The organism is Providencia zhijiangensis, from assembly GCF_030315915.2.
Classification (GTDB): domain Bacteria; phylum Pseudomonadota; class Gammaproteobacteria; order Enterobacterales; family Enterobacteriaceae; genus Providencia; species Providencia zhijiangensis.
Window position 1 is genome coordinate 3,344,597 of the sequence record NZ_CP135990.1, and the last position, 57,671, is coordinate 3,402,267.

A 57,671-nucleotide genomic window follows, 5' to 3' on the forward strand; every position below is an offset into this window, starting at 1 on the left:
ATAGATAATGGTTGAGGTTGGGTTAGTCGAAGGCACCAGTGCCGTGATAACCCCTAACGGAACACCCACATCCATAACTTTATTGATTTTGTCATCATTAATGATGCCAACTGTTTTCAGATCTTTAATATGTTCATACACACGAACTGAAGCGAACGTATTTTTCAGGACCTTGTCTTGCCACTTCCCAAAACCCGTCTCTTCATTCGCCATTTTTGCTAACTCTTCTGCATGACGAGCAGATTCTGTCGCAATGTGTTTAACAATACTGTCGATTTTCTCCTGCGAAAAAGTCGCAAAGATTTTTTGTGCTTGTTTCGCATTTCTAACCAGCTCTCTAGCCAGTTGTCTGGATTGCAGATCTTTATCTAATGCAACCATGTCTTCCCCCGTACCGGAGTCAAAAGATTAAACTTACTAATTTGTTGTTTTATCTAATACTTCTAATGATTAAGCTTTATGCTGCTGCGCGATTTTGCCGATATCATTGTGTGGTCTTGCTATCACACGAGAAGTCACCACGGTACCAACACGCTTGGCAGCTTCGACACCGGATTCAACCGCCGCATTAACAGCACCCACATCGCCTTTTACCATGGCGGTGACGAGTCCAGAGCCCACATTTTCATAGCCGATTAGCTCGACGTTAGCGGCTTTACACATTGCATCAGCAGCTTCGATACACGCCACTAAACCTTTGGTTTCAATTAAGCCAAGAGCTTCTTTCATAAGTAAATTTCCTATTTATTCTGCGACTTTATACTGAGAGACAATTTTCTGGATGTCGCTGTGTGGACGAGCGATAACCAGAGAGGTCACGACGGTGCCAATGCGAGATGCAGATTCAACACCAGAATCTACTGCCGCTTTTACTGCGCCAACATCCCCTTTCACCATGGCGGTGACTAACCCAGAACCCACATTTTCATAGCCAATCAGCACCACGTTAGCAGCTTTACACATCGCATCAGCTGCTTCGATACAAGCAACGAGCCCTTGTGTTTCAATAAGACCTAATGCATCACCCATATTTCCCCCGAAAACGCTATGCTTTATGTTTAATCACGATTTTGTTGATATCGTTATGTGGACGGGCGATGACTAACGATGTCACCACTTCACCAACACGCTGTGCAGATTCAACACCAGAATCTACTGCCGCTTTTACTGCGCCAACATCACCTTTCACCATGGCAGTCACGAGACCAGAACCCACGTTTTCATAGCCAATTAGCTCGACGTTAGCGGCTTTGCACATTGCATCAGCTGCTTCAATACAAGCCACCAAACCTTTTGTTTCAATAAGTCCTAATGCATCACCCATTGTTGTTTCCTCCAAGGAAGCCGTTACGTTTTTCTCTACCCGCAGCACCTAAGAGCCATGTTCCAGAACGTTAATGCCTCTTAACTGTGAGTAAACATTTATGCCAATTGAGTCTGCGTGGTGATTAATTGAACGCAGCTTTTGGCTTCAAAATCACTATAATCCCCAAAAAATAAAACAAAATATAAATCCATAAAGAGTGGATAATTAGAATAAAAACCCAGAATTTATAATTAACAGGCAGTCAATTCACATATCTATACTGATAAATTGAAAAATTCACGTATCTATCTGGTGGAAAAAAAAACCATAAATGCGGATAACCGGTTTATTGGAGGAATGGTTAACAAGATGTGATTGGGCTGATGCAAGAAGGTAATTTGGTCAATAATAAGTGTGGCTTGCCTCACGCCCGAACCATAAGCTAATGAGAGATGGGAAGGTAACAATATAAGCAGAAAGGGAATTGCTGTGTTTTACGAGGCACGCCGCGCCATAGCACTGATTGCCAGGCAGTAAAAATCTTATCAACTTGCTAGTTAACGTTGCCCAGTAAACCAATAGGAATGAATGTGTGGATAGGCCCCAAGCTGTATGGACTATCAATCAAGTCCACGCGCTTATTTAGGCGTACAGATAAACAAAGGGGAATTAATTGAACTCAAGAGTAGCGCTTTATCATTGAGTTTTTGGGCATTGATAAATAAGCCGTCATGGCTATCTGACATTTCCCGCATAAAATAATCAAAAATCACATTAGGGGATTCATCAATTGAGGAAGCACTGGCTTCCCAGTGGCTAATATTATAGTGTTGTTCCGTTGGCGAAATACGTTTGCTGGTGTATTTGAATTTGACATATCGCTGTAAATAAAGCCATCCGGCGCTAGAGGTGGTATATCCTTCGACAACAATAGAGCCTTCGCCGTTCGTCCCAAAATTAAAGTGAATATTACCGTTAACGTTTTCATCCTTCATATTCTCAAAACGCATAATCCCCTTGGTTGAACACGCCATTTGACCGGAATTTTTATTGGCCAATACAACTGACTGTGTATAAATCACAACACACGCAAAGATCAGCGCACTCACGAGACATAATAGCTTTCCCGATATTTTCATTGTGGCTTCCAAGAATAATAAAAATAATTATCACAATAACTGAATGGATTGGATTCATTGGCTGCGCAATGGGCGAGAAAGACGCGCCCTAAGCCATTCTTCTGCAATTTATCCCCATAAAAGAAGACAAAACGCTCTTTATCATTACACGCCAAATTTAAGTTTTTCCTAACTTTATCAAAGTTTTGGACATAGTTATCAGCCACAAAAGCGTTAATCATTTTTTCATTAGATAACACATCGCAGCTGGTATGTTCTAGCGTTGGCAAAACCATTGGCGCGGAGGGCTGAGATGAAAAATAGCTCATCGCTGCCAATAAAATGGAGCTACATAAAAAAGCCGCACTTGCGAGATACCAGCAAATTTCACGTTTCTGTTTTGGTAATGAATACGGTAATTTTTCAGAGGGGGATTCGGCAGGTTTAGTCTCTAAGGAAGAAGCCAGAACCACTTCGGCTTTTTGTATTTCATTCAGGCTGTTTAATAAGTGTGTGGTATTGAGCGTCTCTTCATCGAGTAATTCCAATAAAATCTCAGAATTAAACTCTAAGCGCCCACGAGCAACGGTGACAATAATGTTTTCAATACCGTATTGTCGAAATGTTTTCCTTAGCAGGCTGAGATACTGGTTTAAATTACTGTTTGATGAAACCAGACCATTATCATCCCAAACCGCCTTAAGCACTTCATCACGAGAAACTACGCCTTTTTTTTGAATTAAATAGAATAATAATGCATTAGCCGTAATAGACAGCTGAGTATCCACCTCATCTTTTTTTAAAGATAAAGTGCCATCAACGGCATCATAAATAATGAAGGCATTGATTTTATATTTCATTATCGCCTCATTGTATGTTTAGACGTATTTTCCCTTGGGAAAACTAACCCATCTCTTCAAACGAAATTTGTGTTAACCGCTGAATGATGGCATTACGTTCTTGGCTCGATAATGTAGGGCCTTCCGTTAACGCAGATAACCACAGTCCATCGGCGGCATAGCGCACTAAAGCCCCCAAATAGCCATTATCAAATGCATCACCTTGAGCGAGATGCCCTAACATCCAATCACGCCAGCATTTACGTAACACAGGCTCTGTGGGCATAGCCAATGATAAAAGTGCGAGCTGAAAACTTTCATCGGAGTCTTTAAGCTCGCCAACGTAGTGCAAATAGGCACGAGAAAATCGCCCATAAGGATCGGAATCATTCGCCATAATGGCGGCAATACGCACATCCATGATGTCTAATAGCTGGATAAACAATGCGTGAATAAGTTCTTGTTTACTGGGGAAATGGTGCATTAATCCCCCTTTGCTCACACCCGCTTCTCTGGCGACAGCATTCAGCGAAAGCGCCGCAATGCCTTCTCGACCAGCGATTATCCTAGCTGCCTTTAGCAACTCTTCTTGTCGTTTGATTGGATCTTTTTTTCTTGGATGCACGAGTGTGTTCATGGGAATGAATAATACCGACCAGTCGGTATGTTCTATTTTGACTCGTATCAATGAAGAGAATATTGAGAGGAATTAAATACGAATAGTGTAATTGACGTCACAGTATTCTTTTTTAGCCACCCTAAATCACAAAGTTAATTTGAAAATATAAACAAATAACGTAATGAATTTCCTGCAATTTACAATTGGAAAAAATTAAATTTAACTTAATTTATTTTTAATGAATTTTATTATGCTAAATTATTAAAGAAATTCCTATTCCAAAGAAAATATACGAACTCGTTGTATTTTCACAACATAAGAAGAGGTTTTGATTATGTCCAATCAGTATAATATCGGTGTGGTTGTGGGTAGTTTACGTGCTGACTCTTATAATCTAAAAGTCGCCAAAGCCATCACTAAATTATTCCCATCGAATTTTACCTTCAAATTTATCAGCATTGCTGATTTACCTCTCTATAACCAAGAAGCCGACCAGAATGTTCCCGCGGTAGTGGCTAATTTTAAGAGCCAAATCAAAGCATCAGACGGCATTATCTTCGCAACACCGGAATATAACCGCTCAATGCCAGGTGTATTAAAGAATGCAATTGACCAAGGCTCTCGCCCTTGGGGAGATAACTCATGGGATGGTATTCCTGCGGGCGTATTAGGAGTTTCGATTGGTAATATTAGCACCGCAATTGCCCAGCAACATTTACGCAATAGCCTCGCGTTCCTCAATATGCCGACGATGAATCAACCTGAGTGTTATTTAAAATGGTATGACGGCATGGTGGATGAGCAAGACACCATTTCCCCAAAAAGTAAGGATTTCTTACAGCCTTGGGCAGATAACTTTGCCAAATTTGTTATCCATAATCGCGCGCGTTAATCACTGATTTTGTATGTAAAAAAGGCATCACCAGCGTGATGCCTTATATAACAATAGCCAAACAGAATCGATATTAACGCCCTGCTTTCAGCTTTTGGAAATACTCTTCATACAGAATATTGGTATTCCCCACATCGCTTTGCCATTCCCCTTTTTTCAATACCTCTTCTGATGGGTATAGAGATGGGTCATTCGCAATCTCGGCTGGTAATAATTTTTTCGCTTCTAAGTTTGGCGTCGGATAACCAATAGACTCCGCCACTTGTGCCGCAATTTCTGGGCGTAATAAGAAGTCGATAAGCTTGTGTGCCCCTTCTGCGTTCTTCGCGTTGGCAGGGATAGCTAAGCTGTCCATCCAGAAAATACCGCCCTCTTTTGGCCATACAACTTCAATCGGTAAACCCGCTTGTCTAGCCACAAATGCCGAGCCGTTCCACAGCATACCGACATCCACTTCGCCTTCAATATACGGGGTTGCAGGGTTGTCTGAGTTAAAGGCCAGAATATTTGGACGCAATTTTTGCAGTTCGTTATAGGCTTCTTCAATCTGCTTTGGATCCGTGGTATTGCCAGAATAACCAAGCTTTGTTAGCGCCACTTGGAACACTTCGCGGGCATCATCCATCATCAGTAAGCTATTTTTGTATTCTGGCTTCCAAAAGTCTGCCCATGAAGTGACGGACTTAGGATCAACCGCATCACCATTGATTCCGATCCCTGTTGCGCCCCAAATATAAGGCACTGAATAGTCGTTATTTGGGTCGAATTCTTTATGGATAAGGTTTGGATCGAGGTTTTTAAAGTTAGGCAGTTTTGTCTTATCAATCTTTTGCAGCATGCCTTCTTTGCTCATTTTGTCGATAAAATAAGTCGATGGCACCACTAAATCGTAAGCCCCTTCTTTATAGGTTTTCAATTTAGTGTACATGCTTTCATTGGATTCATAGGTGGAGTAAATCACCTTGATCCCAGTCTCTTTAGTAAATTGCTCTAATAAACCGGGGGGAACATATTCTGTCCAGTTATAGAAATACAGTACGTTTTTGTTATCGTCAGCGGCAGTTGCCGTGCCAATACTTGCAGCCATTAAACCTGCGGCTAGCAGATAGGACCATTTTTTCATCACTGATTTTCCCTCAACAAAGTGCTTTTTATCTATCTTCATAGGCTCAGTTAAAGCCTACCCTCTCGCCTGATGGCATGGAAAGATTGGGTGCCAAAATGACACCCACCAAGTACAACTTAACGTTTTGATGACTTCGCGACGGCATTTTTACCGTGTTTATCGCGCATAACCCACTGGCTTAAACAGACTAAAACCAGCGACATCAGCAACAACACCGTTGCCAGTGCATTCACTTCTGGGGAGACCCCGACTTTTACCATTGAGTAGATTTTCAATGGTAAGATTTCATAGCTTGGCCCCGTCACAAAGGAAGAAACCACCACATCATCCATTGATAAGGTAAAGCTCAGCAGCCACCCTGCGACAACCGCAGGCAGCGCTAATGGCAGAATGATTTTCCGTAAAATGGTAAATTCCCCCGCCCCGAGATCCCGCGCCGCTTCCAACATTTTCACATCAAAATCTTTCAATCTCGCGTATACCGTCACCACCACAAAAGGCAGGCAAAAGGTGATATGTGAAAATAACAGCGACCAGAAACCTAATGAGACGCCAAGGATCATAAACAGGACTAGCAATGAAATTGCCATGACAATATCGGGGGACATCATCACCACAAACAGCATTCCGCCGACAAATGGCTTGCCTCTAAAACGATAACGAAAGAGAGCAACAGCGGTTAATGTGCCGATAATTGTCGCAAACGTCGCTGAAAGTACCGCCATGGTCAATGAATGCCCTGCGGCTTCAAGCAGGCTGTCATTATTGCTCAGTAACTCATACCATTTGGTCGAAAAACCTTGCCACTGAATACCAAAACGCGATTCATTGAATGAGTTCACAATCAAGATAATGATTGGAATATAAAGATACGCGTAGATGGTGGTCATAAAACCACCACGCAAAATACGTCCTATCATTCTTCATACGCCTTTTTATTCAAAAGCTTAGCAGCTCGGTAGTACACATACAGCAGCAGCCCCATCATCACCGTGAGGAAAATACTGGTTGCCGCCCCAAACGGCCAATCGCGAATATTCAAGAACTGGCTCTTAATGACGTTACCAATCAGCAGGTTTTTCGCCCCACCCATTAAATCCGCCACGTAGAACAGCCCCATTGCTGGCAGCAACACTAATAAGCAGCCCGCAATAATTCCCGGCATGGTCAATGGAATAATAATCTTCACAAAAGTTTGGCATTTATTGGCGCCCAAATCCCGCGCCGCTTCCAAGTAGGATTTATCCAGCTTTTCAATACTGGAATAGAGCGGCATCACCATAAATGGCAACAAAATATAGATTAAGCCCAATACCACCGCTTCTGGGGTATACATCAATTTCAACGGCTTATCGATAATGCCAATCCACAGCAAAAAGTCATTCAAATACCCTTTGGTACTTAAGAACACTTTTAAGCCATAAATACGGATCAATGAGTTGGTCCAAAATGGCACAATCAGCAGAAATAGCATCAGCGGTTGGATGCGCTTAGGCAGCTTCGCCAAAATAAATGCAAAGGGGTAGCCGATCACAAGGCAGAAGAACGTGGCGATTAACGCCATATTCAACGAATGCAGCATCACTTGGGCATACATCGGGTCTGACAGACGGATGTAGTTGTCCCAAGTAAACACCAGATCCACCAGATTTGTATCACTGCGCGTGAAAAAACTGGTGCCGATGATCATTAAGTTAGGCAGAAAGACGAAGAGCAACAGCCAAGCAACGACGCCCGTGATAATCACATTCTGCAAGATTTTATGCTTACGAATGATCATCCAGAACTACCTCCCAGCTTTCAACCCAAGTCACGGCAACTTTTTGGTTAAGGGAGTGGTCGACATCAGGGTCATCTTCGTTAAAGAACTCACTGACCATAATAATTTTGCCATCTTCCATCTCAACCACTGAGTCTAACGTCATGCCTTTGTAGTTACGTTCTCGCACATAACCGATCAGCCCAGGGTGATTATCGGCGTCATTGACTTCTTCAACGCGTAAATCTTCAGGGCGCAATAAGACGTTTAAATGCTGACCTTCTGTGACCGGTAAATCGGTGAAAATATCACATTCATGCCCTTCAACATTGGCACGAATACGTTGTTCATCAATACGATGTAACACTTTTGCATCAAAAATATTGATTTCACCGATAAATTGAGCAACAAACAGGTTTTTCGGCTCTTCGTAAATTTCACGCGGCGTACCATCCTGCTCAATTTTCCCTTCACGCATCACAATGATACGGTCAGACATAGCCAGAGCTTCTTCTTGGTCATGAGTCACAAAAATAAACGTAATCCCCAGCTTACGCTGTAAGGCTTTCAGCTCATTTTGCATCTGTTTACGCAGCTTATAATCCAGCGCAGATAACGACTCATCCAATAGCAAAACCTTGGGACGATTAACAACCGCACGCGCAATTGCCACGCGTTGCTGTTGACCACCCGAAAGTTGGTTCGGCATACGCTCTGCAAAATCCGCCAATTGCACCATATGCAAGGCTTGCTCCACCCGTTTTTGAATGTCCGCTTTTGGTGTTTTTTGCATGCGCAAACCAAATGCCACATTTTCAAATACGGTCATGTGTGGGAATAATGCATAGCTTTGGAAAACAGTATTCACGAAACGTTGTTCCGCAGGAATATCTGTAATGTCCTGACCATCAAGAATAATTTGACCGTCATCCACATCTTCTAATCCAGCAATCAGACGTAAAACCGTCGTTTTACCACAACCAGAAGGCCCTAAAATGGTGAGAAACTCCCCATTTCGGATCGTGAGGTCAAGCTCAGAAATAATTTGTTTGCCATCAAAACCTTTATTTAAAGATTTTAATTCGACGAGTGGTGTGAGAGAAGTTGTCTCAGTCATTTATAATACACTCTATCCCTAGGAATAATGCAGATAGAACCGCCACCGTTAAAGACTGTTAAGCCCCCAGGAGAACCCCAGCAAAGCCCAAAACCAGTAGCGCCATTTTTAATAAAACAATAAGGCCAGCATAATAAACACTGTTAATGAAAATTGAAAGCCATTTTCAACACTTTGTTTGCCTTTCACTATGAATTTAAAACAAATAAAAGCGATTTATGATAAAAATAAGTGACATAGACATATTTTTCATAGCTTTGTGCTTATCTATCATTTTTCATTATAGAACCCAAAATAAAAGAAACATTAAAAGAATATTAAATTCAATATGTTAAACAAACAATCAAACTAAACTATCGATTAAGATAACTTGCTCTAGTAATAATAAAAACCCATTTTCCTTTTATTTTCACTCTGTATTTTATTTATTATCTCCAGAATGCTAACCAACTATAAATGATTAATTAATCCACTAACCTATTAGGATATTTATGGAAAAATTGAATGCATAAATTCTAAATTAACTGCTCCGCGATAACATGGATAACAAATAATTAAACCCAATACCCATAATTAATTTATGTGATTAGCTTCATACTTTGAATTCGAATATTAGTTTCTTGGCAAAGTTTAACCAAAGTCATATTTTCTTTTACATCCCTTTGAATATAATGAGTAATTATTCTAATTTCATTCAGACTATTATCCCTATAAACGATTATCCCGCCTGACAAAACAAGCGAGATTTAGAATAAAAAGCCTATAAACAATTTATTTCTTATATTTTCCGCTAAAATTAATATGTGAGTGAGCAAAATGGCTAATAAAGAGTTTTTTTACCAAGAACCTTATCCGCTATCTGAGGATAAAACCGAATATTACCAAGTCTCTGATAAATATGTTTCTGTAGAGCAATTTGCTGGGAAGCAAATGCTAAAAATTGAGCCAGAGGCTTTAACCTTTCTTGCTGAACATGCAATTTATGAATCCCAGTTCTTTTTAAGACCTGCCCACCAAAAACAAGTCGCCGCGATTTTGCACGATCCAGAAGCCAGTGAAAACGACAAGTATGTCGCCCTGCAATTACTGCGTAACGCCGAGATTTCTGCGAAAGGTGTTCTGCCAAACTGTCAGGATACGGGAACCGTTGCTGTCGTCGGGAAAAAAGGGCAACAAGTTTGGACGGGCTGTGATGACGAAGAATACCTCTCTCGAGGCATTTACAACGTTTTCCAACACGAAAACCTGCGTTTTTCGCAAAATGCCCCGCTGGATATGTTTAACGAAGTCAATACAGGTACCAACTTGCCTGCACAATTTGATATTTTTGCCACTACGGGTGATGAATACCATTTCTTATTTGTTAACAAAGGCGGAGGCTCTGCAAATAAATCCGCTCTTTATCAAGAAACTAAAGCAACGCTGACCCCGGCTAAGTTGAAAAACTTCTTAATTGAGAAAATGAGAAACTTAGGGACAACCGCTTGCCCACCTTATCATATCGCATTCGTTATCGGCGGTACTTCAGCGGAAACCACGCTGAAAACAGCCAAACTGGCTTCAGCAAAATACTATGATAACCTGCCAACGACAGGTAATGAGTATGGCCGAGCGTTCCGTGATGTTGAGCTAGAAAATGAGTTATTAGAAGCGTCACGCCATCTCGGCTTTGGTGCGCAATTTGGCGGTAAATACTTTGCCCACGATGTGCGTGTTATTCGCTTGCCTCGCCATGGTGCTTCTTGCCCGATCGGTTTAGCCATTTCTTGTTCTGCTGACCGCAATATCAAAGCAAAAATCACCAAAGACGGCTTGTGGCTGGAGAAAATGGAGCATAATCCAGCACAATATATCCCTGAATCGATGCGTCATCAGTCAGAAGGGAACGTGGTTCATATCGACCTCAACCGCCCAATGAAAGATATTTTGTCCGAGTTGAGTAAACACCCTGTATCAACCCGTGTATCTCTCAGTGGTCCACTGATCATCGCTCGCGATATCGCCCATACCAAGCTTAAAGAGCGCTTAGATAATGGTGAAGACTTACCACAATACTTTAAAGATCATATGGTCTATTACGCAGGCCCTGCGAAAAAACCTGAGGATATGGTGTCGGGTTCTTTAGGCCCAACAACGGGTAACCGTATGGACCCATACGTCGACCTATTCCAATCTCATGGCGGTAGTATGCTAATGCTGGCAAAAGGTAACCGTACCCAAGCCGTGACTGACGCCTGTAAAAAACATGGCGGTTTTTACCTTGGTAGCATTGGCGGCTCCGCGGCGATTTTGGCGCAAGAGTTTGTCAAAAGCTTAAATTGCCTCGAATACCCAGAGTTAGGTATGGAAGCCGTCTGGAAAATGGAAGTGGAAGGGCTGCCAGCCTTTATTTTGGTGGATGATAAAGGCAATAACTTCTTTGATATTGTGCAGAATGACACTTGCAAGAAATGCGTTAAATAATGGCCTAGTGCGATAAATCTTCCACATCATTGCCTACTTTACTTACATTAAAGTAGGCAATTTTTTGTTTAGCGCTCTTTATCTTCAGTCATTATGCACGGGTAATTGATGAGTGACACAATGTATTCCACCCCCTCCCGCTGCAATGACATCAATATTAAGCATGATAATGTCTCGGTCTGGGTATAGCATTTCAAGGAGCTGCTTCGCATCATGATCAGCCTGCTTGTCCCCAAATTCAGGCGCAATAACGGCACCATTGATGACAAAGTAATTAATGTAACCCGCGGCGAAATCAGGGTTATGTCGGCTAAAACGAGTTTGGCGCAGAGTGCTAGGTGGCGACACCGTATAAATTTTCAGTTTTCGCCCGTCAGCATCCGTTGCATTTTCTAAAATATCCATATGCTTGCGCGTGACTTCATAATCAAAAGAGTCCGAATCATTATCGAGATTTATCAAAATAACCCCTGGCTTCACAAAACGCGCGTAGAAATCGACATGTGCATCCGTAATGTCTTTTCCTTTAATACCTGGCAACCAGATGATTTTACGTAATCCTAATGCTTTTTTTAGCTCTTCCTCTATTTCATCTCGGGTTAAATTAGGATTTCGATTATCATTTACCCAACTACTTTCCGTTATCATCCCTGTACCATGACCATCAACCTCAATCCCTCCCCCCTCTCCAGTTAAGCGACTGATAAATGGGGTAATCACACCAAAATGCTGCGCTTGGAATTTTGCCAATTGGGCATCGTTATAATGTTGTTGCTTATTGCCCCAACCATTGAAATTAAAATCAACGGCACTGAGCTCCCCTTTTGGATTAACCACAAAATTGGCTCCGATATCACGCATCCATATATCATCGAGCTCTGTCGTGATAAAACGCGTATTTTGGCTACCACACATTTCCTCAGCTAACTGGCGCTCATTTTCTCGACAAAAAACCACCACCGGCTGGTACTTAGCAATCGCTTTAGTGATGCTCCCTAATGTTATTTGCACATCTGTAGTGAATTCTCTCCAAATTGCTTTTTGGGCGCCGAAGGCAATGAAAGCACACTCCTGTAATTCCCCTTCATCTGGCATCATTCCCCGTTTTTCACTCCGCATATTTCCTATTGCAACCGGTGATATACCAAAAGAGACTGCAACGCCTATGGCACTAATGACTGAGGTTTGTCGGATAAACTGACGACGAGTCGGCATACTGGTTTCCTTAATACTCATTATGATAAGTAATACTATTCAGTAATTTTCAATGCACCTATCTTAATGCCCTTGATAGCCATAAAACCAACGATATAATTAGCGCACAACTGATTAGATAAGCTTATCAAGCATGTTAAAATATTGGCCACCATTAAATGCATTACGCGGGTTTGAAGCGGCTGCCCGATTGGGAAGTTTCCATCAAGCTGCAGCAGAATTACATGTCACACAATCTGCAATTAGTCAGCAAATCCGTAGTTTAGAAAGCCAACTCGAGCAGCCACTATTTATTCGACAAGGGCGCAGTGTCACGCTCACGGATGCCGGGCAGGATTTTTACACTAGTGTTCAAGATACATTGAAACAATTAGCGATTGGAGTACGCCGGCTCGATCAGTATCGAAAGTCTAACCAACTTATTGTGAACACAACGCCTGCATTTGCTCGTCACTGGCTATTGCCTCGACTTGGACAGTTTCAACAACGACACCCTGACATTGATATTTGGTTATTCACCACCTATGACGTACCCAATATGGAAATGGAAACGATTGATATCACGATCCGTGATGACCTAGCCATACAAAATGAATGTACTTTTGAAGTGTTATATCAAGATAGTCTCTACCCAGCTTGCCACCCTAGTCTGCTTGGTGCTAAATCGCCTTTAACGCTACACGGCGAGCGAGAGATGGATTGGAGTAACTGGATTATTGGTGGTGGTGCATCGGTTGGACAATCACAAAAAGGGGTGAATTTTTCGGATCCTAGTCTGTTATTAGATGCCGTCAGCCAAGGATTGGGGATCGGATTAGTCAGTCAATTACTCGCTGCACACGCTCTAAATTCAGGGCAATTAATTTCACTCACAGAGCAGCGCGTAACAGGTGCTAAATGGGCATGGCTAATTCATAAAGACGCTGAACATAACCCATTAACACAATATTTTTGCCAATGGATAACAACCGAATTGGCAACATGTTCAGCATAAAGCGAATAAAACCTTGAGGGCCTTATACAAGCTACACCCAAGGTCTTTTCAACTTATTTATCAACAACAACGTTCTTATTCACCACATCCTGCTCGCTATTACCTACCATCAATGCAAATTTGCTAATTGGGTCAGTGCTGTAGGCGTACAGGCGTTTTAGTGCATAAGGGTTATCACCGAGCTTGACCTTACCTTGGATGGTGGACACCGCAATATGTAAGCCCGCTTCTTTTGCCGCATCAATCGCCGTCTGGTTATAGGCGCCGAACGGGTAAGCTAAATAACGCTGGTCTCTTTCGAATTTTGCCAACGCTTTCATTGAACGTTTAAAATCCAGCATAATCGTGTGCTCTTTACGGCTAAAGATTATCGGGTTATTACGGTTATCTAAGCGATGTAAAAAATGCGTATGAGATTGAATGTTGAAAACATCTTGGCTCTCTTTAATTTCCTGCTTACTCATAAATTGCAGAGAATCCGGATCCCATTTTTGTGGCTGAGTTTTGATACGCGAAGAGATGACAAACAGCGTCGCCTGTTGCTGATTATCTCTTAAAATAGGTAATGCATAGCGATAAACGGATTTAAGCCCGTCATCAAAGGTTAAGACTACGGCACGCCCTGGTAAATTCGCACTCTTATTTAAATAACCTTCCACATCTTCGAGTGATAATGTTTGATACCCCATCTCTTTGAGGTAATTCATTTGCTCACGAAAAGCATCAACCGAGGTTGTTGTTGAAGTATGGCGAAAATTTTTATTTTCACTGTCTTCGAGAATATGGTGATAAGTAAAAATAGGAATGCCTTTATCAATCGCCACATCATCTAAGCGAACATAACCCAAGCGATCACCGAGACGAATGGTTAACCATGAGGTTTTATCCCCATCTTCATCCGTTTTGATCATTCGAGCCAACACTGGATAGCGAAGATTTTCCCATAAAGAGGCGATTTGCCGCGAATCTTCATCAGTTGCACTGAATACTGGCGTTTTTTGGCTTGTAATCAAATAATCATAAACCGGGTTTTTAAGATCGTTTAAACGGTCATCTTCAGGGATATTCCGAGGCTTCTTTTTGGATATCTGAGTGCTTTTAACATAAGCAAAATCATTACCAAACTGTAGGGCATTATAGTCACCATTTGGACTATAGGCGTAAAAGCCATTGTCTGGATTAATCTCCCCAACAATACGCATTTGACCGCCTACAATAGCAAAGATGTTTTCTGGCGCTTTTGTCTGAATCAATTTGGGAGGCACATCCACAAGCTCCCAATTATCAAGATTGATCGCTTTTGAACCACTGATAATTAAATTATTATTTTTTATATCCGCAGCATGTGAAACAGAAAAAAGATTAACGAAAAAGGTCAAAAATAGAAAAAGTACTCGATTAGACATGTCCTTTCCACTCAGTATCACCAATACACCGCGCCAGTTTAAACCGACTTACAATTTAACCCTATACCCTGATAAAAATATTTTTTCATGGCAAAGCCACGATAATATTTCCGTGGCTGTTGTTATAGGTAATTTGCTATAGATAATTTGTTATGGATAATAGTGTATGGCATTCAATGAATATTGAGCGAGTTAAAACCTTTCAATTAAATGAAAAATAAATTTATCAACTTATTAACAATAAAATGAATAGTCTTAAAATAGCGTATTTAAAAATAAATAAACTCTACTTTTGTCCGTAATACGCATTTTTACCATGTTTACGTAAATAATGTTTATCCAGCAATTCTTGCTGCATATCGTCAATTTGTGGCGTCAACTGGCGCGTAAATAAATTCATATACGCAATCTCTTCCAGCACTACTGCATTGTGTACCGCATTATGAGCGTCTTTACCCCAAGCGAAAGGGCCGTGGCTATGAACTAATACCGCAGGAATATCCTTTGCAGAAATTCCGAGCTGCTTAAATGTCTCAATAATCACATGCCCAGTTTCTCTCTCATATTCACCGGCAATCTCACCTTCTGTCATTTTACGGGTACAAGGTATTTCACCATAAAAATAGTCGGCATGTGTGGTGCCTAATGCGCTTAGCGGTAAGCCAGCTTGTGCCCAAATGGTTGCATGGCGCGAATGGGTATGTACGATACCACCAATCTCGGGAAAGGCTTGATATAACGCTAAGTGAGTGTCGGTGTCTGAAGAAGGCTTATATTTTCCTTCGACGACTTCACCAGTAGTTAATGAAACGACCACCATGTCATCCGCTTTCATGGTTTCATAATCCACCCCGGAAGGTTTAATCACCATCAAACCGGCGTCTCGGTCTACTCCACTTACGTTACCCCACGTAAACGTTACTAGCTTATGTTTTGGTAATTCAAGATTCGCCTCAAATACTTGCTGTTTTAATGTTTCCAGCATGATGACCTCCCTAGGTGTAAAAAAATGGCGTGAATACGATATGAAAATAGCGAGTCATATCAACGACAAGGCTCTCTTTTATTCTCTATTTACTGTCGATGAATAGACGTTGTTCTGATTATTAAGGTAAACAGATTTAGCTGAATAAAAAAGCCTGGCACTTTACAAATCATTAACAAATCAACATAACTCGGTCGTATTCGGTCACAATCAGGCGGACTAAAACAAAAATATGCCTAATAAAAACGCCCGAATATGTGAAAGTTGATTAATGCTTCGTCTAGTTTCTGGCTATATACCGCCATATTTAGTGATCTAATTAACGATAAAAATGAAAACAGAAATATTTATTTCATATAAACGTGATCGATAACTCTATAAATAGCTTTGTTTGTTTCTATCCGTTATTACATGAGTCGAGTCACGACAAAAAAAATCTATCACTGGCAGACTGTTTACCGTGGAAAGAATGTTTATCGCGGAAAGAATGTTTGTTACAGAAATAATAAATGCCATGGGCTGAATAGGAGTTTTGAGATGCTACAAGCTGAACGCCACCGATTAATTTGCTCCCATGTTTCTCAACATGGCTCAGCGTTAGTGCGCGATTTAGCCCAGCTTTGTCACGTTTCTCAAGAAACTATTCGCCGAGATTTAACGGTATTAGAACGTGAAAAACGTTTAATTCGTAGTTTTGGTGGTGCGGTTGCCACTGAGCAAGATGAAAGCCCAGTACTGAATGTGATGCCCTCTTCGGTCAAACTCAGTCAAATGGTGGATGGTGCAGAATCCTTTCGTAAAAGAACGGAAGAGAACCCAGATGCGAAAATGAAAATCGCCAAAGCGGCGTTGAAATTTATTCAACCGGGTGACTGCATCATGATGGATAACAGCAGTACATGCTGGTTTCTGGCAAGGCAAATACCCGATATCGATATTACGGTGGTCACCAACTCCGTCAAAATCATTCAAGCATTAGCATGCCGAGATCGCGTTCGCGTCATTGGCATTGGTGGAGAGTATTCAGAACGCCATGATGATTTTCATGGTCCCATTTCTGAAAGTATTATCCGTAGCTTTCAAATTAAAACGTTATTTTTATCATGCCAAGGATTCAATATTGAAACTGGCGTTCGAGATGGCAGTGAAGTTAATGCCAAATTAAAAAATATTATGATTCAGGTTTCTGAGAATTGTGTGTTATTAGCGGATAATAATAAATTAGACCAATATGCTTTTAGCCAAGTTTGTACCTTAAATGATATTAACGTGTTAATTACCAATAAACTTAATGATAAAAATTTCAAGCAAGCATTTCCAAAATTAAACATTATTGAATGTGATAAATAGTATTTAGTGTAATAAATAGCATTTATATCGATGATAGTCGCAGCGTAACTAAGTGAGTAAATTAAGCAATTTGTTTTTATTTTAAATAACCGAATTACACCAGGCAGCAAAGAAACCTATTAATTAAATTAACGATTAATAGAAATTAATTATATCTATCCGATTAAACAAAACATTAACCCTATGTTGATGAGCATGGCTATATCTGCACATCATCTCTGAGGAATATAACGATGAATATGAAAAAATTAGTTTTACCTTGCTTAATGGGCGCCGCACTGTTTTCCAACATGGCGATGGCTGAATCACAGAAAGCACAAAAGCCATTTACCATGGGTGTCGTGGTAAAAGTGGGGGGAATTCCTTGGTTTAACGTCATGGAGCAAGGGATCACCGAAGAAGGTAAAAAGCTCGGCGTTAATGCATTCCAAGTGGGTCCAACCACCGCTGACCCTGCAGAACAAGTTCGTGCAATTGAAGATTTAATCGCGAAGAAAGTCGATGTTATCGGCGTCGTTCCTAACGATGCAAAAGTCCTTGAGCCAGTTTTAAAACGCGCTCAAGAAGCGGGCATCAAAGTGATTACTCACGAATCCCCAGATCAAAAAAATGCGGATTGGGATTTCGAATTACTGGATACCCAAAGCATGGGCGCTAACCATATGAAAGATATGGCTGCATGTATGGGTGAAGAAGGTAAATACGCCATGTTCGTGGGCAGCCTGACGGTACCTTTAGTCAACGAATGGGCTGATGCAGCAATCGCTTACCAAAAAGCACACTATCCGAAAATGCAAATGGTCGATGACCGCTTTGGTGTCGCGGAATCCGTTGATGATTCTATGCGTACCGCAAACGACCTGCTATCTAAACATAAAGATCTGAAAGGCATCATGTCGTTTGGTTCTCAAGGGCCTATCGGTGCGGGTCGCGCTATCGATAAACGCCGTAAAAACGCAGAAACCTGCGTCTTCGGTACATTCACGCCGGGTCAAGGCATTAAATTGTTAGAAAAAGGCGCGATTGATGGCGGCTATATCTCTAACCCGAAAGTGGCTGGTCAAGTTTTCGTACAAGTCGCGACGGCAATGATGAATGGCGAAGAGATCAAAACTGGCGTCAGCATCGGTGATATGGGTGAGATCAAAGTGAGTGGTAACACCATCCTCAGCGATAACCCAGTTAATCTGAATATTGAAAACACCAAAAAGCTGGTTGAAGTCGGTCTGTAAGTTCGCTCTACATAATAAAAATACGACAACAGTATTATTTTGTTCCACCTAGTTTAAGTGACAGCAGTACCCTATTTAGGTCTGATAGCGGTGTCTGTTGTCACTCTGAATCTGACGACACAGTCAACACCAGGACTCCACTATGACAGCCGAAAAAAACTCCCCACTGATTACGTTACGGGATCTTTCCAAAAGCTTTGGTGGTCATCGTGCATTACGCAATATCGACTTGACGCTAAACAAAGGTGAAGTTCACTGTTTAGCGGGCACCAATGGCTGCGGAAAAAGTACGTTAATTAAAACCATTAGCGGCGTTTATGCTCCCGATGAAGGCAGCGAAATTGAAATAGACGGCAAACGATACTCTCGCCTAACCCCAGACAAAGCGCGAGAGCTAGGCGTTCAAGTTATCTACCAAGACTTATCCTTATTTCCTAACTTAACCGTGGCGGAAAACATCGCCTTTGAATTGAATTTAAACGGTTATTTCGGTTGGTTTCAGAAAGGAAAAGTGAGGGAAAAAGCGTTACAAATTCTCAAGGAACTTGAGTTCACCATTGACCCTGATACCCCCGTGCAATTTTTGCCAATCGCCCAGCGCCAACAAGTTGCCATTTGCCGCGCACTGGTAGCAGATGCGCGCTTAGTGATCATGGATGAGCCAACGGCCTCGTTAACACGCACCGAAGTTAATCAGCTACTTTCTACCGTGAATTACTTGAAAAACAAAGGGATCACTGTTGTTTTTGTTAGCCATCGATTAGAGGAAGTGAAAGAGATTTCTGACCGTATTACCGTTATTCGTGATGGTCAGAAAATGGGTACATGGCCAGCAGAAGACCTGACCACGCGCAAAATCACCGAGCTGATGACAGGGCTTGATATTGTTCATGAGCGCAAATTACCCAATAACGCAGAAGAAACTCACACAGTCTTAAAGCTGAAAAATCTCAGCCGTGCTGGGCAATACCAGAATATTTCCCTGTCATTAAAGCGCGGTGAAGTACTGGGACTTTGCGGATTATTAGGCTCTGGTCGTACCGAGCTTGCCCTTTCCCTGTTTGGGATCACCCGTCCTGACAGCGGCGAAATGATCGTCGAAGACAAGCCGATTATCTTCAAAAACAATGCCCAAGCTATCAAACATGGTATTGGTTACGTGTCTGAAGACCGCCTGACACTGGGGGCAATTTTGCAGCAGTCTATCGCTGACAATATGGTGATTTCGATTTTAGATCGCCTGAAAACCCCTCTGCATCTGATTGATGAGCAAAAATGCCAGCAAATCGTCCAAGAGTGGATCGCGGATTTGGATATTAAAGTGACCGACCCAAACAATGCTCTCTCCACCCTATCGGGGGGAAATCAGCAGAAAGTGGTGCTCGCCAAGTGGATCCTGACACGCCCTAAAGTGCTGATCCTCGATGCCCCTACTGTAGGGGTCGATATCGGTGCTAAAGACAGCATTTACAAGCTGATCCATCGCCTTTCTGGTGTTGGGATCGCCATTTTATTGATCACCGATGAAGCCTCTGAAGCTTTCTACAACTGCGATCGCATTTTACATATGAAACAAGGATCTATCGTCAAAGAAATTGTGACGGATTCCATGACTGAGCAACAATTGGAGGAAATCATCAATGGCTAATTGGCAAAAACTTCGTCCGCAGTCTGTTGAAGGCTGGCTTATTTGGGTGATCCTCATCATGGTGGTGTTTTTCACCCTCATGAGCCCACAATTTCTCACGATTCAAAACTTGCTCGACTTAAGCGAAAGCTATGCGGTCACCGGTATTTTTGCACTGGGGTTATTCGTGGTGCTAGTCACGGGTGGTATTGATATCTCTTTCGCCGCCGTAGCCTCGGTTGTCCAATACGTCATTGCCACTTTCTTACTGCAAGGATTACTCGAAAGCCCGACCCTCAGTATCGCCCTTGCGATTGTCATCGGGATCACCTTTGGGTTGATCAACGCGATTTTGATTTACTCCCTTAATGTGGTGTCGATCATTATCACCATTAGTATGCAATCTTTGCTGTTCGGCATGCTGATGTGGCTAACCAACGGACACAGTATCTACGACTTACCAGATTGGTGGGTAGATCCTGTCACCATCCTGCCTTTTGAAGTGGATGGTGAATATTATCAAATTGGTTTGCCATTGATCGTGATGTTAGGGATCGCGTTTTTAACGTGGATCTTAATGAACAAAACCCACATTGGTCGCCAACTGTATGCGGTGGGCGGCAGCCAAGAATCAGCTTCACGTATTGGTATTCGTGTTTGGGTTATCTACCTATTCGCTTACGGCTATCTCGGTGCCATGGCGGCAATCGGCGGTATGTTGCAGACCTACCGAATGAGTGAAGTGGTGCCTAGCGCCTTAGTGGGTGGCGAGCTTGATGTTCTCGCAGCCGCGGTATTAGGTGGCGCGAGTTTATCCGGCGGTCGCGGTAGCGTTATCGGCACACTGATGGGCGTTTTCCTTATCGGTATCTTGAAAAACGGTCTGAACTTAATCGGGGTTTCCAACTACTTCGTCAATATCGTCATCGGTATGGTCATTCTTATCGCCATTTGTATTACTCACTACAAAAAGCGTAAAGAAACGGACGTAGGCTTTGTTTGACAGGAATATCACCATGAAAAAACAAGATTTTTTTAAAATTGATGGCTCTGTTATCGGACTGCTTTCAATCTTTTTGGTCGCCATTGCGGCTTTCAGTATCGCCATGCCAGGGCACTTTTTTACCCAAAATACCTTTTTAAGTATTACGTTTCAGTTACCGGAGCTGGGTCTTCTGACCTTCGCCATGTTTGTTCCGATGTTAAGTGGCGGGTTAAACCTCGCCATTATCAGTACCGCTAACTTAACCGGCCTATTTATGGCTTGGGTATTTATCAATTACTTACCTGTTGATGCCGGAACGGGCACGCAGCTAATGTGGTTGGTCTTTGCGTTAATCGGTGCCACTGTTATCGCCGTTATTATTGGCTGCTTAACGGGGCTGATGATTTCCCATATTGGTGCTCACCCGATTCTAGTTACCCTCGGTTCCATGACCATTATCAGCGGTATTGGCGTTTACCTCACCAAAGGCGCCGCACTCAGTGGGATGCCGCCAGTGGTCCGCGCCATTGGCTCTGACACCGTTTTCGGTATGCCAATTGCCATGATTATCTTTATTGTGACCGCAATTATTTTGGCACTGTTTTTAGGTCGCACCCGCCTTGGCAAAAATATCTATATGAGCGGCAGCAACATCAATGCGACATGGTTTAGCGGCGTGCGTACCGACCGTGTGATGATCGCGATTTACACCATTTCCAGTCTGCTGTGTGTGTTGGCAGGGCTGATCATGATGGCGCGTTTTAACTCAGCCCGCATGGGATACGGGGATTCTTACTTACTACTGACCATTTTAGCCATCGTATTGGGAGGCACAAACCCATTCGGCGGTGTCGGTAAAGTCAGCCGCGTCTTCTGCGCCTTGCTAGTTCTGCAAGTCATCGCGACGGGTCTTAGCCTGTTGGGCGTCAGTCTCCACTTCAATCTCGCGGTTTGGGGAATTACGTTGATCCTTGCTCTGGCCTTCAAATTCTTTAAAGAAAAATGGAGCGCTAAGCGTGCAATGACACGCAATCAACGCCTCAATAAAGCATCCGTACAAAATTAACTTACAGGGAATAAAGATGACTATTTCACGAAAAAATCCGATTGGTATCTATGAAAAAGCCCTTCCAAAGCACAGTAGCTGGAGCGAAAAATTAGCTATTGCAAAGGCGGCGGGATTTGATTTTGTCGAGATGTCGGTTGATGAAACGGACGAGCGTTTAGCCCGTTTAGATTGGAGTTTGGAGCAACGCTTAGAGTTAGTGACTGCCATCCAAAAAACGCAGGTACGCATTCCAACGATGTGCCTATCAGGTCACCGCCGTTTTCCATTTGGTAGCCATGATGAAGATACCCGTCAAAAAGCCCGTGAATTAATGACAAAAGCCATTAAATTGGCTCAAGATCTGGGTATTCGTACCATTCAATTGGCTGGCTATGATGTGTATTACGAAGAGCAAGATGAAGGCACCATTGCCCGCTTTGAAGAAGGCATGAAATGGGTGGCAGAAATTGCCGCCGCGTCTCAGGTGATGTGCGCCGTCGAAATCATGGATACGCCATTTATGAATTCGATCACTAAATGGCAGGCGCTTGCCGATAAAATTCGCTCACCGTGGTTCCAAGTTTATCCTGATGTCGGTAACTTAACCGCTTGGGGTAGTGATGTGGCTGCCGAGTTAACCAAAGGCATCGAAAATATTGTTGCTCTGCATCTGAAAGATACCTACGCCGTAACAGACAGTTGCAAAGGTCAATTCCGTGATGTGCCATTTGGCGAAGGTTGTGTGGATTTCGTGGCACTGTTCAAGCAGCTTAAGCAGCTAAATTATCGCGGTACTTTCTTAATTGAAATGTGGACAGAAAAAGCCGATGAACCGCTGATTGAAATCATCAAGGCGCGCCATTGGATTGAAGATAAAATGCAGCAAGCGGGCTGGGAAAACTAAGGAGCCGACAATGAGCACATTTTTCATGGGTGTCGACCTTGGGGGCACCGTGATCAAAGCTGGGATCTACAGCCCTGATGGCCAAGAGCTAGTGGTTGCTGAGCACCCTTTTCCCACTGAAAGCCCGCAAGCTGGGTTTAGCGAACGTAATATGGAAACCCTGTGGCAAGTCACCTGCAGCGTGATCCGTGAAGCCATCGCTAAGAGCCAATTGTCTGCCTCACAAATCGCAGGGGTCAGCTTTTCCTCGCATGGCAAAGGGCTATATTTACTGGATAAACACGGAAAACCCGTCAGAAACGGCATTGTTTCTTCGGATTCCCGCGCACAAGCGATTGTCACCCAATGGCACCAAAATGGTACCTCAGAACAAGCCTATCCCCTTAGCTTGCAGCAACTTTGGGCATCGCACCCCGTTGCCCTGCTAAATTGGTTAAAACAATATGAGCCAGACAGCTATCGCGATGGTCGCTATGTTTTGATGGTTCACGACTATATTCGTTATCGATTAACTGACCAGCTCACTTGCGAAGAGACCAATATTTCTGGCAGCCAGTTATATAACCCGACCACTTCCAGTTATGACCCTAAACTCTGTGAATTGTTTGGTATTGAAGAGGCTAACGACAAACTCGCACCTGTGATTAATTCTGCACAGTCAACAGGCTGCGTCACGACTCATGCCGCAAATGAGTGCGGTCTTAAAGAAGGTACGCCAGTATTTGGCGGGTTCTTCGATGTGGTCGGAGCCGCGTTGTCATCGGGGGTCAGCCAAAAAGATAAACTCAGTGCTGTCGCTGGAACCTGGACTATCTCCACACGAGTTTTCGATAAAATCATGCCTGCGGATTACCCATATGTGTGGGGAAAATACTGTATTCCGGGAACCTATTTTGTTCATGAAGGCAGCCCAACCTCAGCCAGTAATCTCGCTTGGTTCACAAGACACTTTTTCGACCAACGCTTGCAAGATTACAAAGTACTCAATGCTTGTGTTGCCGAAGGGGCAACACGGCAAAACGATATTCTATTTTTCCCTTGGTTATATGGTTCTAACTACCACAGTAACCTGCATGGCGGGCTACTCGGGTTAAGCTCCCATCATACTGAAGGGGATATTGCCTACGCCATTTATCAGGGAATTGTATTTTCTCATTTGCTGCATCAAGACCGTATTGTGGGCATTGATGACTGCACTCAAGCTATCCGCTTTACCGGTGGCCCAACCAATTCAGCGTTGTGGATGCAGATGTTCTGTGATGCCAGTAATTTGCCTCTTGAAGTGGTTGATGTTCAGCAGTCAGGCTGCCAAGCCGCCGCGCTGTGCGCCGCTGTCGGTTCTGGGTATTATTCGGGGTTTGATACCGCGATTGCATCCAGCACGCCAAAAATCACTGCCTATCAACCGAACCCTATTGCTCATCAACAGCTACGGGATAAGTTTGCGCGCTTTAAAGCAGTGGCAGATGCATTGAGTTGCTAACTATAAATTGCCTCCCTTAACGTTCATCGGAAGGGAGGCATAACCCATTTTCCTAACCAATTATCCCTCTCATTGTATATATATTTATCTGATAGCCAGACTTTAATATTTAATTTAACATTTCATTAACCATTCTTCATTAGCTTAAAAATACATCAAATGTTAAATACTAAAATAAATGAAATTTTTCCAAATTAATTAATTTGAACAAATTATCAGCAAGATAAAAAAATAAATTTGCTCTTAATGTGAAAAATGAAAATGCAAAAAATCAGCATAAATAAAATCATTACATTTAGTGATGTTAATAACTGCATTTAAATATGAGCAATTAACAACCGAATACTCTCAAGAAGGGTGTGGGATTTATTTAGATTAAGGATTGGAAGCAAAAAAATCATCAAATAAATAATTAACCTATTATGTTAATAAAATCACAGTAAAAATAAAAAATCATACTTTTCATATTGATATAAATAAAAATTCGCATAGATCAGAAAATAATCATCTATAAAACCCTCAATAAATATACGGTACGACTAAACGGAAATTAATTGAGCGCCAATCCATCAAGTGATTATAAAATAGCTAAAAAATTTAACTTAATCTTTATTTTTTGAGGTAAAAAACAAAATCAAACTTAATCTAAATTCAGCATAATCAACTGATATTAATTATTTAGCCTTGCTTCAATTTAACCACTAAAACATTTACCTTATCTGAAATTTAGATATTTACACCTGTACACTTTTTCTGACATTAACAATTAAAATTATCAATTTCTGCTATTGATAAAATAATCCAAATTGCGACAAACCCCCAACAACACTGACCAGATCAAATAACCCACTCAAACTTTTCACTCAATTTTATTAACAAATCCTTTCGATACTTAACAATTTCAAAATATATGATAAGATCATCATCTCAATTTGAAATTATTTACTATATAAAAAACAAGATTGTTATTGAGGTTATAGATGAAAATCTCGAGAAGAAAACTATTATTAGGGGTTGGTGCTGCTGGTGTTATTGCTGGGGGCGCAGCTGTTGTCCCTATGATCCGCAGAGAAGGTCGTTTTGAAGCTACGCCATCACGCGTACCTGCAGTCGCGGGTACCGAGGGTAAATTACCAGCATCTGCTGATGCGGTCGTTATCGGTGCTGGTCTGCAAGGTATCATGACTGCGATTAACCTGAAAGAGCGCGGCTTAAACGTTGTTATCTGTGAAAAAGGCGTTGTCGGCGGCGAGCAATCTGGTCGCGCATACAGCCAGATCATCAGCTATAAAACCTCCCCAGCTATTTTCCCATTACACCACTACGGAAAAATTCAATGGCTCGGCATGAACGAAAAAATCGGTGCTGATACTAGCTACCGTGTTCAAGGCCGTGTTGAAGTTCCTTCAAGCGAAGAAGATCTGGAAGTTGCAAGAGCGTGGATCAAATCTGCGTCTGAAAACCCAGGTTTCGATACCCCGCTGAGAACCCGTATGATCGAAGGTCAAGAACTGGCTAATCGTCTGGTTGGTGCTCAATCTCCATGGAAAATTGGTGGTTTTGAAGAAGATTCTGGTAGCCTTGACCCAGAAACTGTTACCCCAGCAATGGCTAACTACGCAAAATCAATTGGTATTCCAATCTACCTGAATTGCGCAGTTCGTGGCTTAGAAACTGCAGGCGGTAAAATTTCTGACGTTGTCACTGAAAAAGGTGCAATCAAAACCTCTCAAGTCGTTCTGACTGGTGGTATTTGGTCACGTCTGTTCATGGGTAACTTAGGTGTTGATGTCCCTACTCTGAACGTTTACCTGTCTCAACAGCGTATTACTGGCGTTCCAGGCGCACCAAAAGGTAACGTCCACCTGCCAAACGGTATCCACTTCCGCGAACAAGCAGACGGTACTTACGCGGTTGCACCACGTATCTTCACCAGCTCTATCGTAAAAGATAGCTTCCTGTTAGGACCACGCTTCCTGCACGTATTAGGCGGCGGCGAATTACCATTAGAATTCTCTATCGGTAAAGACCTGTTCAACTCATTCACTATGGCAACTTCTTGGAACTTAGACGAGAAGACTCCATTCGAAGAGTTCCGTACAGCAACTAACACGCCAAACAACGACCACTTAGATGGCGTTCTTGAGCGTCTGAGAAAAGAATTCCCAGTATTTAAAGAATCTAAAGTTGTTGAACGTTGGGGCGGTACCGTTTCTCCAACTGATGACGAGATTCCAATCATTTCTAAAGTTGAACAGTACCCAGGTCTGGTTATCAATACCGCGACTGGTTGGGGTATGACTGAAAGCCCGGCGGCTGGTCGATTAACTGCTGAATTGTTAATGGACGAGAAGACATTTATCGATCCAACGCCTTATAAACTGTCTCGTTTTAACTAATTAAAACGAAACACAATTAGATGGAACCTATCGAGCCCCTTACGGTCTTAATAGGTTCCTACTTTCATATATAAAGGAGTTATTATGCGCTACAAAACTTTACTGCTTTCCTTACCTTTAGTTTTAGGTGTAGCAACTGCAAACGCAGCAGACGATGTGAAACGTGTTCCAGTTAAAGGTTTCCCAATCGCTGAATCAGTAGAAATCAGCGCGAACAACAGCCTCATCTTCCTGAGCGGGAAAGTTCCTTCTAAAATCTCTAAAGATGCTCCAGAAGGCGTTTTAGAGTCTTACGGTAACACTGAAGTACAAACAATCAACGTTCTGAAACAAATTCAAGCGACTCTGGGTGAAATGGGTCTGACTATGAATGACGTTGTTAAAATGCAAGTTTTCTTAGTTGGTGGTGATGAAACTAAAGGAACTATGGACTTCGCTGGCTTCATGGCTGGCTACAACAAGTTCTATGAAACTGAAAAAGTGACCAATCTGCCAGCTCGTTCTACCTTCCAAGTCGCTAAACTGGCTAACCCAGCTTGGAGAGTGGAAATTGAAGTAACCGCAGTTCGCCCAGCAGCTAAAAAATAATTTTTAACTGACAACGAACGCCTAAAACGGCCGACTATTTATTTCCGCTTTGGCTTGGAAGTAAACATTAGCGGCCGTTTTTGTTTTCCTGCTATTTGCCACCCTTCTCTTTTATTACCATCCACATTACTATTGTTCTTCCTTGATAAATACTTGCATCGTATTCACCTCATATTTGAATACGCTGAAACACTGGTAGGAAGGCTATGATTAAAGAATCTCTCAAGATCCACGGTAAAAAGCAGTTTGAAATCAAACAGCAAGTCTTTTTTCCTCGGAAATCAAAAGAGATCCGCTACCAAGTTGAAACCTTCTTCTTTCTTCCAGCATCGATGCAAGTTAACCCAGATCTCTACACCCCTTCAAATCTTCAGCGCAGCTTAAAAAACTATATTCGACTGCGAGCCCCTACAATACAGCTCTCTTCTATTCCCGCAGAAGGTGGGTTAGTTGATGAATTGAAAAGCTGGTTGGAACGGCTAGATCCTGAATTACCCCCAACATTAGATGAATATGAAAACCATCTAAAACGCTTTGCACTCACCTTTAAGCGCAGCGTACGGCTAACCCTGAAGATGGTCGCTCAGAACTCTCAACGACAAACTGAGGAGTATATAACGGGGATGCTGGCAGACATTGAGCATGGGCTCAAACGCTATCGAGAACTCAGCGCCTATGCTGCCCCCATTGAGAGCGTGATTCAATCCAACGCTTTCGCCTATTGCGATGAGTTTATGTCCCATTACACCCTGTTTTACTTACAGGATTTATTAAAAGACAAACAGCTTCCTCTGCGCGATGAAATTCGCCATCTGTGGTATCAAGAAATGCGTTACTTGAAAAAGCTAGCCCCTGATAGCTTTCCACATGATGAAAACGACGCGGAAATGGTCACTTACCGCCGCAATTTGCTGAAAAAATATATTAATCGCTACCTCTACTTAGAGATCCGCCACAAACGAGGTCTTCCCCTACTTTTGCACTCTATTTATGGTATTGCAGCCGCAATTTCGATGATTTTCGCCACATTTATCGCTTTTATGTGGCAAGGTAAATACGGTGCGCTCAGCGCCAATTTATTCTTAGCGATGGTGATTGGTTATATCTTTAAAGATCGTTTAAAAGAGATTGGACGAGAACAGCTATACCGTCTGTTTCAACGCTGGATCCCCGACCGCCAATTACGTATTTATCGGGAAGGAGTCAAAGAGCCGGTTGGGGTTTGTAAGGAATCATTCCGCTTTCTGAAAGAAAGCACCCTATCACCAGATATTCATGAAATGCGACAAAAATCCCACTGGGTAAATTTGGTCAATGTACAGCGCGTGGAAGATATTCTGTATTATCGCAAGGATGTCACCTTGCACAGCCATTCTGCGGCCTTTATGCAGACTCAATCGTCCATTGTGGATATTACGCGGGTTAATATTTCAGACTTTTTGAAATATCTCGATATTAGCTATGAAGAGTTGATGGTGAATGATGATGAACCCGTGATTATGGGCGAAAAGGTTTATCATATTTACCTGTGCCGCCGCGTCATCATGAATAAGAAAGCCTACAATGAATTAGCACGTTTAGTGGTGAATGCTGATGGTATTAAACGCCTTGAAATTCTTCAGCCGCTGGATGAGCTAGACAGCGACGAAGATATTACGATCCCGCCGCAATAATATTTCTATGCACTAAAACAAAGATGGCGGCATTATTTGCCGCCATCTTATCATTAACTCATCCAAATCAAATCAGCTTTAGTCCGTTTTTTCTGATTATCATAGAAGTTTTCATGAGAACCAATAGTGAGTAAATATAACTCTAATTTTGATGAAACCCATGAATATCCCAACAATGCAGTCAATTCATTAAGCCGAAATTTATGAACTCTAAGGTAGCTTAAATCCCCTTTTTTTTGCTCACCAATTAACGGATTTTTAATGATTTTATCAATTTCGTCTTCCACAATTTTGGCATCATGGTCAGACATTTTCTTCAATGATTTTTCAAACCTAGCTGATTGATAAACATCAATCTCGTTTTGTTCTTCTGACATATCGAGATACCTTGTTATTCTCGACTTCAGCTTTTGCTAAAAGCATTTCTTCGATAAAGCTATAAGGTAGATCAGGGTTTTCTTCAGCAATCCTGCCAATTTTCGCCCAATGTTCAATTTGCTTAGGAACACTTCTGCTTTTCGCTTCAGCGTGAATTTTAGCATCAGACACAAAGTCATCATCTAATCTGACTGAAATGGCCATAATGTTCACCTACTCACAAAAGATTAACCACAAGACAGAAAGTCTCATTTGTCACCAATGCTAGTTCAAAAAAACACCTTTTGCAACAATTTGTCGCGTAACGAAATCTTTAATCGCCTTATTTTATTCTAATAAAAATCAGTAATACAGCGCGATACGTTGTCCATCCAGTTCTTTGACTTCCAGCGGCGTATCGAAAATTTCCTCTAAAATCTCGGATTTCATGATCTCTTGAGGCTCGCCGTGGTAAGACAAACGCCCATTTCGCAGCGCCACGATATAGTCTGAATACACTGAAGCAAAGTTAATATCGTGGATCACCAGAATGATGGTTTTACCTAGCTCATCCGCCGCACGGCGCAGTAATTTCATCATGATCACCGCGTGCTTCATATCCAAGTTATTCAGTGGTTCATCCAGCAGCACATATTCGGTATCTTGGCATAGCACCATCGCCACATACGCGCGCTGTCGCTGGCCACCTGAAAGCTCATCAAGATAACGATGACGAAATTCTGTTAAGTTCAAAAATGCCAGAGACTCGTCGATTTTCTGTTTATCATCCAGTGTTAAGCGCCCTTTGGTATAAGGATAACGCCCGAAACCAACCAGCTCTTCCACCGTTAAGCGGCTAGCAAATTGGTTTTCTTGGCGAAGTACCGATAAGCAGGTAGCGAGTTGGTCGCTTGGTGTGGTCGAGACATCCAAGTTATTCACTTTGACATAACCGTGATCAGCCGATAGTAAGCGACCAATAATCGACAACAGCGTTGATTTCCCTGCACCATTTGGACCGATGATTGAAGTGACACCGCTATTTTTAATATTGGCTGTAACGTTATCTAAGACCTTAGTATCTTGATAACTTTTCGATATCTGATGAATTTCAATCATACTAAAACCTTCTTAACACCATATAAATAAAGAATATTCCACCGACAAACTCGAGTACTACAGACAAGGTACCCGCTTTATTCAATCCATATTCAAGAACTAACTGCCCGCCCACTAATGCAATCACACCGAGTAGGAAAGAAACAGGTAATAAATAGCGATGCTGACTGCTTCCTGCGATGTAATACGCCAAGTTAGCCACCATCAAGCCGAGGAACGTTAGCGGGCCCACCAGCGCCGTGGAAATTGCCACTAAGACAGAAATCAGTAATAAGATTACGGTGACTTGCTGACGGTAGTTAATCCCTAAGTTCACCGCATTAGCTTGTCCCAGTGCGAGCACGTCAAAGCAGTAACGCATACGCCAAAGCAGAATGCCCACAATCACGGTGATCACCAACGTGAACAGAATCAGCTCCGGCGTTCCTTTGGTAAAAGTCGCGAACATCCGGCTTTGCAAAATGGAAAACTCATTCGGATCCATCAATCTTTGCAATAAGGTCGCCACACTGCGAAACAAGGTTCCGAGGATAATCCCCACCATCAACACTAAGTTGATATTCATTTTTACGGAGATAAACAGCCAGCGGTACAGCAGCACAGAGAAAATCACCAGCAGGGAGGATTCCAGCAAAAATTTACCAATATTCAATAGCCATGATGCGGGAAAACTATCGGTATAAAACACAAAGATAGTTTGCAGCAGGATGAACAATGCCTCTAACCCCATAATGGATGGCGTCAGGATTTTGTTATTGGCGATAGTTTGAAACAGAACCGTCGACACCCCAGAACCAAACGCCACAATGATCATTGTCAGAACGATATAACCACGATGGGGCAGGATATACGCAAGATTACTGCCCAAATTAATGGTCATGTATAAAATGATCGACAGCACTGACAGCGCAGCCAACAAACCGATGCGCTGGATTGGCGTGAACATTCTTTTCACTGGCAAACTTAATGAATTAACTTTTTCCATAACGCTGATGCTTTAACAAGAGATAAAGGAAAATAACCGCGCCGACGACACCTAAAATCACACTCGCAGGAATTTCAAACGGATAGCGAATTAGGCGACCAATAATGTCACACAGCAGCACTAAGCCGCCGCCTGCCAAACAAATCCACGGGATAGTTTTACGAATATTGTCCCCCATCATCAAGCTAATCAGGTTCGGGACAATCAATCCTAAGAATGGCAACGCACCGACAACGACCACGACCACACCGCTGATTAAGGCGATAATAGATAACCCGATGGTCATCACTTTCTGGTAATTCAAACCGACGTTAACGGAAAACTCACGCCCCATCCCTGCCACTGTAAAGCTATCGGCAATTAAGCAGGCAGCCAGTGTTAAGCCACCCACCAGCCAAAGCAGCTCATAGCGACCTTGTAAAATACTGGAGAAATCGCCGCTCATCCAAGCACCTAGGGATTGAAGCAGGTCGAAATAGTAAGCAGTAAAAATGGTAAGCGCGCTGATCACGGCCCCTAGCATGATACCGACTAACGGCACTATCAGGGCGGACTTCAAAATGATCCGGCGCAAAATCAGCATAAACAGTGCGGTGCCTAGCAGTGCAAATCCGCTCGCTACCACCATTTTGGTCATGATAGAAGCTGTTGGATACAGGATCATCACGAACAGTAAACCAAGGCTCGCTGATTGCGTGGTACCCGCAAGGGAAGGTTCGATGAAACGGTTTTGGGTGAGTAGCTGCATAATCAGCCCCGCGACGCTCATGGCGCTTCCTGCGAGGATCAGGGCGGCGGTGCGAGGGATACGGCTCACGAAAAAGATATCTTGCATCTCGGGGTCGGTGAAAAGCGAAACGGGTGACACGTCACCCGCTCCAATAAACAAGCTTAATACCGCTAATACCAATAACGCGAGAATACCAAAAGAGAGATAAAGCGTTTTCATTGATTAATTCGTTTTTTTCTTCTCTAAAGCTTTGTTTACATCATCCATTAATTTGGAATAAGTTTGGATACCACCAGCGATATAAACCGCTGAAGAATCTAAATAAGCCACTTGGCCTTTTTCCCATGCAGAGGTTTTTCTAACTAATGCATTGTCTAACACATCTGCCGCAGGTTGTGCATCTTTCGCACCAATCGCACCATCACGGTCGATAACAAATAACCAGTCTGGGTTCAGTTTTAATAACAGTTCTGAGTTCACGATATTACCGTGACGGCCAGTATCTTCAGTGAAGACATAAGCCGGTTCGAAACCTAATACATCAAAGATAAAGCCAAAACGGGAACCTGGACCGTAAGCAGAAATTTTACCGCCGCTCACTAAAATTACCATCGCCTTGCCCGCTTCAGGGGTTTTGCCTTTGATATCATTAATTTTGTTTTTGAAGTCAGAAACGAGTTTATTCGCTTGTTCTTCTTTACCAAATAAAGAACCTAACAGCGCAGTACGCTCCATCAAGCTATCAATAAAACGTTTGTTATCAATATCCAGAGAAATCGTTGGTGCGATACCACTTAATTTGTCATAAGCGTCGCGAGCACGGCTACCACCTAAAATCACATCAGGTTTTGCACTGCTGATAGTTTCATAAGCCGGCTCAAATAAGCTCCCGCCATTAACATATTCTGAGGTGCTATATTTCTCTAAAAACTGTGGAAAATGGGCGTTAGTTTGTGGAACACCAATCACCGGAATACCCAGCGCATCGATGATGTCTAAGGTTTCCATGTTCATCACAAACGCACGTTGTGGATGGCTAGGAATTTCAGTTTTACCTTGAGCATGTTCAACGACAATCGTTTGTTTTTCAGCTGGTTTTTCTGCTGCTGGCTGCTCGGTCGTTGGCGCTGCTGTTTGCGTTTGCTTAGCGTCATCACAACCCGCTAACGCAACAACGGATAATAGGGCAAACCCTGAAACTAATGATTTTGCGAACATCTAAATTCCTCCACCTTTCAATGTGATTATCGTTAGTCACGTCATTCATGACCCGAAGATGGCGGTCATCTTACATGAAACATAGCGCTAATGATATTAGTTTGCATTTGCATTTCGCAAAATAATGATACATCGCACAAAAACACACATTACCTATATTTAAAGCAACTTACTCACATCTTATTTTGATTAGGGAGAAAACAAATGGCTCAAGCCTGGTGGAAATCCGCGGTGGTATATCAAATCTACCCCAAAAGCTTCTATGACCATAATGGCGACGGTATTGGCGATCTTGCTGGTATCACCGCCAAGCTAGACTATATCCAATCTTTAGGCGTAAACGTGATTTGGTTATGTCCAATTTTTGAATCACCGATGAAAGATAATGGCTATGACATTGCCAACTATGACAGCGTGGATCCGGTTTTTGGCAGCAATGATGACCTTGATATTTTAATCAGCCAAGCTTCGCAGCGTGGCATTAAAATTCTGCTGGACTTGGTGCTTAATCACAGCTCAAACCAGCACCCTTGGTTCGAAGCTGCCCTTGCCGACCCAAACAGCCCTTACGCCGACTATTACCAATTTATTGAATGGGATAAACCCACTCCACCGAACAATTTACGTACCTATTTTGACTGCCCAGTCTGGACTCGAGTTCCCGATAGCAATCGCTGGTACTTCAACTCTTTCGGCCCCGAGCAACCTGATCTTAATTGGGAAAATCCACAATTGCGCCAAGAAATTATCCAAATGATCAATCGTTGGATAGCTAAAGGGGTTGCAGGATTCCGCATTGATGCCATCGGCAATATAAAAAAATCCCCTGAAGCCCTCTCGCCTTACCAATTCCCTCCTGATCGGGAAGATGGCACTGCGTTTTTAGTCCCTTGGGTGGTTAACCAACCGGGCATCCATGAATTTTTAAAGGAGCTTGCGAGCCAAACCTTCCACCCTGCGAACTCAATGACGGTGGCTGAAATCGATGTTCCACCGCAAGATCTTGCGAATTATATTGGTGAGGACGGCTCATTCTCTATGGTGTTCGACTTCAGTATTGCGGATCTCGACATTGCCAAGCAGCCCCCGTTTTCCATTGCTCCAATCACTGGTGAACGTTTGAAACCTGTTTTTCTAAAAAGCCAGCTCACAACCCAGCAAGTTGGTTGGGGCGCGCCTTATTTAGAAAATCATGACCAACCGCGCTCACTGAACAAATTCTTACCGAAAGGCGCCATCTCCCCTGTCACCGAGAAAATGTTGGCGATGTTCTTACTGACTCAGCGCGGCACGCCATTTATTTATCAAGGACAAGAAATTGGCATGACGAACTGCCCAATGACGCTCAACGAGCACCACGATCTGCATCTCTTTAAACTCTACCTATGGGGTCAAACGCACGGATACTCTCACACCACCATGATGAACTATTTTACCCAACGCAGCCGCGACAATGCACGAACACCATTTCAATGGAATAACCAACATCATGGCGGATTTACCACAGGCATCCCATGGTTGAAGGTTAATCCCAATTACCGCGAGATCAATGCAACGACTCAACAGCAGCAACCCGATTCACTTTTCGCGTTTTACCAGCAATTAATTACCCTGCGCCGCCATTCGCCAATTAGCGATATCTTGGTTGAAGGCGAATTCTCAGAAATCAGCGCCCCTGAACCTGTTATTGCTTATCGCCGAACATTAGGCTCACGCGCCATCGATATTTACTGTAATTTCAGCGATAAACCGCAGGCTATTCACCAACATTATCGCCAAGTGCATTTAAGCAATATCGCAAATGCCCATAATGACAATACCCATAACGACAAGCAGCAAATTATCCTACAGCCTTATCAATCAATAATTTTTGAAGTAGAGAAAAGTGAATAATTAAACAAATCACCCTGAATAGGTGTAAATAAAGATAAATAATCACCCGATATTTCGATATCAATCATAATCGGGTGATAGTTATTAAATTAAGCATTTAATTACGTTGAGTATTATTAATTGATAACTTAATAATACTATTCAAAAACAAATCAACTCATTGTTAAATAACGAATTTAACAACTTTTAAAGCTAAATATGTGAAGCCTATCAAATACAAATTAAATAATTTAAGTAAAGTTTAAATTGCTCATTTCACTTTTCTTGAGGTTATTTATTTGCCAACTAATAATCGCGAAGTTATTTCTCAAATAACTTCAGGGCGTCGTTCTGCTGAAATATCTTCCGCAGAAACCCAAGCAATTAAAAAGCACACTGATGGCTTTGGCACTCTCATTCGTGACATAGATGGCTGGCTACTGGCAGAAGGCACCCATCTACGTCCCTATGAATGTCTTGGTGCCCACCCCGTCAACTTCGACGGTGTTGATGGGGTAATTTTTTCTTTATGGGCGCCCAATGCTCAACGGGTCTCAGTTGTTGGCGAATTTAATCAGTGGGATGGGCGTATTCACCCAATGACATTGCGCCATGAGGTGGGTATTTGGGAACGGTTTATTCCTGATGCAAAAATTGGGCAAGCGTATAAATATGAATTACAAGATAACCGAGGCTATATACGGGTCAAAGCCGACCCTTACGCACTGAAAAGTGTGCTATTTCCCCATGTAGAATCAGTGATAACGGCCTTGCCAGACAAACAAACTCCACTGCACTCCGCCAGCGCAAATTCGCCACTTTCCGCGCCAATCTCAATTTACGAAGTGCATTTAGGCTCTTGGCGCCGTCACCCGCACAACAATGGCTGGCTAAGCTACCGACAACTGGCGGAGCAACTTATTCCTTATGTGGCGGAAATGGGGTTTACCCATCTGGAGCTGCTGCCCATCAGCGAACACCCGTTTGATGGCTCTTGGGGCTACCAACCTATCGGACTCTATTCCCCAACCTACCGTTTTGGTGGCGTTGAGGATTTTCTCTACTTGATTCAAACCGCCCACCAGCATCACCTTAAAGTGATCCTCGATTGGGTACCTGCCCATTTTCCCAATGATGAATATGGGTTAATCCAATTTGATGGTACCGCGCTGTATGAATATGCGGATCCGCGCGAAGGCGTCCACCAAAACTGGCATACCTTGATTTATAACTACAGCCGCTATGAAGTGGCTAACTTTTTGGCAGGCAATGCCCTCTATTGGCTAGAGCGTTTTGGTGTCGATGGGCTGCGTGTCGATGCGGTTAGCTCAATGATCTACCGCGATTACAGCCGCGAAGAAGGAGAATGGGTACCCAACAAATGGGGTGGCAAAGAGAACCTCGAAGCTCTCGATTTTCTACGTTATACCAACCAAATTGTTAAACAGAACTGCCCCCATGCGTTAATGATAGCCGAAGAGTCAACCGCCTTTCCCAATGTCACAGGCTCGGTTGAAAATCACGGTTTAGATTTTGATTTCAAATGGGATTTAGGCTGGATGCATGACACTCTGCGCTATATGTCCCTTGACCCGATTTACCGTCAATATCATCACCAACAAATGACCTTTGGTATGTTTTACGCCCACAAAGAACACTTCGTTTTACCTCTTTCCCACGATGAAGTGGTACATGGCAAAGGGTCACTTCTCAGCAAAATGTCGGGCGATACATGGCAAAAATTTGCCAATTTACGAGCTTATTATGGATTTATGTGGGGTCATCCCGGTAAAAAATTGTTGTTTATGGGAGGAGAATTCGCCCAAGGGCGAGAGTGGGATCACGACACGGGGCTAGATTGGCATTTACTGAACCCTGAATATGATGGCTGGCATACCGGTGTACAGCACCTTGTACGCGATTTAAATCACTGTTATCAGCAGCATCCACCTCTGTACCAGCTCGACGACTCCCCACAAGGCTTCGAATGGTTGGTCGTTGATGACCATCAAAATTCAGTATTCGCCTTTGTACGGCGCGATGCTAACAATCATGAAATTCTGGTGGTCACCAACTTCACCCCCGTTCCCCGCGAAAACTACCGCATTGGCGTTCACCAATCGGCTTGCTACCAAGAAATTATCAATACCGATTCTCACTATTATCGTGGCAGTAATGTGGGCAATCAGGGGGCAATATCCACCCAGCAAATAGCGGCTCACGGTAAAAATCACTCCCTAAATATTACGCTTCCCCCTTTGGCTACCCTGTATTTGAAACGGGCGGATTTGGAAACGGGAGGCACCGAATGACACATTTTAATTTTCGGCAAGGTCACGCTTCCCCCCTTGGCAGCCACATGGACGAACACGGCGTCAATTTTGCGGTCTATAGCGAACATGCAGAACACATTGACCTGTGCGTGTTGGACTCACTCGGTGATGAAACTCGTTACTCGCTCTATCGGGGGGATAACCATATTTGGCATGGTTATTTAATGGGGGAAAAAGCGGGTCTGCATTATGGTTATCGCGCCAGCGGGAAATGGGAACCGCAAGCAGGATTATTTTTTGATGAAGCCCACTTACTGATTGACCCTTACAGCCGCGAACTCAGTGGTAAACAGCATCCTTACTCCGTCGTCAGCCATGACCCGTATGACTGGCAAGGGGATACGCCTCTTCATACTCCATGGTCAAAAACCGTGATTTATGAAGCCCATGTTCGGGGGCTTACCATGCTACACCCTGACATTCCACTAGCCCTGCGTGGTAGCTATGCGGCTCTCGCACACCCTTGCATAGTCCAGCATTTAACGCGACTTGGTGTAACGGCACTGGAGCTGCTCCCTGTGCAATTTCATCTGGATGAACCGCGATTACAGGCTAAAAATCTCACTAATTATTGGGGCTATAACACGCTGGCACCGTTTGCGATTGAGCCTCAGCATTGGTCTGGGCAAGCAGGCTCTACGCCACTGCGTGAGTTTCGCGATATGGTCAAAGCCCTGCATCGTGCTGGCATTGAAGTTATCCTCGATATTGTGTTTAACCACACGGCCGAATTAGACCGCTCTGGGCCTTGCTTATCGTTTAGAGGGTTAGATAACCCCACCTATTACTGGTTAAGTGAAAATGGCGAATATGCAGATTGGGCGGGCTGCGGCAATACATTGAAATTGTTCCACCCCACCGTAAGCCAATGGGTGCTGGACTGCCTGCATTTTTGGGCAATTGAATGCCATGTTGATGGCTTTCGCTTTGATTTATCCACGATATTGGGGAGAACGCCGGAATTTAATTCCCATGCTCCACTGCTTAAGGCTATCAGCCAAGACCCCATTCTTGGGCAGCTTAAGTTGATTGCCGAACCTTGGGATCTCGCCAACAACGGTTACCAACTGGGGCAATTTCCACCGCCTTTTGCCGAATGGAATGACCAATTTCGCAATGATTGCCGTCGTGCTGTTTTGTATCAAGATATTCCTATCGGTACCTTGGCAAGTCGCCTTGCAGGCTCGCGGGACTGCTTTTTACAGAATGATCGTCCTAGTTTTGTTTCAATTAACCACATCACCGCCCACGATGGCTTTACCCTGCGAGATTTGGTCAGTTTTAATCACAAGCATAACCATGCCAATGGTGAAAATAACCAAGATGGCACCAACCACAACAACAGTCATAATCATGGTTTTGAAGGGTTAAATGCCCCCGAGAAAATAGCGCGGGAACGCCAAAAGAGCCAGCGTCATTTATTAAGTTTGCTGTTCTTGTCATTAGGCACTCCGATGCTACGTGCAGGAGATGAATTAGGGCATAGCCAACAAGGGAATAATAACGCTTATTGCCAAGATAACCCGATAAGCTGGCTTAACTGGCAGGAAGCCGATCACTCGCTTATGGAATTTACCGCACAACTCGCCGCATTGCGCCAGCAGATCCCTGCACTGACGTCGGGGCAATGGTGGCATTCACTGCCACCCAATAAAACCGTTGAGTGGCTAAATGCCCAAGGCTCCCCCACCCCCCTTGAACAGTGGCAGCAATCATGCCCCATGCAAGTGTTACTTTCTGATCAATGGCTATTACTGATTAATTTCACTGAGCAGCCCCATTCGCTCACGCTTCCCGAGGGGAATTGGCACCCTGTCCCGCCTTTTCATTTCCACTTGCTTAGCCCTATTCCCCCAAAAACCTTCGTGGTCATGCAGCGCCACGATTTTTCGCCAAGTGATCATTAAGGAATTGATATGTCAGAGAAAACACCTTTTTATGCCTACCCAGATCCCATTTCGAGGCAGCTATTAGCCAAAGAACTTCCGAGCAATACGGTTGCGCTTATTTTGGCGGGTGGTAAAGGTTCTCGTCTCAAGGCCCTGACTCAGAAGCAGCCAAAACCTTCGCTCCACTTTGGCGGGAAATTTCGAATCATTGATTTCACCTTATCTAACTGTATTAATTCAGGAATTTATCGCGTCGGTATACTGACCCAATACTATTCCCATCACTTAATCCAACATATTCAGCACAGTTGGTCATTTCTAAACGGGAAAACCAATGAGTTTATTGAAATATTCCCTGCTCAACAAAAACAGAATACCGAAGATTGGTACCAAGGTACCGCCGATGCCATCTTTCAAAATCTCGATGTTATTAGCCAATATCAAGCCAAATACATCATTGTGTTAGCTGGGGATCATATCTACAAAATGGATTATTCCCGCATGTTGCTCGACCATGTGGAAAAAGGGAGCCAATGCACAGTGGCCTGTATTGAAGTGCCTTGTAGCCAAGCCTCTGAATTTGGCATTATGGACATTAACGATGACGAACAAATCATTAATTTTATTGAAAAACCTCAATTTCCCCCATCGATGCCGGGGAAGCCTTATGCCACATTAGCCAGTATGGGCGTTTACGTTTTTGATGCCCAATACCTCTACCAATTACTCGCTGAAGAGCAGCAACAGCAGAATACACAACATGATTTTGGTAAAAACTTAATCCCTAAGGCGGTACAGCAAGGCAAGGCTTGGGCGCATCCGTTTAGCCGCTCCTGCGTCTATTCTGATTTTAATATGGGTGCATTACCCTACTGGCGCGACGTAGGTACCATTGATGCTTACTGGAATGCCAATATTGACTTAGTTTCAGCGAAGCCCGATCTGGACATGTATGATCCCCATTGGTCGATTCGGACGGGGCACTCCCCATTGGCACCAGCTCGGTTTATTCAAGGTGAGTCGCTGCAATCTCCCCAAATTACCAACACATTGATTAATGCAGGCTCCATCGTCGAAGACGCCAAAATCGCTAACTCCGTCATTTTCCAAAATGTCCGTGTGAATGCTCACAGCCAACTCGATGCCTGCGTGATCCTCCCCGATGTCTCTATTGGATACGCCTGCCGCTTACAACGCTGCATTATTGATAGCGGCTGTGTGTTACCCAACAAGCTAGTTATTGGTGAAGATCCACAATGGGATGCCCAACATTTCTACCGTTCTGAAGGTGGCGTCGTCCTTGTCACTCAAACAATGCTCGATAAACTTGCCGCTTAAAGGAGACTCAGATGCGCATACTTCATGCTGGCTCAGAACTATTTCCCCTTATCAAAACAGGCGGTTTAGCGGATGTGCTCGGCGCATTACCCCAAGCTCAAATCGCTGAAGGGGCGGATGTCCGTATCGTATTACCCGGTTTTCCAGCGCTACTGGATGCCGTTCACCACACCTTGGTTGGCCACCATATCGATACATTTGCAGGCCCCATCACTCTACGTTTTGGCCATTATGATGGTGTCGGCCTCTATTTAATTGACGCCCCGCATCTCTATCAGCGTACAGGCAGCCCCTACCACGACAATAATCAACAAGAATACAGGGACAACTATCTGCGCTTTGCTTTATTAGGCTGGATAAGCAGCGAACTTGCCTGCGGTTTTGATGCCGATTGGCGACCCGACATTATTCACGCCCACGACTGGCATGCGGGACTATGCGCCGCCTATCTCGCCGCCAAAAATTACCCTGTTCCTTGCGTATTTACCGTTCATAATCTGGCTTACCAAGGGCTATTTTCGGCAATCCATTTTCCTGAGTTGCAGCTGCCTAACGGATTTTATTCCCCCGAAGGCTTAGAATTTTATGGGCAAATTTCCTACCTCAAAGCGGGGCTGTTCTACGCCAATAAAATCACCTTTGTCAGTCCCACTTATGCCAAAGAAGTTACCACTCCTGAATACGGTTATGAGCTCGCCAATTTACTTAAGCTGCGCCAATCTCAAGAGGATATTTTGGGGATCTTAAACGGCGTGGATTACCAAGTTTGGGATCCACAACTTGACCCGTTGATCCCCCATAATTACGGCCGCCAAAATATGCTTGGCAAAGCCATCAGTAAAATGACCCACCAACGAGAAAACAAACTTAATGTCACCGATAAAGTGCCACTTTTCGGCGTTGTCAGCCGCCTCAGTACACAAAAGGGGTTAGACCTCTTGCTAGAAGTGATCCCAGATTTACTGCACCGAGGCGGGCAACTGTCGGTTTTAGGCAGCGGCGATGCCGATTTGCAGCAAGCCTTTGAGCAACTCGCCTACCAATACCCAAAACAGGTTTCGGTACTGATTGGTTATGACGAACCCCACGCCCATAAATTGATTGCTGCCGCTGATGTGATTGTGGTGCCTAGCCGCTACGAACCTTGTGGGCTAACCCAACTTTATGGTCTGAAATATGGCACTCTCCCACTGGTTCGCCACACAGGCGGGCTAGCCGATACTGTCACCGATTGCTCCCTCGAAAATTTGGCAGATCGCACGGCAACCGGTTTTGTCTTTCATGACTATCACGGTTATCGCTCCCACCATGGAAAAGCCACCGAACTCAATGATGCTGTGCGTCGCGTTTTCGCTCTGTGGAATGAACCGACTCGCTGGAAACGCGTACGCCGCCAAGGTATGCAGATGGATTTTAGCTGGCAGGCTTCCGCCAGAAAATACCTTGCGCTATACCAAAACTTAATAACCCCAATGGCTGGAGGATATGAACATGAATAACCCATTTACTATCCAAAATCGTCAACAGCGAGTCGATGCGTTAGTCGATTCCATCCAGACCAAATTAAAATTTATGGTCGGCAAAGATCCAATAATTGCCACGCAACATGACTGGCTAAATGCCATCTCCTACGCCATCCGCGACTTAACCGTTGACCGTTGGCTACGCGCCATTCGCCGTTCTCTATCTCAATCGGATCGTGCGGTTGCCTATCTTTCAATGGAGTTTCTAATTGGCCGCACCCTTTCCAATACTTTATTAAATTTAGGCATGTATGAAGATGTAGCTGATGCTTTGAAAAAAATGGGCTTTGAACTAAGTGCTATTTTAGAAGAAGAGGATGACCCCGGTTTAGGCAATGGCGGTTTAGGGCGTCTTGCCGCCTGCTTTTTAGATTCCCTCGCCACCTTAAAAATCCCTTCCGTTGGGTTTGGTATTCGCTACGAATATGGCATGTTCCAACAAAATATTATTGATGGTCAACAAGTTGAGTCCACAGACCGCTGGCTACAATATGGCAATGCATGGGAGTTTCCACGCTATAACCTTAGCTATAAGATCCGTTTTGCTGGTCGCCTTCAGCAAGAGGGCAAAATCGTTCGTTGGGTGGAAACTGAAGAAGTGCTTGCTCGCGCCTATGACCAAATCGTGATGGGCTATGGTTGCGACGCCACCAACACTCTGCGCCTGTGGTCAGCCCATGCCACTAATGAAATGAACATCAACAAATTTAACCAAGGGGAATACTCGGCCGCCGTTGAAGATAAAAATTTCTCTGAGAATGTCTCTCGCGTGCTCTACCCCAATGACTCTACGGAATCAGGGAAAATTTTGCGTCTTGGGCAAGAGTATTTTCTTGTATCAGCAACCTTGCAGAATATCCTCGATGTTCATTACCGAGTCCACGGCACGTTAAGTAATCTTGCCGATAAAGTGGCAATCCATCTAAATGATACCCACCCCGTTTTAGCGATTCCTGAACTGATGCGCTTGCTGATAGATGAACACGAATATGAGTGGGAAGCCGCATGGCAAATGAGTGAAAGAATCTTTTCCTACACCAATCACACTCTGATGGGAGAAGCATTAGAACGATGGTCTGTGGACCTTCTCGGGCGATTGCTCCCTCGCCATCTACAAATTATCTTTGAAATAAACGACCACTTTCTCACTGAGATCAAACAGCGTTACCCCAATAACCCAGAACTTTTAACCCGCCTATCTCTGATTGATGAATCCCATGGACGCTATGTTCGCATGGCATGGCTTGCCGTCGTGGGTAGCTACCAAATAAATGGTGTGTCAAAGCTGCATTCTGAGCTCATGACTCAAGAAATTTTCGCTGATTTTGCCAAAGTATTTCCTAAGCGTTTTAGCAATATCACCAATGGCATTACCCCACGCCGCTGGCTGGCGTTGTGCAATAAACCCCTGGCAAGCTTGATTGATGAAACCATCGGTGAAAGTTGGCGGGAAGATCTCACAGAGCTTTCGCGCCTACAGCAACGCACCGATTTTCCTCTATTTATTGAGCGGTTAAAAACCTGCAAATTAGAAAACAAAGTTGCTCTCGCCGACTATATCGCTAAAAGCGTCAATATCATCGTCGACCCTCACGCTATGTTCGATGTACAAATTAAACGTATTCATGAATATAAACGCCAATTACTCAATATCTTGCAAGTCATTGGACGCTACCAGCGTATCTTGCAACTTCCCGAAAAAAATTGGGTTCCGCGCGTGGTGATTTTTTCAGGAAAAGCCGCCTCATCCTACGTTAACGCCAAAATGATTATCCGACTTATCAATGATGTCGCTAACGTGATTAACCATGACGCCCGAATTAAAAACCGCTTAAAAGTGATTTTTATTCCGAATTACAGCGTGAGCTTAGCGGAGTTAATCATTCCCGCCACCGACTTATCTGAGCAGATATCCCTTGCAGGAACTGAAGCTTCTGGAACAGGTAATATGAAATTTGCCCTCAATGGCGCATTGACCATCGGCACATTAGACGGTGCTAATATTGAAATTCGCGAACATGTTGGCGAAGACAATATGTTTATCTTTGGGCATACCGCCGAGCAAGTTAACGCGATTCGCACACAAGGCTATGACCCACGAAAGATTTACCAAGATCATGAAGATCTGCACAATGTCCTCAATTCCCTCGTTTCGGGCATTTTCAGCCCTGATGACCCTAACCGCTATTACTCGCTTTATGATTCTCTGATTAATTTTGGAGACCATTATCAATTGCTTGCCGATTACCACTCTTACGTTCAAGCCCAAGATGCCGTCGATAAGCTATACCAAAACCCAACGTTATGGACGCAAAAAACCCTCAATAATATTGCTAATATGGGCTATTTCTCTTCCGATAGAACCATAAATGAATATGTTGAAAAGATATGGCGAATGAAACCCACTCAGTGAAATAAAAAATATGATTAAACAGCCCAAAGATTTAACGCAAATACTCTTATCAGGTTTAAAACTTTGAAGATCAATAAAATGCATCAATACGCTGTATATGGGTATTTTTGCAGTTTTATCATTCGATAATTTTATTTTTATATTGAAAATATACTTAATTATGTTTTCCACTTATTTAAATTTAAATAAACTTAATTAATTAAAGCTTAATTACATAAAAAAAATCAAATCAAAACCCCTGTTCATTATTTTATTAATGACATTCACTTACCATTGTGATTAGTATAATTAAAGCCTAATAGCAAAAATTCAATATCTACGTAAACTTTACGCAGATTAATTAACCCTACACGCAGCAATGCTATATTTCATAGGAAGTCATTATGAATAAAGTTTATAAAACTATTTAGAACGACGCGATAAAGTCGTGGGTTGCCGTACCTGAAATAACGCAATCCGGATCTAAATTAAAAAATTCAACAGACAATAAGATTAATCCAAAAAATAGTAAAAAAGAAAATATTATAAGAATATTCAGTATAAAAAATATTATCATTACTTTATCCGGTCTATTTCCATTAATTGCTAATGCAGTGGTTAGTGATAAATTAACAGTAAGAGTCGATGACGACGTAAATATGGTTGCCGTTTATAACATCGATATTTATAAAAAATATTTTCCCAATGCTAAATGGAATCCGGATAACTTATCTAACCTTTATTTATCTGAAACCATTGTTGTAGGAAAAGATTCATCTATAGCGAACTCATCAACAGATTCAAGAACGACCGCCACAGGCGGAACCGTTGTTTTTGGTCCAAACTCAGTCGCTTATGGTTTTGGTAACACTGCATTTGGTGCCGGAACTTATGTCAGCTCAGGCGGTACTGCGGTGGGAGTTGCAACCATCGCAAATAACTTAAGTACCAGCGTTGGGCGCAGTGCGGTTGCTGAAAATAATGGTGTCGCGATTGGTCGAGCTGCATTAGCATCCGAGAGCGCAGAAGGAGGGGTTGCTATCGGTGTTTCCAGTAAAGCGACCGCCAATAATGCCGTCGCGATTGGTCGTTCTTCCGTGGCTTCAAATGTGAATGAAGTCTCCTTTGGTAACGATACAATAAAACGTAAGCTCACCAATATTGATGCGGGTAGCGCAGATAATGACGCAGTTAACTTTAAACAACTTTCTGCTACCAATGCGAATGTCACTAAGAATACTCAAGATTTAATTGATGCAAATAATGCATTAAATACTGCAAAAACAAATTTAACTAAGCAGATCAGTGATAATAAAACTGATGCTAACAACCAAATAACCACCGTAAATAATAAAATAACCCAGATTAATAATGGGGAAATAGGTATTGTTAAATTTAACGATGCTAATAAATTTATTAATGTTGCGAGTGATAAACTTGGGAAAATAGTCAACTTTACAGGTTTAGATGGTGACCGTAAATTAACGGGCATTGATAAAGGCACGGAAAATAACGATGCCGTTAATGTCAGCCAATTAAATGAAACTAATGCATTAGTCGCCAAGAACACTACCGATATCGCGGGCAACAAAACCGCTATCGATAAAAACACTACCGATATCGCCGACAACAAAACCGCTATCGATAAAAACACTACCGATATCGCCGACAATAAAACCGCCATCGATAAAAACACTACCGATATCGCCGACAATAAAACCGCCATCGATAAAAACACGACCGATATTGCTGATAACAAAACCTCGATTGATAAGAACACCACCGATATCGCCGACAATAAAACCGCCATCGATAAAAACACTACCGATATCGCCGATAACAAAACCGCTATCGACAAGAATACGTCTGATATCACCAGCAATACCGCAGCCATTGATAAAAATACCCAAGACATCTCCAAACAAGGTGATGCGCTGAAAGATATCTCCACCAACTTAGAATCCGGTACCTTAGGGCTCGTCCAGCTGTCTGCCAACGGCGAAGAAGTGATCCTCAGTGATAAAGCCAAAAATGCCAACGCGTTTAATATTGGCAATAAAACCCTGAACGGTGTTTTGGCGGGTAAATTAAGTGCCGACTCTACTGAAGCGGTAAACGGTAGCCAGTTGCACGCCACCAATCAAGCTGTGACAGCGAATACCACTGCGATCGCTGATAACAAAACTGCTATCGATAAAAACACCAACGATATCAAGAAAAATACAGCGGACATATCCAAACAAGGCGAAACACTGAAAGATATCTCCAGCAACTTGGAGTCCGGTACTTTAGGGCTTGTTCAGTTATCGGCGAACGGTGAAGAAGTAATATTGAGCGAAAAAGCCAAAGATGCCAAAGCGTTTAATATCGGAAATAAAACCCTGAACGGCGTGAAAGCGGGTAAATTAAGTGCAGATTCCACCGAAGCGGTGAACGGCAGTCAGCTCTATGCCACCAATCAAACGGTGAAAACCAACACTGACAATATTATCAAGAATACAAACGCTATCAGCCAAAATACCCAGGATATCGTAGAAAATAAAAACGCGATTACCACGATCACCAAAAACATTGATTCTGGCTCGTTAGGATTAGTGCAATTAAGTGCTGATAACCAAAAAATCGTATTGAATAGCAAAGCTGATAGCGCCCGAGTGTTTGAATTTAACAACCGGACATTAAGCGGCGTATCGGCAGGTCGTGTAGCGGCTGACTCTACAGAAGCTGTCAATGGCAGCCAATTGCACACGACTAACCAAAGCGTAGCTAAAAATACGCAAAAAATTCAAGAAAATAGCGATAAAATAGCGCAACACGATACGGCGATTGCGCAAAATACCAAAGATATCCAAGCCAATACCGATAAACTGACGCAGCATGACAAAATGCTTAACCAGAATAGCCAAGATATTAAGGAAAACACCAACCGGCTAAACGAGCACGATAAGGAAATTGCTCAGAGTAAACAGGATATTAAAGCGAATACGGAAAAACTGGCTGAGCATGATAGTGCCATTAGTAAAAACACCAGCGATATTCAGAAAAATACGGCGGCATTAGATAAACAAGGTAGTGAAATTGCGCGTTTATCCTCAGAAATGGGAGATGCCGGAGCGCTGAAAATGAGCCGTGACGGTGAAAGTATCAACCTCAGTGATAAGGCAAAAAACGTCAAATCCATCAATTTTGGCGACAAACAACTTTCCGGTATTGCCGATGCGAAAAATGACAGCGATGCCGTCAATTTAGCGCAAATGAAACGTGGTAATGCCGAAACCTTAAAATCTGCGAACACTTACACCGATGAACGAGTCAATCAGTTGGGTGAATTTACAGAAAATGGGTTAAATCGCCTGAATACCAAAATTGATGATTTAGACAAAAAAGTCGACAAAGGTTTTGCTGCGAATGCCGCACTATCCGGTTTATTCCAACCGTATGGCGTAGGAAAAATGAACTTAACGGCGGGTGTCGGGGGTTATAAAGATGAATCTGCAGTCGCTGTCGGTATGGGGTATCGCATTAATGAAAATGTCGCTATCAAAGGGGGAGTCGCCGCATCAACGGGTACAGGTTCTTCCACTATGTACAACGCGTCAGTGAACTTTGAATGGTAGTGTGAGTTGATATATGAAGGGGAATACTGCTTGTATTCCCCTTTTTGCTATTAATACTCGCTGTAATCCACTTCTTCGTCATTCAGCTCAACCATGACGTCGAAATGTTCCATGATGTCCATAAACGGTTCGAAAATACCGGAAGGAATTAAGATCTCATGGTAGGCATCATTGCCGGAAGTCAGACCCAATAAATAGTAACCAAGGGCTTGTAGTTGCTGATTAGCGCGAACAAAAATTTGGTCTGGTCTTAAATCGTTTTTAGGGTCTTTAACGGCAAAATCTAGCTGAATATCCAACCCTTCAACGTCAACAGCGTCTTCCAAGAAACTCACCGCAGATTCACTGTCTTTCCAGTCTATCCAAAAGCTGTTTCCCATATTCGACCTGACAATAAGATCTGCCATTAAATAGCCAATTTCACCCTCTTCGATACGCTCGACGAACCCCTCTTCGTCCTCACTGATCGACTCTTTTAACTCTTCCTCAAATGAAGAGATATCCGTTTCCATATTCTCGATTGAATCTGGATTTAACAGCTTCGCCAGCTTGTTAACCACCTGCATAATGTCATTGAAATGGTCGAGCGCTTCTGGGTTCATGCCCTGCATCGTTATTCCTTATTTTTAGCGTAATTGGCTGTATTTTCACTAAAATAGGTGATTCGGTATATCGAATAATTCCGATATTTACAGTGAATTAGCCCTGCACTGGTGTGCAAATCTCGATCAAAAAGCCATTTAGGTCATGAACATAACCTATCGTTTGTCCCCAAGGCATCTCCTGCGCGTCTTGTACCAACTCAGCTCCGGCTTTAACTGCCTGAGCCAACGCGTTTTGTACATTATCAGTCTCAAAAGCAAGTTCAAAAACAGGGGCGTGCGGATTAGGACCAACCGCGCCTTTACCGAGTTGATTCATTAACGCCAATGAAGAAAATGAAATTGTTGTGCTACCAGTATCCAGCTCGCCATAATCACCACTTTCATGGAGAAACAATTTTTTAAAACCAAAAGCTTGTTGGTAAAAATCGAGGGTTTTCTCTACATTCTCGACATACAAAATAGCGTATTTGAATTTCATTATTTTCTCTCACGTCATAGGAAGTATTAGATAGGGAGTATTAGGCTTTGTCGCTATCAAATTGCTTGGCGACATCCACCAGCCATTTTCGGATCACTTTTTCATCAGATTCACTCACTCCACTTAATAACCTATTTTCAGTGGACTTAACAGCCCCTTTGCATTGACGTAATAATGCTTCCCCTAATTGGGTTATTTCAATAATTTGGATCCGCCCATGCTCCGGGTGCGGCAACTTAGAGATCATTCCCGCCTTTTCGAGATTTTTCACAATCACACTCATAGTCTGCGGCGTTAATAATGATAGCCTCGCTAAATCAGCCCCTGAGGCTTTAGGATATTCTGCAACCATTAACAACACAGAAAATTGAGGAAGCGTTACTCCCACATCCTGCAAAACTTGCTCCATGCGAATACGATGAGCCGCATGAGCCTGTCGCAGTAAATAGCCAATATGACCTGATTCCCCACGTTTGCCTTCCCCTATTTCAGGGATCATCGATGTATTAACTTTTGACTTGCGCATAATGTAAGAATTCGAATATTATTATCAGAGTTCTTATATTATCCGTTTGGAGCACAGAATGAAACCTGAAATTATTGGAAGAAGTGATTGGAATCAGTTTGAAAAAATCGCCCCTGAAGTCGTTGCCGCGATGGGAGAACTGGGAAAAGCCGTTAGCAATTCAGGGCTTGAAAAACCACTTACTGAGTTACTGAAAATACGCGTATCCCAAATCAACGGTTGTGCGTTTTGCCTTCAATATCACTTAAACTTAGCCCGTAAATTGGGGATTGAAGCCGCTAAATTGGATCTCTTGCCAACTTGGCGTGATGCCGGTATTTATACGCCTCGCGAACAAGCCGCGCTCGCTTGGGCAGAATCACTAACTTTAATGGCTGCTCAGCATGTTTCTGATGATGTTTATCAAGCACTACAGAATGAATTTACTGAATCCGAAATTGCGTTTCTAACCTCAGCGATTGGAGCGATTAATGCTTGGAACCGTATTGCGGGTGCTCTGCAATTCGCGCCACCAATTCCTAAATCGAGTTTGTAAAATCATGCATCCCAAGGTGAATATCGCCCTTGGGATGGTTGATTAACGGCTATACCGCTGCTGAATAAATTGCGCGCACAGCATCAAGGTTAAGCTTATCAATACCGCCAGACAGGCCATCGCCATACCGCTGCCAATGGAACCTTGCTCAAACTGGCGCCAAACAAAAATCGACACCGTTTGCATGCCAGCAGGAGCCAGTAACAGCGAGGAAACCAGCTCTCGTGATGCCACCGCAAACACCAACATCATCGCCGCCACTAAGCTCGGTAAAACCAACGGAAATAAAATCAGTCTCAGTGACGTCATTAACCCTGCACCATGAACCCGTGCCGCATCGGATAAACTGCCGCCAATTTGCGTGAATGCCGCACTGCAATAACGCACAGGATAAGGCAGTAGTAAGCAACTATAGGCCAGCAATAAAATTCCCCAAGTATGATAGGGCGTGATGGGCCAAAACGGTTGATTCCACGCCAAAATAAGCCCCACTGCGACCACAATACCGGGAATGGCTATTGGCAGTAACGAGAGCCCATCCAGCAATGCGGCACCACGGATCCGCTGCGCGACGACCAGCCATGCACATAAAAAGCCCAATGTCCCCGTCAATATCGCGGTTGCCGTTGCGAGAGACACACTCGTCACTAATGCATCGAGGGCTTCTGTGTGGCTATTTAACAGTCCAGCAAAATGCCGGAGCGTTAGGTTATCCAGCGTCAATCCGCCAGAAACCGTATTGGAAAATGCCGTGCCAAACATAGCCAGTAACGGCATGCCAACCGCACAAAGCGCCACGAAAGAAAACAAACACACCGCAGGAATGCGCCAAATACCCAATGAGCGAGTCACCAATACCGCGGCTTTGCCCGTATTCGTCGCCACATTACGCCCAGACACTAACGAACGCTGTAAGGTATAAGCCAATAGCGCCAAACTGGCTAACACCAACGACAGTGATGCCGCTCCCGGTAAATCAATCGGCCAATCGGCAAGACGCTGCTCGATATCCGTTGTCAGAACCCGAATACCATTCGGAGAGCCAATCGCCGAAGGAATGCCGAATTCTTCAATCGCCAAAGTGAAGACCAGCAATAAACCTGCGGCAATCGAGGGCAAAGAGAGAGGCAATGTCACTCGCATAAATGCCTGCCATGCGGATGCCCCATGAACTTGTGCCACATCCGCCAAACGGTTGCCATTCGCCGCCATACTGCGGGAGACCGAAAAATAGAGCACCGGAAACAGATTTAACGACATAATCACCACCATGCCCCCAAGGGAAAACAGGGCGCTACCGGGGCTGATGCCAAATAGTTGCTGAGAATAACCATTCGGTTGCAGGGTTAACATCCATGAAAGCCCTGCGATATAAGGTGGAATTAAAAATGGGATCAAAAACAGTAAGTCCCAAACACGGGCAAAAGGCAGGTTAAATAAGCCACGTAAAGCCCCTAATGGGATCGCTATCACGGCACTTACCAGCGCCACACCTAAACCCAGTAAAAACGTATTTTGCAGTAAATTTACCAGTGCCGGTTCATTAAATAGATGGGTAATCGGCTGGAAAATTTGGCTGAAATCCCCTTGTCCAAAATACGGAAATAGCGCTTGTAACACAATAAAACTCAAGGGAATAATCACTAAAATCGCCAAGGCGATTAAGATCGAAAATGGCAATAAACGACGTGTCATCATCAGAAAATCAGCTCCTGCTGGGTCGCTAATGCCACCCAGCGGCGAGGAAGAGAAAACCGTTAGCGGAAAATACCGCTAAAGCGAGATAACACGCTGCTGCGCTCTGCGCTGTCGGTAGTCGGTTCTGGCAACAGTTTTAACGTCGAAAAATCAGGCCGCTTGCCAGCAACATCCGTTCTGGCTGGCATTAACCAGGCATCTGCCACGATTTTCTGACCTTCAGGGGAGAGCACGTAATCAACAAAAGCTTTAGCTTCATTTTGCTGTTTACTGCTATTTAAAATCATCATGGGACGTGGCGCGATGGCCGTTCCACTACTTGGGAAAATCACCTCGATGGATTCACCTTCCGCGATGCTACCGTAAGCCACATAGTCGACTGCACCAAATACAGCCGCTTTTGCTCCTTGCAACACAGGCGTTAACGCTTGCGCATTCGGGCCAGAAATCACCATTCCATTAGCTTTTAATTCAGAGAATAGCGTCCATGCGGCATCTGGTTTCGCATTCTGTAATCCCAACAATAAGTCTAACGATGCCCCTGACAATGCAGGGTCTGGCATGGTGACTTTGTCTTTAAAAACTGGCTGAGCTAGATCTGCCCAATCTGTTGGCTTCGGCGTGCCACTTTTACTGTTCCAAACAATCCCCAAGGCGGAGATCCCTTGTGCCACATAGTATGGTGTTTTGAATTGCGCAGGCACTTTTTCGGCATTTGGGCTTTCATACGCCAGTAACCAGCCTTTTTGCTGAAGGTCTACCGCGGTATCCCATGAGGCAGAAATCAAGACATCCGCACGCGGGTTGGCCTGTTCCGCTTCTAAGCGCGCCATCACCTTGCCAGTCGTTGCCTGAAACACATCCACTTTCACGCCCGTTTGCTTTTCATACCCCGCGGCTAGCTGTTTTGCCATCGCCCCTGGCCCTGCGGTGTAGACGGTCAAGGCATGGGAAGAAACGGAAAATAGTGCGCAGGATAATCCTAAACTCATTGCGATACCTTTCATGGAAAAATGGTTTGATAACATCAGCTTTTGCATAACAGAGTCTCTCTTCATAAGGTGGCCAAACTGTCTATTTTGCCGTTTTGCATATGAGCGATTTGATGCGCCAATGCATGGGCTTCTGCAGGATCGTGAGTGACATAAACGGCGGTAATTTCTAATGCGCGAAGTAGCTGCGCCATCTCATCACACAGAGAACGGCGTAAAGCAACATCAAGGTTAGAAAGGGGTTCATCAAACAATAAAATTTCAGGTTCCGCGATAATGGCGCGGGCTAATGCCACCCGCTGCTGCTGACCGCCAGAGAGGTCGGCAGGTTTACGCTTGGCAAAACCTGCTAATCCAACCCGCTCTAAGGCTTGGTTCACCCTATCCTCTATCGCTTGACGCGCCACTTTGCGCATACGTAAAGGAAAAGCCACGTTCTGAAATACGGTCATGTGAGGCCAAAGTGCATAATCTTGAAACACCATACCGAGATTGCGCTGTTCCGGCGGGACAAGTCGCTGGGCACTTGCGACCAGCTTTTCATTCAATAAAATCTCGCCTGAGCTTGGTTGCAATAACCCCGCTAACAGCTTCAATAAGGTACTTTTACCGCAACCGGAGGGGCCTAATAGCGCTAAGATAGAGCCTTTTGCGACGGTCAGATCAATCCCATCCAGCACCGTTTGATGAGCAAAAACTTGAGAGAGTTTGTGAATAGAAATCATCGGATGCTGCGAGGCTAATTGCGCATTCGCTGCGTTAGCTTTTTGAAAAGCATCCTGACTCCCATTCAATGAAGAGAGTGCGTTTAACATACATTGTTATCCTCTTTGGGACTTAATCGTTATCGAGGATGCTACGAAAGGAATGGGTCAGTGAGATGACAAATTTATGATGGAATAATGACAGGGTGAATGGCATCAATGGGATTATTAATATAATAAATAAGATAGGAAAGGATGAGTTTCCTCACCCTTCCCATCATTTTATTCAGTCGTCGATTGAGCTTGATGGACTGCAATATAACGCTGATAACGCTGTGGTTTTAAGCGGCTTAAATCCACCAAAACCAAACCGTCAATGCAGTCGTTAAACGCAGGGTCGGTACCAAAATCAATAAACTGCACGCCACCTGGCTCACACAGCTCCGTATACTGTTTATACAGAGTCGGAATAGAGCAGCCAATATTGCTGAGTAAGCTTTTTAGCTTCACTAAATCTTCTTGATAGTTATTGCCATCAAACTGGGCTAAAACCTGTGGTAGTGACGCGGGATACGGCTTACGGGATTGCGCCATTGCCAGCTCCGAGGAGAAATAAAGGCGATAAAAGGCAATCAGCAAATCACGCGCAGCAACGGGCATACTTCCTGAGATAGACACAGGGCCAAATAGATAACGATATTGCGGATACTTCGCTAAATACGCGCCAATACCTAACCAAAGATAATCTAAGCCACGTTTTCCCCAATAGGCAGGCTGAATAAAACTGCGTCCTAATTCAATCCCTTGCGCCAAAATAGGCATCATGTCTTGGTTATAGTGGAACAGGCTATTACTGTAGATCCCCTCTAACCCTTTTTTCTCTAGTTGCTGCTCCGTCGGCACAAATCGGTATGCGCCCACCACTTCTAAATCCTCTTCATCCCATAAAATAAGATGGTAATAATCGTCATCGAAACTATCGAGATCGCGGCGTCGACCGGAGCCTTCCCCCACCGCACGAAATGCGATTTCCCGCAATCGCCCTAGCTCACGTAAAATCGGCGTTCGCTCTTCTTGCTGGCGCTGATAGAGGTAAATAATTTTACCATCGGGAGTGACGCCTAATTGTTCGCAAACCGCTAGCGCCTTTTTCAGTTCAATGCGATCTTCAGGTAACGCGATTGGGGCTTCACAGGTAAACAGCCCGGCTTTTCCTTTGCCTAGCAGATACACATGGCGACGAAACCGCTCTGCCAGTTCATTATCATTCGTTCGCCCGTCATACCATTGGGAAAACGGGATGCGCCCACCGATGCGTAATTTGATGCGATTATTGCGCTGCTTGAACATTTCGTTCACCAACATCAAAGCCGATAGCGGCTTATACACCAAGGATGTTGTGTAGAACAGCAGGCTGTTATGGGCTTGCACATGCACAGGAACAATCGGTGCGCGAGATTTGGCGGCTAAACGTAAAAAACCTGTGCGCCAATGACAATCACGAACGCCTTTCGTGCTCCAGCGAGAAACTTCCCCCGCAGGGAAAACAACCAAGGCCCCTTGGTTATCAAGATGCGATTGCATGCCGACGACTTGCTGGCGGTTGGTGCGATTGCCAACATTATCAACAGGAATAAATAAGCTTTGAAGTGGCTCAAGGTAACTGAGCATTTGGTTGGCGACGATTTTGACATCGGGTCTAACTGTTGCCACTGCGCGTAAAATTGCGAGCCCATCAAGGGAGCCAATCGGATGATTTGCAACAAATAAGACCAGCCCTTGGCTTGGGATATTCTCTAAATCCCCATCGCCTAATTCGCAACGGACATTCAAGTCATTCATAAACTGCTCGACAAGATCGAGCCCTTTTAAGTGCGGATAATCTTCAGCAAGCTGCTGGAAATCTCTTTCATGTAATAAACGCTTTAATAACTTCCGTTTCCAAGCGGGCAGTGTTTGCTGCGGAAAAGCACTTTCCAGTAAAGCATCAACACTAAACATAATGAAGTCCTCTCACATGCGCGTTATTGGCAAATTTAAGTCATAATAATGACGAATAAATAACCACTTTGTGACAAGATTATGAAATAAATGATGCAAGAACTATACGTCATTGTCCGAGAAATCCTCGACACTTTTGACGATTTCTTCTCCATTTAGCTTTTGTTTACTTTTCACCTAAAAATATTTTCTTTTTATTCAGTTAATTACAAATTCAGTCTTCGCTAAAAAAACTGGCACAAACCCTGCATTAGCTCTCTTGAAAGAGCGGGAAACCGCTACACAAAAATAGAGGAGCAATGTTGATGGAAAAAGTCATCACCGTCTGCCCGTATTGCGCCTCAGGCTGTAAAATCAACCTGAAGGTGGAGAACGGGAAGATCATAGGCGCTGAAGGCGCAAATGGTCACACAAATGAAGGGGAGCTTTGCCTGAAAGGTTACTATGGCTGGGACTTCATTCATGACACTAAAATTTTAACGCCGCGTTTAAAAAACCCGATGATCCGCCGTCAACGTGGTGGCAAATTAGAGGTCGTTTCTTGGGAGGAAGCCATTGAATTTGCAAGCTCCCGTTTGATCGAGCCCTTTTAAGTGCGGATAATCTTCAGCAAGCTGCTGGAAATCTCTTTCATGTAATAAACGCTTTAATAACTTCCGTTTCCAAGCGGGCAGTGTTTGCTGCGGAAAAGCACTTTCCAGTAAAGCATCAACACTAAACATAATGAAGTCCTCTCACATGCGCGTTATTGGCAAATTTAAGTCATAATAATGACGAATAAATAACCACTTTGTGACAAGATTATGAAATAAATGATGCAAGAACTATACGTCATTGTCCGAGAAATCCTCGACACTTTTGACGATTTCTTCTCCATTTAGCTTTTGTTTACTTTTCACCTAAAAATATTTTCTTTTTATTCAGTTAATTACAAATTCAGTCTTCGCTAAAAAAACTGGCACAAACCCTGCATTAGCTCTCTTGAAAGAGCGGGAAACCGCTACACAAAAATAGAGGAGCAATGTTGATGGAAAAAGTCATCACCGTCTGCCCGTATTGCGCCTCAGGCTGTAAAATCAACCTGAAGGTGGAGAACGGGAAGATCATAGGCGCTGAAGGCGCAAATGGTCACACAAATGAAGGGGAGCTTTGCCTGAAAGGTTACTATGGCTGGGACTTCATTCATGACACTAAAATTTTAACGCCGCGTTTAAAAAACCCGATGATCCGCCGTCAACGTGGTGGCAAATTAGAGGTCGTTTCTTGGGAGGAAGCCATTGAATTTGCAAGCTCCCGTTTATTAGCCATCAAAGAAAAATATGGCCCAAAAGCCATCATGACGACAGGCTCTTCCCGCGGTCCGGGTAACGAAGCTAACTTCGTGATGCAGAAATTTGTTCGTGCAGCGGTCGGTAGTAACAATATCGACTGCTGTGCTCGTGTCTGACACGGCCCTTCGGTTGCAGGTCTGCAGCGTTCGGTCGGTAATGGCGCAATGAGCAACTCAATTGTTGAAATTGAGGATACCAAATGTATTTTTGTCTTCGGTTATAACGCCGCGGACTCACATCCTATTGTCGCTCGCCGTATTTTAAAAGCGAAAGAGAAAGGGGCACAAATTATTGTCTGCG

General features: G+C 43.6%; 48 protein-coding genes and 2 pseudogenes (2 of these 50 running past the window's edge). 23 read left to right on the forward strand and 27 right to left on the reverse strand.

The window, feature by feature from the left end:
- The 7 genes from QS795_RS15265 to QS795_RS15295 all read right to left on the reverse strand — a co-directional run.
- Nucleotides 1-381: the start of an acetaldehyde dehydrogenase (acetylating) gene (locus tag QS795_RS15265; RefSeq protein WP_154603169.1), read on the reverse strand. Its footprint begins 1,266 nt before the window's first position; the window shows 381 of its 1,647 coding nt (coding positions 1-381); its start codon is at nucleotides 379-381; the stop codon falls past the left edge of the window.
- A gap of 69 nt (nucleotides 382-450) precedes the next feature.
- Complete coding sequence (locus tag QS795_RS15270; protein ID WP_006658501.1) at nucleotides 451-729, reverse strand: BMC domain-containing protein; 279 nt, start codon at nucleotides 727-729, stop codon at nucleotides 451-453.
- A 15-nt stretch (nucleotides 730-744) separates the two neighbouring features.
- Nucleotides 745-1,029 carry a BMC domain-containing protein gene (locus QS795_RS15275; protein ID WP_006658500.1) on the reverse strand — a complete coding sequence of 95 codons (285 nt, stop codon included), beginning with the start codon at nucleotides 1,027-1,029 and terminating at the stop codon, nucleotides 745-747.
- 16 nt (nucleotides 1,030-1,045) lie between these two features.
- On the reverse strand, nucleotides 1,046-1,324 hold the full coding sequence (locus QS795_RS15280) for a BMC domain-containing protein (RefSeq protein WP_004249182.1): 279 nt from the start codon (nucleotides 1,322-1,324) through the stop codon (nucleotides 1,046-1,048).
- Between the two features lie 620 nt (nucleotides 1,325-1,944).
- Nucleotides 1,945-2,445 carry a FidL-like protein gene (locus QS795_RS15285; RefSeq protein WP_154603170.1) on the reverse strand — a complete coding sequence of 167 codons (501 nt, stop codon included), beginning with the start codon at nucleotides 2,443-2,445 and terminating at the stop codon, nucleotides 1,945-1,947.
- The gene (locus QS795_RS15290) at nucleotides 2,442-3,284 is read right to left on the reverse strand and encodes a transcriptional regulator (protein ID WP_154603171.1); all 843 of its coding nucleotides are present in this window, start codon (nucleotides 3,282-3,284) and stop codon (nucleotides 2,442-2,444) included. The genes QS795_RS15285 and QS795_RS15290 overlap by 4 nt, the downstream gene beginning before the upstream one ends.
- Nucleotides 3,285-3,327: 43 nt before the next feature.
- A complete protein-coding gene (locus tag QS795_RS15295; RefSeq protein ID WP_154603172.1) occupies nucleotides 3,328-3,900 on the reverse strand; it encodes a TetR/AcrR family transcriptional regulator in 573 nt (190 codons plus the stop codon).
- Between the two features lie 316 nt (nucleotides 3,901-4,216).
- On the opposite strand from QS795_RS15295, the gene QS795_RS15300 reads away from it, so the two are divergent.
- Nucleotides 4,217-4,774: an NADPH-dependent FMN reductase gene (locus tag QS795_RS15300; protein ID WP_286269603.1), complete on the forward strand. Its 558-nt coding sequence runs from the start codon at nucleotides 4,217-4,219 to the stop codon at nucleotides 4,772-4,774.
- Between the two features lie 73 nt (nucleotides 4,775-4,847).
- Here the strand turns inward: QS795_RS15300 and potD are convergent, their stop codons facing one another.
- The 4 genes from potD to potA form a co-directional block, all read right to left on the reverse strand.
- Nucleotides 4,848-5,897 (reverse strand): spermidine/putrescine ABC transporter substrate-binding protein PotD, encoded by a 1,050-nt coding sequence (potD, locus tag QS795_RS15305; RefSeq protein ID WP_154603174.1) that lies wholly within the window; start codon nucleotides 5,895-5,897, stop codon nucleotides 4,848-4,850.
- Nucleotides 5,898-6,016: 119 nt separating this feature from the next.
- On the reverse strand, nucleotides 6,017-6,820 hold the full coding sequence (potC, locus tag QS795_RS15310) for a spermidine/putrescine ABC transporter permease PotC (protein ID WP_286269601.1): 804 nt from the start codon (nucleotides 6,818-6,820) through the stop codon (nucleotides 6,017-6,019).
- Nucleotides 6,817-7,680 carry a spermidine/putrescine ABC transporter permease PotB gene (gene potB / locus QS795_RS15315; RefSeq protein ID WP_036949234.1) on the reverse strand — a complete coding sequence of 288 codons (864 nt, stop codon included), beginning with the start codon at nucleotides 7,678-7,680 and terminating at the stop codon, nucleotides 6,817-6,819. The genes potC and potB overlap by 4 nt, the downstream gene beginning before the upstream one ends.
- On the reverse strand, nucleotides 7,667-8,776 hold the full coding sequence (potA, locus tag QS795_RS15320) for a spermidine/putrescine ABC transporter ATP-binding protein PotA (RefSeq protein WP_108479516.1): 1,110 nt from the start codon (nucleotides 8,774-8,776) through the stop codon (nucleotides 7,667-7,669). The genes potB and potA overlap by 14 nt, the downstream gene beginning before the upstream one ends.
- A gap of 816 nt (nucleotides 8,777-9,592) precedes the next feature.
- Between potA and QS795_RS15325 the strand changes: the two genes are divergently transcribed.
- Nucleotides 9,593-11,239: a fumarate hydratase gene (locus tag QS795_RS15325; RefSeq protein ID WP_154639380.1), complete on the forward strand. Its 1,647-nt coding sequence runs from the start codon at nucleotides 9,593-9,595 to the stop codon at nucleotides 11,237-11,239.
- An 84-nt stretch (nucleotides 11,240-11,323) separates the two neighbouring features.
- Here QS795_RS15325 and QS795_RS15330 read toward each other — a convergent pair whose 3' ends face one another.
- A complete protein-coding gene (locus QS795_RS15330) occupies nucleotides 11,324-12,454 on the reverse strand; it encodes an agmatine deiminase family protein (RefSeq protein ID WP_318626603.1) in 1,131 nt (376 codons plus the stop codon).
- 133 nt (nucleotides 12,455-12,587) lie between these two features.
- Here QS795_RS15330 and QS795_RS15335 point away from each other — a divergent pair, with 133 nt between their 5' ends.
- The gene (locus tag QS795_RS15335) at nucleotides 12,588-13,448 is read left to right on the forward strand and encodes a LysR substrate-binding domain-containing protein (RefSeq protein ID WP_286269598.1); all 861 of its coding nucleotides are present in this window, start codon (nucleotides 12,588-12,590) and stop codon (nucleotides 13,446-13,448) included.
- Between the two features lie 53 nt (nucleotides 13,449-13,501).
- On the opposite strand, the gene QS795_RS15340 is transcribed toward QS795_RS15335, so the two are convergent.
- A complete protein-coding gene (locus tag QS795_RS15340; protein WP_286269597.1) occupies nucleotides 13,502-14,854 on the reverse strand; it encodes a polysaccharide deacetylase family protein in 1,353 nt (450 codons plus the stop codon).
- 286 nt (nucleotides 14,855-15,140) lie between these two features.
- A complete protein-coding gene (gene araD, locus QS795_RS15345) occupies nucleotides 15,141-15,839 on the reverse strand; it encodes an L-ribulose-5-phosphate 4-epimerase (RefSeq protein ID WP_154627863.1) in 699 nt (232 codons plus the stop codon).
- Nucleotides 15,840-16,376: 537 nt separating this feature from the next.
- Between araD and QS795_RS15350 the strand changes: the two genes are divergently transcribed.
- The 10 genes from QS795_RS15350 (at nucleotide 16,377) to QS795_RS15395 (ending at nucleotide 29,128) form a co-directional block, all read left to right on the forward strand.
- Nucleotides 16,377-17,189 carry a DeoR/GlpR family DNA-binding transcription regulator gene (locus tag QS795_RS15350; protein WP_181477614.1) on the forward strand — a complete coding sequence of 271 codons (813 nt, stop codon included), beginning with the start codon at nucleotides 16,377-16,379 and terminating at the stop codon, nucleotides 17,187-17,189.
- A gap of 239 nt (nucleotides 17,190-17,428) precedes the next feature.
- The gene (locus QS795_RS15355; protein ID WP_036949290.1) at nucleotides 17,429-18,421 is read left to right on the forward strand and encodes a substrate-binding domain-containing protein; all 993 of its coding nucleotides are present in this window, start codon (nucleotides 17,429-17,431) and stop codon (nucleotides 18,419-18,421) included.
- A 142-nt stretch (nucleotides 18,422-18,563) separates the two neighbouring features.
- On the forward strand, nucleotides 18,564-20,069 hold the full coding sequence (locus QS795_RS15360; RefSeq protein ID WP_286269594.1) for a sugar ABC transporter ATP-binding protein: 1,506 nt from the start codon (nucleotides 18,564-18,566) through the stop codon (nucleotides 20,067-20,069).
- Entirely contained in the window at nucleotides 20,062-21,051 is a 990-nt protein-coding gene (locus tag QS795_RS15365) for an ABC transporter permease (RefSeq protein WP_036949223.1), read from the forward strand. Before QS795_RS15360 ends, QS795_RS15365 begins: the two co-directional genes overlap by 8 nt.
- 13 nt (nucleotides 21,052-21,064) lie before the next feature.
- On the forward strand, nucleotides 21,065-22,099 hold the full coding sequence (locus QS795_RS15370; RefSeq protein WP_036949222.1) for an ABC transporter permease: 1,035 nt from the start codon (nucleotides 21,065-21,067) through the stop codon (nucleotides 22,097-22,099).
- Nucleotides 22,100-22,115: 16 nt separating this feature from the next.
- Nucleotides 22,116-22,985, forward strand: coding sequence for an L-ribulose-5-phosphate 3-epimerase (locus QS795_RS15375; protein ID WP_154603180.1), 870 nt, complete (start codon nucleotides 22,116-22,118; stop codon nucleotides 22,983-22,985).
- Nucleotides 22,986-22,995: 10 nt separating this feature from the next.
- Nucleotides 22,996-24,468, forward strand: coding sequence for an FGGY-family carbohydrate kinase (locus QS795_RS15380; RefSeq protein WP_286269588.1), 1,473 nt, complete (start codon nucleotides 22,996-22,998; stop codon nucleotides 24,466-24,468).
- A gap of 980 nt (nucleotides 24,469-25,448) precedes the next feature.
- Nucleotides 25,449-26,867, forward strand: a complete 1,419-nt coding sequence (locus QS795_RS15385; protein WP_154603182.1) for an NAD(P)/FAD-dependent oxidoreductase — start codon at nucleotides 25,449-25,451, stop codon at nucleotides 26,865-26,867.
- An 84-nt stretch (nucleotides 26,868-26,951) separates the two neighbouring features.
- A complete protein-coding gene (locus tag QS795_RS15390) occupies nucleotides 26,952-27,455 on the forward strand; it encodes a RidA family protein (RefSeq protein WP_036949217.1) in 504 nt (167 codons plus the stop codon).
- 206 nt (nucleotides 27,456-27,661) lie between these two features.
- Nucleotides 27,662-29,128: a hypothetical protein gene (locus tag QS795_RS15395; RefSeq protein ID WP_286269586.1), complete on the forward strand. Its 1,467-nt coding sequence runs from the start codon at nucleotides 27,662-27,664 to the stop codon at nucleotides 29,126-29,128.
- A 53-nt stretch (nucleotides 29,129-29,181) separates the two neighbouring features.
- Here the strand turns inward: QS795_RS15395 and QS795_RS15400 are convergent, their stop codons facing one another.
- From QS795_RS15400 to QS795_RS15425, 6 genes are all read right to left on the reverse strand, one after another.
- Nucleotides 29,182-29,505 (reverse strand): type II toxin-antitoxin system RelE/ParE family toxin, encoded by a 324-nt coding sequence (locus QS795_RS15400; RefSeq protein WP_286269584.1) that lies wholly within the window; start codon nucleotides 29,503-29,505, stop codon nucleotides 29,182-29,184.
- Nucleotides 29,480-29,710, reverse strand: a complete 231-nt coding sequence (locus tag QS795_RS15405) for a ParD-like family protein (RefSeq protein WP_318626605.1) — start codon at nucleotides 29,708-29,710, stop codon at nucleotides 29,480-29,482. The genes QS795_RS15400 and QS795_RS15405 overlap by 26 nt, the downstream gene beginning before the upstream one ends.
- Before the next feature lie 138 nt (nucleotides 29,711-29,848).
- Nucleotides 29,849-30,604, reverse strand: a complete 756-nt coding sequence (locus QS795_RS15410) for an iron ABC transporter ATP-binding protein (RefSeq protein ID WP_272522677.1) — start codon at nucleotides 30,602-30,604, stop codon at nucleotides 29,849-29,851.
- A gap of 1 nt (nucleotide 30,605) precedes the next feature.
- Nucleotides 30,606-31,589 (reverse strand): iron chelate uptake ABC transporter family permease subunit, encoded by a 984-nt coding sequence (locus QS795_RS15415; RefSeq protein WP_286269579.1) that lies wholly within the window; start codon nucleotides 31,587-31,589, stop codon nucleotides 30,606-30,608.
- The gene (locus tag QS795_RS15420; protein ID WP_036949213.1) at nucleotides 31,576-32,538 is read right to left on the reverse strand and encodes an ABC transporter permease; all 963 of its coding nucleotides are present in this window, start codon (nucleotides 32,536-32,538) and stop codon (nucleotides 31,576-31,578) included. The genes QS795_RS15415 and QS795_RS15420 overlap by 14 nt, the downstream gene beginning before the upstream one ends.
- Before the next feature lie 3 nt (nucleotides 32,539-32,541).
- Nucleotides 32,542-33,537 carry a siderophore ABC transporter substrate-binding protein gene (locus QS795_RS15425; RefSeq protein ID WP_286269576.1) on the reverse strand — a complete coding sequence of 332 codons (996 nt, stop codon included), beginning with the start codon at nucleotides 33,535-33,537 and terminating at the stop codon, nucleotides 32,542-32,544.
- Nucleotides 33,538-33,741: 204 nt separating this feature from the next.
- On the opposite strand from QS795_RS15425, the gene QS795_RS15430 reads away from it, so the two are divergent.
- The 7 genes and pseudogenes from QS795_RS15430 (at nucleotide 33,742) to QS795_RS15460 (ending at nucleotide 48,501) form a co-directional block, all read left to right on the forward strand.
- Entirely contained in the window at nucleotides 33,742-35,430 is a 1,689-nt protein-coding gene (locus tag QS795_RS15430) for a glycoside hydrolase family 13 protein (RefSeq protein ID WP_286269575.1), read from the forward strand.
- A 302-nt stretch (nucleotides 35,431-35,732) separates the two neighbouring features.
- Nucleotides 35,733-37,721, forward strand: a pseudogene (gene glgB, locus QS795_RS15435) (1,4-alpha-glucan branching protein GlgB); the annotation flags it as partial.
- The gene (gene glgX / locus QS795_RS15440; protein WP_318626608.1) at nucleotides 37,718-39,649 is read left to right on the forward strand and encodes a glycogen debranching protein GlgX; all 1,932 of its coding nucleotides are present in this window, start codon (nucleotides 37,718-37,720) and stop codon (nucleotides 39,647-39,649) included. The pseudogene glgB and the gene glgX, both read left to right, overlap by 4 nt.
- A gap of 9 nt (nucleotides 39,650-39,658) precedes the next feature.
- Complete coding sequence (gene glgC / locus QS795_RS15445; RefSeq protein WP_286269572.1) at nucleotides 39,659-40,969, forward strand: glucose-1-phosphate adenylyltransferase; 1,311 nt, start codon at nucleotides 39,659-39,661, stop codon at nucleotides 40,967-40,969.
- Between the two features lie 11 nt (nucleotides 40,970-40,980).
- Nucleotides 40,981-42,468, forward strand: a complete 1,488-nt coding sequence (gene glgA / locus QS795_RS15450) for a glycogen synthase GlgA (protein WP_286269570.1) — start codon at nucleotides 40,981-40,983, stop codon at nucleotides 42,466-42,468.
- Nucleotides 42,461-44,905 (forward strand): glycogen/starch/alpha-glucan family phosphorylase, encoded by a 2,445-nt coding sequence (gene glgP, locus QS795_RS15455; protein WP_318626610.1) that lies wholly within the window; start codon nucleotides 42,461-42,463, stop codon nucleotides 44,903-44,905. Before glgA ends, glgP begins: the two co-directional genes overlap by 8 nt.
- Before the next feature lie 638 nt (nucleotides 44,906-45,543).
- A complete protein-coding gene (locus QS795_RS15460; RefSeq protein ID WP_286269567.1) occupies nucleotides 45,544-48,501 on the forward strand; it encodes a YadA-like family protein in 2,958 nt (985 codons plus the stop codon).
- A gap of 50 nt (nucleotides 48,502-48,551) precedes the next feature.
- Here QS795_RS15460 and QS795_RS15465 read toward each other — a convergent pair whose 3' ends face one another.
- The 3 genes from QS795_RS15465 to QS795_RS15475 all read right to left on the reverse strand — a co-directional run bounded on the left by QS795_RS15465 (nucleotide 48,552) and on the right by QS795_RS15475 (nucleotide 50,110).
- Nucleotides 48,552-49,112, reverse strand: a complete 561-nt coding sequence (locus tag QS795_RS15465) for a DUF6630 family protein (protein ID WP_286269565.1) — start codon at nucleotides 49,110-49,112, stop codon at nucleotides 48,552-48,554.
- An 88-nt stretch (nucleotides 49,113-49,200) separates the two neighbouring features.
- Nucleotides 49,201-49,584 (reverse strand): VOC family protein, encoded by a 384-nt coding sequence (locus QS795_RS15470; protein WP_286269563.1) that lies wholly within the window; start codon nucleotides 49,582-49,584, stop codon nucleotides 49,201-49,203.
- A 40-nt stretch (nucleotides 49,585-49,624) separates the two neighbouring features.
- Nucleotides 49,625-50,110, reverse strand: a complete 486-nt coding sequence (locus tag QS795_RS15475; RefSeq protein ID WP_154638055.1) for a MarR family winged helix-turn-helix transcriptional regulator — start codon at nucleotides 50,108-50,110, stop codon at nucleotides 49,625-49,627.
- Nucleotides 50,111-50,168: 58 nt separating this feature from the next.
- Here QS795_RS15475 and QS795_RS15480 point away from each other — a divergent pair, with 58 nt between their 5' ends.
- Complete coding sequence (locus tag QS795_RS15480) at nucleotides 50,169-50,645, forward strand: carboxymuconolactone decarboxylase family protein (protein WP_154638054.1); 477 nt, start codon at nucleotides 50,169-50,171, stop codon at nucleotides 50,643-50,645.
- Between the two features lie 42 nt (nucleotides 50,646-50,687).
- Here QS795_RS15480 and QS795_RS15485 read toward each other — a convergent pair whose 3' ends face one another.
- From QS795_RS15485 to olsF, 4 genes are all read right to left on the reverse strand, one after another.
- The gene (locus QS795_RS15485; protein ID WP_286269872.1) at nucleotides 50,688-52,340 is read right to left on the reverse strand and encodes an ABC transporter permease; all 1,653 of its coding nucleotides are present in this window, start codon (nucleotides 52,338-52,340) and stop codon (nucleotides 50,688-50,690) included.
- A gap of 62 nt (nucleotides 52,341-52,402) precedes the next feature.
- Nucleotides 52,403-53,383: an ABC transporter substrate-binding protein gene (locus tag QS795_RS15490; RefSeq protein WP_418055356.1), complete on the reverse strand. Its 981-nt coding sequence runs from the start codon at nucleotides 53,381-53,383 to the stop codon at nucleotides 52,403-52,405.
- Between the two features lie 14 nt (nucleotides 53,384-53,397).
- Complete coding sequence (locus QS795_RS15495) at nucleotides 53,398-54,150, reverse strand: ABC transporter ATP-binding protein (RefSeq protein WP_154602952.1); 753 nt, start codon at nucleotides 54,148-54,150, stop codon at nucleotides 53,398-53,400.
- A gap of 171 nt (nucleotides 54,151-54,321) precedes the next feature.
- Nucleotides 54,322-56,040 (reverse strand): bifunctional ornithine lipid synthase OlsF, encoded by a 1,719-nt coding sequence (olsF, locus tag QS795_RS15500; protein ID WP_286269559.1) that lies wholly within the window; start codon nucleotides 56,038-56,040, stop codon nucleotides 54,322-54,324.
- 305 nt (nucleotides 56,041-56,345) lie between these two features.
- Between olsF and QS795_RS15505 the strand changes: the two are divergent.
- Both QS795_RS15505 and fdhF read left to right on the forward strand, forming a co-directional pair.
- Nucleotides 56,346-56,618: pseudogene (locus QS795_RS15505) on the forward strand (molybdopterin-dependent oxidoreductase); the annotation flags it as partial.
- A 449-nt stretch (nucleotides 56,619-57,067) separates the two neighbouring features.
- Nucleotides 57,068-57,671, forward strand: the beginning of a protein-coding gene (gene fdhF / locus QS795_RS15510; protein WP_318626611.1) for a formate dehydrogenase subunit alpha. Its footprint extends 1,544 nt past the window's final position; 604 of the gene's 2,148 nt are visible here — the first part of the coding sequence; the start codon lies at nucleotides 57,068-57,070; its stop codon lies off the right edge, out of view.

Coding starts and splice junctions, on each gene's coding strand:
- QS795_RS15270 (WP_006658501.1), bottom strand. CDS start 729: ATGAAAGAAGCTCTTGGCTTAATTGAAACCAAAGGTTTAGTGGCGTGT.
- QS795_RS15275 (WP_006658500.1), bottom strand. CDS start 1,029: ATGGGTGATGCATTAGGTCTTATTGAAACACAAGGGCTCGTTGCTTGT.
- QS795_RS15280 (WP_004249182.1), bottom strand. CDS start 1,324: ATGGGTGATGCATTAGGACTTATTGAAACAAAAGGTTTGGTGGCTTGT.
- QS795_RS15285 (WP_154603170.1), bottom strand. CDS start 2,445: ATGAAAATATCGGGAAAGCTATTATGTCTCGTGAGTGCGCTGATCTTT.
- QS795_RS15290 (WP_154603171.1), bottom strand. CDS start 3,284: ATGAAATATAAAATCAATGCCTTCATTATTTATGATGCCGTTGATGGC.
- QS795_RS15295 (WP_154603172.1), bottom strand. CDS start 3,900: ATGAACACACTCGTGCATCCAAGAAAAAAAGATCCAATCAAACGACAA.
- QS795_RS15300 (WP_286269603.1), top strand. CDS start 4,217: ATGTCCAATCAGTATAATATCGGTGTGGTTGTGGGTAGTTTACGTGCT.
- potD (WP_154603174.1), bottom strand. CDS start 5,897: ATGAAAAAATGGTCCTATCTGCTAGCCGCAGGTTTAATGGCTGCAAGT.
- potC (WP_286269601.1), bottom strand. CDS start 6,820: ATGATAGGACGTATTTTGCGTGGTGGTTTTATGACCACCATCTACGCG.
- potB (WP_036949234.1), bottom strand. CDS start 7,680: ATGATCATTCGTAAGCATAAAATCTTGCAGAATGTGATTATCACGGGC.
- potA (WP_108479516.1), bottom strand. CDS start 8,776: ATGACTGAGACAACTTCTCTCACACCACTCGTCGAATTAAAATCTTTA.
- QS795_RS15325 (WP_154639380.1), top strand. CDS start 9,593: ATGGCTAATAAAGAGTTTTTTTACCAAGAACCTTATCCGCTATCTGAG.
- QS795_RS15330 (WP_318626603.1), bottom strand. CDS start 12,454: ATGCCGACTCGTCGTCAGTTTATCCGACAAACCTCAGTCATTAGTGCC.
- QS795_RS15335 (WP_286269598.1), top strand. CDS start 12,588: ATGTTAAAATATTGGCCACCATTAAATGCATTACGCGGGTTTGAAGCG.
- QS795_RS15340 (WP_286269597.1), bottom strand. CDS start 14,854: ATGTCTAATCGAGTACTTTTTCTATTTTTGACCTTTTTCGTTAATCTT.
- araD (WP_154627863.1), bottom strand. CDS start 15,839: ATGCTGGAAACATTAAAACAGCAAGTATTTGAGGCGAATCTTGAATTA.
- QS795_RS15350 (WP_181477614.1), top strand. CDS start 16,377: ATGCTACAAGCTGAACGCCACCGATTAATTTGCTCCCATGTTTCTCAA.
- QS795_RS15355 (WP_036949290.1), top strand. CDS start 17,429: ATGAAAAAATTAGTTTTACCTTGCTTAATGGGCGCCGCACTGTTTTCC.
- QS795_RS15360 (WP_286269594.1), top strand. CDS start 18,564: ATGACAGCCGAAAAAAACTCCCCACTGATTACGTTACGGGATCTTTCC.
- QS795_RS15365 (WP_036949223.1), top strand. CDS start 20,062: ATGGCTAATTGGCAAAAACTTCGTCCGCAGTCTGTTGAAGGCTGGCTT.
- QS795_RS15370 (WP_036949222.1), top strand. CDS start 21,065: ATGAAAAAACAAGATTTTTTTAAAATTGATGGCTCTGTTATCGGACTG.
- QS795_RS15375 (WP_154603180.1), top strand. CDS start 22,116: ATGACTATTTCACGAAAAAATCCGATTGGTATCTATGAAAAAGCCCTT.
- QS795_RS15380 (WP_286269588.1), top strand. CDS start 22,996: ATGAGCACATTTTTCATGGGTGTCGACCTTGGGGGCACCGTGATCAAA.
- QS795_RS15385 (WP_154603182.1), top strand. CDS start 25,449: ATGAAAATCTCGAGAAGAAAACTATTATTAGGGGTTGGTGCTGCTGGT.
- QS795_RS15390 (WP_036949217.1), top strand. CDS start 26,952: ATGCGCTACAAAACTTTACTGCTTTCCTTACCTTTAGTTTTAGGTGTA.
- QS795_RS15395 (WP_286269586.1), top strand. CDS start 27,662: ATGATTAAAGAATCTCTCAAGATCCACGGTAAAAAGCAGTTTGAAATC.
- QS795_RS15400 (WP_286269584.1), bottom strand. CDS start 29,505: ATGTCAGAAGAACAAAACGAGATTGATGTTTATCAATCAGCTAGGTTT.
- QS795_RS15405 (WP_318626605.1), bottom strand. CDS start 29,710: ATGGCCATTTCAGTCAGATTAGATGATGACTTTGTGTCTGATGCTAAA.
- QS795_RS15410 (WP_272522677.1), bottom strand. CDS start 30,604: ATGATTGAAATTCATCAGATATCGAAAAGTTATCAAGATACTAAGGTC.
- QS795_RS15415 (WP_286269579.1), bottom strand. CDS start 31,589: ATGGAAAAAGTTAATTCATTAAGTTTGCCAGTGAAAAGAATGTTCACG.
- QS795_RS15420 (WP_036949213.1), bottom strand. CDS start 32,538: ATGAAAACGCTTTATCTCTCTTTTGGTATTCTCGCGTTATTGGTATTA.
- QS795_RS15425 (WP_286269576.1), bottom strand. CDS start 33,537: ATGTTCGCAAAATCATTAGTTTCAGGGTTTGCCCTATTATCCGTTGTT.
- QS795_RS15430 (WP_286269575.1), top strand. CDS start 33,742: ATGGCTCAAGCCTGGTGGAAATCCGCGGTGGTATATCAAATCTACCCC.
- glgX (WP_318626608.1), top strand. CDS start 37,718: ATGACACATTTTAATTTTCGGCAAGGTCACGCTTCCCCCCTTGGCAGC.
- glgC (WP_286269572.1), top strand. CDS start 39,659: ATGTCAGAGAAAACACCTTTTTATGCCTACCCAGATCCCATTTCGAGG.
- glgA (WP_286269570.1), top strand. CDS start 40,981: ATGCGCATACTTCATGCTGGCTCAGAACTATTTCCCCTTATCAAAACA.
- glgP (WP_318626610.1), top strand. CDS start 42,461: ATGAATAACCCATTTACTATCCAAAATCGTCAACAGCGAGTCGATGCG.
- QS795_RS15460 (WP_286269567.1), top strand. CDS start 45,544: ATGGTTGCCGTTTATAACATCGATATTTATAAAAAATATTTTCCCAAT.
- QS795_RS15465 (WP_286269565.1), bottom strand. CDS start 49,112: ATGCAGGGCATGAACCCAGAAGCGCTCGACCATTTCAATGACATTATG.
- QS795_RS15470 (WP_286269563.1), bottom strand. CDS start 49,584: ATGAAATTCAAATACGCTATTTTGTATGTCGAGAATGTAGAGAAAACC.
- QS795_RS15475 (WP_154638055.1), bottom strand. CDS start 50,110: ATGCGCAAGTCAAAAGTTAATACATCGATGATCCCTGAAATAGGGGAA.
- QS795_RS15480 (WP_154638054.1), top strand. CDS start 50,169: ATGAAACCTGAAATTATTGGAAGAAGTGATTGGAATCAGTTTGAAAAA.
- QS795_RS15485 (WP_286269872.1), bottom strand. CDS start 52,340: ATGACACGTCGTTTATTGCCATTTTCGATCTTAATCGCCTTGGCGATT.
- QS795_RS15490 (WP_418055356.1), bottom strand. CDS start 53,383: ATGCAAAAGCTGATGTTATCAAACCATTTTTCCATGAAAGGTATCGCA.
- QS795_RS15495 (WP_154602952.1), bottom strand. CDS start 54,150: ATGTTAAACGCACTCTCTTCATTGAATGGGAGTCAGGATGCTTTTCAA.
- olsF (WP_286269559.1), bottom strand. CDS start 56,040: ATGTTTAGTGTTGATGCTTTACTGGAAAGTGCTTTTCCGCAGCAAACA.